The organism is Parasphingorhabdus sp., assembly GCF_039982395.1.
Lineage (GTDB): Bacteria > Pseudomonadota > Alphaproteobacteria > Sphingomonadales > Sphingomonadaceae > Parasphingorhabdus.
In genome coordinates, this window is record NZ_JBDWYO010000001.1 from 738791 (window position 1) to 794560 (window position 55770).

Annotated in this window: 59 protein-coding genes (2 of these 59 only partly in view); 29 read left to right on the plus strand and 30 right to left on the minus strand. The window is 55.0% G+C overall.

The window, feature by feature from the left end; all coding sequences use genetic code 11:
• Positions 1-844, plus strand: partial view of an NAD-glutamate dehydrogenase domain-containing protein gene (locus ABJV08_RS03660; RefSeq protein WP_348041601.1) — the 3' portion only. 3833 nt of this gene lie to the left of the window's left edge; only the last 844 of its 4677 coding nucleotides appear in the window; its start codon lies beyond the left edge, outside the window; it ends in the stop codon at positions 842-844.
• On the opposite strand, the gene ABJV08_RS03665 is transcribed toward ABJV08_RS03660, so the two are convergent.
• From ABJV08_RS03665 to ABJV08_RS03690, 6 genes are all read right to left on the minus strand, one after another.
• Positions 841-2046 carry a DUF445 domain-containing protein gene (locus tag ABJV08_RS03665; RefSeq protein WP_348041777.1) on the minus strand — a complete coding sequence of 402 codons (1206 nt, stop codon included), beginning with the start codon at positions 2044-2046 and terminating at the stop codon, positions 841-843. The two genes, ABJV08_RS03660 and ABJV08_RS03665, sit on opposite strands and share 4 nt — an antisense overlap.
• A 74-nt stretch (positions 2047-2120) precedes the next feature.
• Positions 2121-5546: an efflux RND transporter permease subunit gene (locus ABJV08_RS03670; protein WP_348041599.1), complete on the minus strand. Its 3426-nt coding sequence runs from the start codon at positions 5544-5546 to the stop codon at positions 2121-2123.
• A 27-nt stretch (positions 5547-5573) separates the two neighbouring features.
• A complete protein-coding gene (locus tag ABJV08_RS03675) occupies positions 5574-6752 on the minus strand; it encodes an efflux RND transporter periplasmic adaptor subunit (protein ID WP_348041597.1) in 1179 nt (392 codons plus the stop codon).
• Positions 6753-7004: 252 nt separating this feature from the next.
• A complete protein-coding gene (locus ABJV08_RS03680; protein ID WP_348041595.1) occupies positions 7005-7268 on the minus strand; it encodes a GlsB/YeaQ/YmgE family stress response membrane protein in 264 nt (87 codons plus the stop codon).
• 148 nt (positions 7269-7416) lie between these two features.
• Entirely contained in the window at positions 7417-7716 is a 300-nt protein-coding gene (locus ABJV08_RS03685; protein ID WP_348041775.1) for a DUF1153 domain-containing protein, read from the minus strand.
• Between the two features lie 123 nt (positions 7717-7839).
• On the minus strand, positions 7840-8211 hold the full coding sequence (locus ABJV08_RS03690) for a hypothetical protein (RefSeq protein ID WP_348041593.1): 372 nt from the start codon (positions 8209-8211) through the stop codon (positions 7840-7842).
• A 138-nt stretch (positions 8212-8349) separates the two neighbouring features.
• On the opposite strand from ABJV08_RS03690, the gene mnmA reads away from it, so the two are divergent.
• A complete protein-coding gene (gene mnmA, locus ABJV08_RS03695; protein ID WP_348041591.1) occupies positions 8350-9483 on the plus strand; it encodes a tRNA 2-thiouridine(34) synthase MnmA in 1134 nt (377 codons plus the stop codon).
• Position 9484: 1 nt separating this feature from the next.
• Here mnmA and ABJV08_RS03700 read toward each other — a convergent pair whose 3' ends face one another.
• Positions 9485-9853 (minus strand): hypothetical protein, encoded by a 369-nt coding sequence (locus tag ABJV08_RS03700; RefSeq protein ID WP_348041589.1) that lies wholly within the window; start codon positions 9851-9853, stop codon positions 9485-9487.
• Positions 9854-9882: 29 nt separating this feature from the next.
• Here ABJV08_RS03700 and ABJV08_RS03705 point away from each other — a divergent pair, with 29 nt between their 5' ends.
• A complete protein-coding gene (locus tag ABJV08_RS03705; RefSeq protein WP_348041587.1) occupies positions 9883-11025 on the plus strand; it encodes a serine hydrolase in 1143 nt (380 codons plus the stop codon).
• A 21-nt stretch (positions 11026-11046) separates the two neighbouring features.
• On the opposite strand, the gene ABJV08_RS03710 is transcribed toward ABJV08_RS03705, so the two are convergent.
• Positions 11047-11841 (minus strand): PhzF family phenazine biosynthesis protein, encoded by a 795-nt coding sequence (locus ABJV08_RS03710; RefSeq protein WP_348041585.1) that lies wholly within the window; start codon positions 11839-11841, stop codon positions 11047-11049.
• Positions 11838-12413 (minus strand): pyridoxamine 5'-phosphate oxidase, encoded by a 576-nt coding sequence (pdxH, locus tag ABJV08_RS03715; protein WP_348041583.1) that lies wholly within the window; start codon positions 12411-12413, stop codon positions 11838-11840. The genes ABJV08_RS03710 and pdxH overlap by 4 nt, the downstream gene beginning before the upstream one ends.
• A gap of 103 nt (positions 12414-12516) precedes the next feature.
• On the opposite strand from pdxH, the gene ABJV08_RS03720 reads away from it, so the two are divergent.
• The 8 genes from ABJV08_RS03720 (at position 12517) to ABJV08_RS03755 (ending at position 20612) form a co-directional block, all read left to right on the plus strand.
• Positions 12517-12975 (plus strand): ABA4-like family protein, encoded by a 459-nt coding sequence (locus tag ABJV08_RS03720; RefSeq protein ID WP_348041581.1) that lies wholly within the window; start codon positions 12517-12519, stop codon positions 12973-12975.
• Positions 12976-13044: 69 nt separating this feature from the next.
• Positions 13045-13965, plus strand: a complete 921-nt coding sequence (locus tag ABJV08_RS03725) for a DnaJ C-terminal domain-containing protein (RefSeq protein WP_348041579.1) — start codon at positions 13045-13047, stop codon at positions 13963-13965.
• Positions 13966-13983: 18 nt separating this feature from the next.
• The gene (locus ABJV08_RS03730; protein ID WP_348041577.1) at positions 13984-14919 is read left to right on the plus strand and encodes a YihY/virulence factor BrkB family protein; all 936 of its coding nucleotides are present in this window, start codon (positions 13984-13986) and stop codon (positions 14917-14919) included.
• A 66-nt stretch (positions 14920-14985) separates the two neighbouring features.
• Positions 14986-15789: an enoyl-ACP reductase FabI gene (fabI, locus tag ABJV08_RS03735; RefSeq protein WP_348041575.1), complete on the plus strand. Its 804-nt coding sequence runs from the start codon at positions 14986-14988 to the stop codon at positions 15787-15789.
• Between the two features lie 62 nt (positions 15790-15851).
• Positions 15852-16919, plus strand: a complete 1068-nt coding sequence (gene aroC / locus ABJV08_RS03740) for a chorismate synthase (RefSeq protein WP_348041573.1) — start codon at positions 15852-15854, stop codon at positions 16917-16919.
• Complete coding sequence (locus ABJV08_RS03745; RefSeq protein WP_348041571.1) at positions 16916-17497, plus strand: hypothetical protein; 582 nt, start codon at positions 16916-16918, stop codon at positions 17495-17497. The genes aroC and ABJV08_RS03745 overlap by 4 nt, the downstream gene beginning before the upstream one ends.
• Positions 17498-17500: 3 nt before the next feature.
• Positions 17501-19300 carry an SLC13 family permease gene (locus ABJV08_RS03750; protein WP_348041569.1) on the plus strand — a complete coding sequence of 600 codons (1800 nt, stop codon included), beginning with the start codon at positions 17501-17503 and terminating at the stop codon, positions 19298-19300.
• A gap of 73 nt (positions 19301-19373) precedes the next feature.
• Entirely contained in the window at positions 19374-20612 is a 1239-nt protein-coding gene (locus ABJV08_RS03755) for a dicarboxylate/amino acid:cation symporter (RefSeq protein WP_348041567.1), read from the plus strand.
• Positions 20613-20628: 16 nt separating this feature from the next.
• Here the strand turns inward: ABJV08_RS03755 and ABJV08_RS03760 are convergent, their stop codons facing one another.
• A complete protein-coding gene (locus ABJV08_RS03760; RefSeq protein WP_348041565.1) occupies positions 20629-21198 on the minus strand; it encodes a TetR family transcriptional regulator in 570 nt (189 codons plus the stop codon).
• A 385-nt stretch (positions 21199-21583) separates the two neighbouring features.
• Here ABJV08_RS03760 and ABJV08_RS03765 point away from each other — a divergent pair, with 385 nt between their 5' ends.
• From ABJV08_RS03765 to ABJV08_RS03775, 3 genes are all read left to right on the plus strand, one after another.
• Positions 21584-22618, plus strand: a complete 1035-nt coding sequence (locus ABJV08_RS03765) for an alpha/beta hydrolase (protein ID WP_348041563.1) — start codon at positions 21584-21586, stop codon at positions 22616-22618.
• Positions 22619-22701: 83 nt separating this feature from the next.
• Positions 22702-23109: a nuclear transport factor 2 family protein gene (locus ABJV08_RS03770; protein ID WP_348041561.1), complete on the plus strand. Its 408-nt coding sequence runs from the start codon at positions 22702-22704 to the stop codon at positions 23107-23109.
• A gap of 42 nt (positions 23110-23151) precedes the next feature.
• Positions 23152-23715, plus strand: coding sequence for a pyridoxamine 5'-phosphate oxidase family protein (locus tag ABJV08_RS03775; protein WP_348041559.1), 564 nt, complete (start codon positions 23152-23154; stop codon positions 23713-23715).
• Positions 23716-23747: 32 nt separating this feature from the next.
• On the opposite strand, the gene ABJV08_RS03780 is transcribed toward ABJV08_RS03775, so the two are convergent.
• The 6 genes from ABJV08_RS03780 to ABJV08_RS03805 all read right to left on the minus strand — a co-directional run bounded on the left by ABJV08_RS03780 (position 23748) and on the right by ABJV08_RS03805 (position 30339).
• Positions 23748-25037 carry an adenylosuccinate synthase gene (locus ABJV08_RS03780; protein WP_348041557.1) on the minus strand — a complete coding sequence of 430 codons (1290 nt, stop codon included), beginning with the start codon at positions 25035-25037 and terminating at the stop codon, positions 23748-23750.
• Between the two features lie 152 nt (positions 25038-25189).
• Positions 25190-26305 carry an ATP phosphoribosyltransferase regulatory subunit gene (locus ABJV08_RS03785; protein WP_348041555.1) on the minus strand — a complete coding sequence of 372 codons (1116 nt, stop codon included), beginning with the start codon at positions 26303-26305 and terminating at the stop codon, positions 25190-25192.
• Positions 26306-26370: 65 nt separating this feature from the next.
• Positions 26371-27954: a phosphoglycerate dehydrogenase gene (gene serA / locus ABJV08_RS03790; protein WP_348041553.1), complete on the minus strand. Its 1584-nt coding sequence runs from the start codon at positions 27952-27954 to the stop codon at positions 26371-26373.
• Between the two features lie 111 nt (positions 27955-28065).
• Positions 28066-29238, minus strand: a complete 1173-nt coding sequence (locus ABJV08_RS03795) for a phosphoserine transaminase (protein WP_348041551.1) — start codon at positions 29236-29238, stop codon at positions 28066-28068.
• A gap of 115 nt (positions 29239-29353) precedes the next feature.
• Positions 29354-29665 carry a PepSY domain-containing protein gene (locus ABJV08_RS03800; protein WP_348041549.1) on the minus strand — a complete coding sequence of 104 codons (312 nt, stop codon included), beginning with the start codon at positions 29663-29665 and terminating at the stop codon, positions 29354-29356.
• Positions 29666-29682: 17 nt separating this feature from the next.
• On the minus strand, positions 29683-30339 hold the full coding sequence (locus tag ABJV08_RS03805; RefSeq protein WP_348041547.1) for a ferric reductase-like transmembrane domain-containing protein: 657 nt from the start codon (positions 30337-30339) through the stop codon (positions 29683-29685).
• Positions 30340-30443: 104 nt separating this feature from the next.
• Here ABJV08_RS03805 and ABJV08_RS03810 point away from each other — a divergent pair, with 104 nt between their 5' ends.
• Positions 30444-31127: an extensin family protein gene (locus ABJV08_RS03810; protein WP_348041546.1), complete on the plus strand. Its 684-nt coding sequence runs from the start codon at positions 30444-30446 to the stop codon at positions 31125-31127.
• A gap of 49 nt (positions 31128-31176) precedes the next feature.
• Positions 31177-32046: a TIGR00730 family Rossman fold protein gene (locus ABJV08_RS03815; protein ID WP_348041545.1), complete on the plus strand. Its 870-nt coding sequence runs from the start codon at positions 31177-31179 to the stop codon at positions 32044-32046.
• Positions 32047-32078: 32 nt separating this feature from the next.
• Here the strand turns inward: ABJV08_RS03815 and ABJV08_RS03820 are convergent, their stop codons facing one another.
• Positions 32079-32720, minus strand: coding sequence for a cytochrome c family protein (locus ABJV08_RS03820; protein ID WP_348041544.1), 642 nt, complete (start codon positions 32718-32720; stop codon positions 32079-32081).
• 212 nt (positions 32721-32932) lie between these two features.
• Here ABJV08_RS03820 and ABJV08_RS03825 point away from each other — a divergent pair, with 212 nt between their 5' ends.
• Positions 32933-33832 (plus strand): prephenate dehydratase, encoded by a 900-nt coding sequence (locus ABJV08_RS03825; RefSeq protein WP_348041542.1) that lies wholly within the window; start codon positions 32933-32935, stop codon positions 33830-33832.
• Here ABJV08_RS03825 and ABJV08_RS03830 read toward each other — a convergent pair.
• Together ABJV08_RS03830 and ABJV08_RS03835 are read right to left on the minus strand one after the other, a co-directional pair.
• Positions 33829-34578, minus strand: coding sequence for a LytTR family DNA-binding domain-containing protein (locus tag ABJV08_RS03830; RefSeq protein ID WP_348041540.1), 750 nt, complete (start codon positions 34576-34578; stop codon positions 33829-33831). The two genes, ABJV08_RS03825 and ABJV08_RS03830, sit on opposite strands and share 4 nt — an antisense overlap.
• Positions 34575-35714 carry a histidine kinase gene (locus ABJV08_RS03835; protein WP_348114702.1) on the minus strand — a complete coding sequence of 380 codons (1140 nt, stop codon included), beginning with the start codon at positions 35712-35714 and terminating at the stop codon, positions 34575-34577. Before ABJV08_RS03835 ends, ABJV08_RS03830 begins: the two co-directional genes overlap by 4 nt.
• A gap of 229 nt (positions 35715-35943) precedes the next feature.
• Between ABJV08_RS03835 and ABJV08_RS03840 the strand changes: the two genes are divergently transcribed.
• Complete coding sequence (locus tag ABJV08_RS03840; RefSeq protein WP_348041537.1) at positions 35944-36495, plus strand: hypothetical protein; 552 nt, start codon at positions 35944-35946, stop codon at positions 36493-36495.
• A gap of 15 nt (positions 36496-36510) precedes the next feature.
• Here ABJV08_RS03840 and ABJV08_RS03845 read toward each other — a convergent pair whose 3' ends face one another.
• Complete coding sequence (locus ABJV08_RS03845) at positions 36511-37410, minus strand: metal-dependent hydrolase (RefSeq protein WP_348041536.1); 900 nt, start codon at positions 37408-37410, stop codon at positions 36511-36513.
• Between the two features lie 66 nt (positions 37411-37476).
• Here ABJV08_RS03845 and ABJV08_RS03850 point away from each other — a divergent pair, with 66 nt between their 5' ends.
• On the plus strand, positions 37477-38073 hold the full coding sequence (locus ABJV08_RS03850; protein WP_348041534.1) for a helix-turn-helix domain-containing protein: 597 nt from the start codon (positions 37477-37479) through the stop codon (positions 38071-38073).
• 28 nt (positions 38074-38101) lie between these two features.
• On the opposite strand, the gene ABJV08_RS03855 is transcribed toward ABJV08_RS03850, so the two are convergent.
• Both ABJV08_RS03855 and ABJV08_RS03860 read right to left on the minus strand, forming a co-directional pair.
• On the minus strand, positions 38102-38542 hold the full coding sequence (locus ABJV08_RS03855) for a VOC family protein (RefSeq protein ID WP_348041532.1): 441 nt from the start codon (positions 38540-38542) through the stop codon (positions 38102-38104).
• Positions 38532-39221 carry a hypothetical protein gene (locus ABJV08_RS03860; protein WP_348041530.1) on the minus strand — a complete coding sequence of 230 codons (690 nt, stop codon included), beginning with the start codon at positions 39219-39221 and terminating at the stop codon, positions 38532-38534. The genes ABJV08_RS03855 and ABJV08_RS03860 overlap by 11 nt, the downstream gene beginning before the upstream one ends.
• Before the next feature lie 78 nt (positions 39222-39299).
• Here ABJV08_RS03860 and lnt point away from each other — a divergent pair, with 78 nt between their 5' ends.
• The 5 genes from lnt to ABJV08_RS03885 all read left to right on the plus strand — a co-directional run bounded on the left by lnt (position 39300) and on the right by ABJV08_RS03885 (position 45168).
• Positions 39300-40877 carry an apolipoprotein N-acyltransferase gene (gene lnt, locus ABJV08_RS03865; protein WP_348041528.1) on the plus strand — a complete coding sequence of 526 codons (1578 nt, stop codon included), beginning with the start codon at positions 39300-39302 and terminating at the stop codon, positions 40875-40877.
• A 68-nt stretch (positions 40878-40945) separates the two neighbouring features.
• Positions 40946-42157, plus strand: coding sequence for a methionine adenosyltransferase (gene metK, locus ABJV08_RS03870; protein ID WP_348041526.1), 1212 nt, complete (start codon positions 40946-40948; stop codon positions 42155-42157).
• Positions 42158-42230: 73 nt separating this feature from the next.
• Positions 42231-43322 (plus strand): hypothetical protein, encoded by a 1092-nt coding sequence (locus tag ABJV08_RS03875; protein WP_348041525.1) that lies wholly within the window; start codon positions 42231-42233, stop codon positions 43320-43322.
• Positions 43319-44014 carry a tRNA (guanine(46)-N(7))-methyltransferase TrmB gene (locus ABJV08_RS03880; RefSeq protein WP_348041524.1) on the plus strand — a complete coding sequence of 232 codons (696 nt, stop codon included), beginning with the start codon at positions 43319-43321 and terminating at the stop codon, positions 44012-44014. Before ABJV08_RS03875 ends, ABJV08_RS03880 begins: the two co-directional genes overlap by 4 nt.
• Positions 44015-44205: 191 nt before the next feature.
• Complete coding sequence (locus tag ABJV08_RS03885; protein WP_348041523.1) at positions 44206-45168, plus strand: metal-dependent hydrolase; 963 nt, start codon at positions 44206-44208, stop codon at positions 45166-45168.
• Positions 45169-45176: 8 nt separating this feature from the next.
• Here ABJV08_RS03885 and ABJV08_RS03890 read toward each other — a convergent pair whose 3' ends face one another.
• The 3 genes from ABJV08_RS03890 to rplU all read right to left on the minus strand — a co-directional run bounded on the left by ABJV08_RS03890 (position 45177) and on the right by rplU (position 46726).
• Positions 45177-45731, minus strand: a complete 555-nt coding sequence (locus tag ABJV08_RS03890; RefSeq protein ID WP_348041521.1) for a GNAT family N-acetyltransferase — start codon at positions 45729-45731, stop codon at positions 45177-45179.
• A gap of 197 nt (positions 45732-45928) precedes the next feature.
• Positions 45929-46198, minus strand: coding sequence for a 50S ribosomal protein L27 (gene rpmA, locus ABJV08_RS03895; protein WP_348041519.1), 270 nt, complete (start codon positions 46196-46198; stop codon positions 45929-45931).
• Between the two features lie 3 nt (positions 46199-46201).
• Positions 46202-46726, minus strand: coding sequence for a 50S ribosomal protein L21 (rplU, locus tag ABJV08_RS03900; RefSeq protein ID WP_348041517.1), 525 nt, complete (start codon positions 46724-46726; stop codon positions 46202-46204).
• A gap of 217 nt (positions 46727-46943) precedes the next feature.
• Between rplU and ABJV08_RS03905 the strand changes: the two genes are divergently transcribed.
• Entirely contained in the window at positions 46944-47459 is a 516-nt protein-coding gene (locus ABJV08_RS03905; RefSeq protein ID WP_348041515.1) for a hypothetical protein, read from the plus strand.
• Positions 47460-47470: 11 nt separating this feature from the next.
• Here ABJV08_RS03905 and ABJV08_RS03910 read toward each other — a convergent pair whose 3' ends face one another.
• The 4 genes from ABJV08_RS03910 to ABJV08_RS03925 form a co-directional block, all read right to left on the minus strand.
• Entirely contained in the window at positions 47471-48025 is a 555-nt protein-coding gene (locus tag ABJV08_RS03910) for a gamma carbonic anhydrase family protein (RefSeq protein ID WP_348041513.1), read from the minus strand.
• Positions 48022-48564: a GNAT family N-acetyltransferase gene (locus ABJV08_RS03915; protein ID WP_348041511.1), complete on the minus strand. Its 543-nt coding sequence runs from the start codon at positions 48562-48564 to the stop codon at positions 48022-48024. Before ABJV08_RS03915 ends, ABJV08_RS03910 begins: the two co-directional genes overlap by 4 nt.
• Entirely contained in the window at positions 48557-49564 is a 1008-nt protein-coding gene (gene hemB / locus ABJV08_RS03920) for a porphobilinogen synthase (RefSeq protein WP_348041509.1), read from the minus strand. Before hemB ends, ABJV08_RS03915 begins: the two co-directional genes overlap by 8 nt.
• Positions 49565-49727: 163 nt before the next feature.
• A complete protein-coding gene (locus ABJV08_RS03925; RefSeq protein WP_348041507.1) occupies positions 49728-51350 on the minus strand; it encodes a M23 family metallopeptidase in 1623 nt (540 codons plus the stop codon).
• 152 nt (positions 51351-51502) lie between these two features.
• Between ABJV08_RS03925 and ABJV08_RS03930 the strand changes: the two genes are divergently transcribed.
• The 3 genes from ABJV08_RS03930 (at position 51503) to fdxA (ending at position 55025) form a co-directional block, all read left to right on the plus strand.
• Positions 51503-54271, plus strand: a complete 2769-nt coding sequence (locus ABJV08_RS03930) for a helicase-related protein (RefSeq protein ID WP_348041505.1) — start codon at positions 51503-51505, stop codon at positions 54269-54271.
• A 24-nt stretch (positions 54272-54295) separates the two neighbouring features.
• Positions 54296-54583 (plus strand): S4 domain-containing protein, encoded by a 288-nt coding sequence (locus tag ABJV08_RS03935; protein ID WP_348041503.1) that lies wholly within the window; start codon positions 54296-54298, stop codon positions 54581-54583.
• Between the two features lie 103 nt (positions 54584-54686).
• On the plus strand, positions 54687-55025 hold the full coding sequence (gene fdxA, locus ABJV08_RS03940) for a ferredoxin FdxA (protein ID WP_348041501.1): 339 nt from the start codon (positions 54687-54689) through the stop codon (positions 55023-55025).
• A gap of 21 nt (positions 55026-55046) precedes the next feature.
• Here fdxA and ABJV08_RS03945 read toward each other — a convergent pair whose 3' ends face one another.
• Positions 55047-55274 (minus strand): hypothetical protein, encoded by a 228-nt coding sequence (locus ABJV08_RS03945; RefSeq protein WP_348041499.1) that lies wholly within the window; start codon positions 55272-55274, stop codon positions 55047-55049.
• Between the two features lie 55 nt (positions 55275-55329).
• On the opposite strand from ABJV08_RS03945, the gene ABJV08_RS03950 reads away from it, so the two are divergent.
• On the plus strand, positions 55330-55770 hold the 5' portion of the coding sequence (locus tag ABJV08_RS03950) for a CarD family transcriptional regulator (protein WP_176280795.1). It continues 90 nt past the right edge of the window; 441 of the gene's 531 nt are visible here — the first part of the coding sequence; it begins with the start codon at positions 55330-55332; its stop codon lies off the right edge, out of view.

The following is a 55770-nucleotide window of genomic DNA, read 5'->3' on the forward strand; positions in this document are numbered from 1 at the left end:
CAACCATCAATTGCGCCGCGAGATAATCGCCACCAAGCTGGCAAACCGGATGATCAATCGTCTGGGTCTGATTGATCCGTTTGAACTGGCCGAGGAAGAAGGCTGCACTTTGGGAGAGGTCGCCCGCGCCTTCGTCATGGCCGAACGGCTATTCGATGCCGATAAGCTATGGCTCGCGCTGGAAGTTGCCGAGATTAACGAAGATATCCGTATCGTGCTCTTTGACCGCCTTGCTTATGTCTTGCGCTCGCACATGGCGGACTTGATGCGCATCGGGGTTTCGGACGACCGGATCGAAGACACGGTCAATATGTTGTCGCCTGGCGTGACCGTGCTCAACGAGAATGTTGACAACCTGACCACCGCCGAGGGTCGATTGCAGGCTAGCAAACAGATGAAATTGCTGGTCGAATCGGGGGCTACGCCGCAAATCGCCGGCCAGATTGCCAATATCTACAAGAATGACGGAGCCGCGGGTATCGCCTATCTCGCCCATAGTCGCGAGATTGATGCTCTGGATGTGGCCTTTGCTTTCACCCAGCTTGGCAGCCAGCTTGGTCTGGATTGGGCGCAAATGACGGCGACGCGGATCAATCCTTCAGATCCTTGGGATCGCTTGCTCGTCGCAGGTTTGGCGCGCGATTTTCAGCAAATGCGTCTGGATTTTCTACGCCGGACCCGTGGCAAGGATATGCAGCAATTTGTGGAAAGCTGGGGGGAACGCAATATCGATCGTGTGGCGCAGTTTAGAAAGATCATGGATCGGGCACAGCAAACGCCAAGACCGTCCATCTCGATGCTGGCTCAGATCGCCGGGCAAGCGAGGCTTTTGCTCTCGCGTTAGATCCAATATCCCAAAGTGTGGAGGGACAGGCCCACCAAGCCGCCGACAAGCGTGCCATTGACGCGGATGAATTGCAGGTCGCGGCCAACCGCGTTTTCGACCCGATCGGTGATCGTCTGGGCATCCCAGCCACGGATCGTCTCTGACACGAGTTTGACGATATTGTCGCCATAGCTAGCGACCACACCGATGACTGCGCGCCGCCCAAAGCGGTTGATCTGGCGATTGAGTTGCTTGTCCTGCTGCAGGCTGGTGCCCAACTGGGTCAATGCGTCGCCAAATTGTCCGGCCATTGCGGCATCGGGGTCGCGGGCTGCCCTGAGCAGCGCTTCGCGGCCTTGCTCCCAGACGCCATCAAGCCATGATGCAATAGCGGGATTCTCGATCATCTCGAGTTTCCAGTCGTTCACCTTCTGGCGAAGATCCGGATCATTTTTCAACTCTTCGGCCAGCTGCGACAGGCTCTCTTCGGTTTTGGCACGGACCGGATGATCGGGGTCCGCCGCCATGTCGGCGAGCAATTTGTATAACCCGTCGAGAACCTCGTTCGCGACCCGGTCATCAAGACCGGTCCAGCGCATCACGGCATTGGCGCGGTCGGTCACAATGTCACGGATCACCAACTCGTTGGTGTCCAGCGTTCGATAGGCCCAGCGGATGGAGGAATCGATCAATGGTCCATGGCGTTTCTGCGCCATGACTGCGGCCAATATTTGACCCATCGGTGTGGCGATGTCGAGACCCACGGCTTGCGTTTTGACAGCGCCCTTGAACATGGTGCCGAGGCGGTCCTTGTCGAGCGAGGCAATGGCATCGCCCAACAGGCGGGAAGCCCCCGACTTGAGCCGCCCTTCCTCGCCGCTGGGCGATTTCAGAAAACGTCCAATGCCACTGGCGAGATCGACGTTCCTCATTCGCTGGGCCACCAGCTGGGAAATCAGGAAATTATTCTTTAGAAAATTGGCAAGTGTATCACCGATCCGATCCTTGTTGCGCGGAATGATCGCGGTGTGCGGTATCGGTAGGCCCATGGGATGACGGAACAATGCGGTAACGGCGAACCAGTCGGCGAGGCCACCCACCATCGCTGCTTCGGCGAAAGCACGCACGAATCCAAGCGCTGGGTGGACCGCTTCATAGCTTTTTGACGTGAAATATATGATCGCCATAACCACCAGCATGCCGGTGGCGATGATCTTCATGTCCTTGCCAGCATTGTTGGCTTGGGAAGCAGAAACCGGACCGCCGCCTTTACCTATGTGTGACGAGATCGGTGTCACTCGGCTGGTTGCACCCCGGCGTCGGGCCGGTCATGGCGGTCATCGCCGGGCTTGTAAGTGAGCATTTTATTGCGCAGCCATGGTCCGGCTCGGCGTTCAAACCCGTCCGCTAGGCTGAAACCTGCGGGGACGATGACAAGGGTCAGCAGTGTTGAAACGATCAAGCCGCCGATCACGACAATTCCCATCGGTGCGCGCCATGCTCCATCGCCAGACAGCGAGAGTGCAGTCGGCACCATGCCCGCGGTCATAGCTACGGTGGTCATTACAATCGGCTGTGCTCTTTTATGTCCGGCATCCATGATAGCCTCGAACTTTGGTACGCCTTTTTGCATTTCCTCGATTGCAAAATCGATCAACAGGATCGAGTTTTTACTAACGATGCCAAGCAGCATCAGCATGCCGATCAAGACCGGCATGGAGAGGGATGCGCCCGCTGCCCAGACGAACAGCATGCCACCGAGTGGAGCCAGTGCTAGGGAGCCCATATTGACCAGTGGGGACATCAGACGCTTGTAAAGCAGCACGAGCGTCGCAAAGACCAGCAAGATACCGGCGATCAAGGCGATCCCGAAATTGACCAACATTTCCTGTTGCCACTCATCTTCACCAAAGGCCTCATTCGACACGCCGGTTGGCAGGTTTTTCATGATTGGCAGATCAAAAATTGCGGTCATTGCATCGCCCTTGATCACGTCCGGAGCCAGATCAGCGCCAACGAAGGTGCGGCGGTTCTGGTTGTAGCGTTGGATCGATGTCGGTCCGGAACCAAAACTCACAGTGGCGACACGGTTGAGCGGAACGGTCCCGCCGCTAGCGATCGGGATGGGCAGGTTTTCGATCGTCGTCAAATCTGTCCGCGACTCTAGTGGTAGCATGACCCGGATCGGAATCTGCCGATCTGATAGAGAGAATTTGGCAGCATTTTGATCGATTTCACCAAGCGTCGCAATTCGAATTGTTTGACTAAGTGCGGCTGTCGTCACCCCCAGTTGAGAAGCCAGGTCCATATGCGGGGTGATGATGATTTCTGGCCGACTGAGATCCGCTGCAATCCGGGGCGCGCGCACCAGATCAACGTCTTTCATCTGCTCAACCAACTGGGCTGCTGTAGCATCGAGCAAAATGGGGTCAGATCCGGTTAGCATGATAGAGATTGCCCGACCGGTACCACCACCGCCATTTTGTGACCGGAAAGAAATCCGGGCATCAGGAATTTTTTGCAGCTCAGGCGATAGGCTGCGCTCAAACTCAATCGATGTTTTCTCGCGTTCTTCCTTGAAGCTCACGAACACTGTCGCGTTGGTTTCACGAACCCGCGTCAAAACGCGTTCAACCTCAGGCTGTGCATACATCAGGTCCGAAACCTGATCGGCAATTTTTTCCGTCTGTTCGAGCGTCGTGCCTGGCACAACCTCGATCTCGACACGGCTGTTGTCTTCATTGACGGACGGCTGAAACTCCATCGGTGTGATAGCAAATAAGATCACGGTCAAGACGAAGGAGAGAATGCCGGTGGCCATCATCCACATCCGATGATCATGGGCCCGGGCCCAATAGCGACCGGATCGATATGCATACCAATCGGCAAATCTTCCGCCAAGCACGCCCACGATGAACCTGAGCAACAGCATCACTAGGGTCGCAATGAAGAGGCCGACGGCGATGCCAAAGACTAGGCTCAACAATGCCCGCAAAAAGTCACTTGGTATCAAAGTTTCCAGGAGGCCGAAGACAGTCGTGCCGACTCCAAACGCCGCGCCAATAAAGGCAGCAACAATCAGAGTGAACAGAACGAAGCCGAGCATATAGTGCCACCACGAGGCTTTAGCAGGGACAAGAGTTTCCCGAATCTTGTCTGATTGCGTACGGTCCAACACCCACTCCAGCAGACGCATATACCGGTCCATCCAGACACCTTCACCATGTTCTGCATGGCCGTGAGCCTTGAGAAAATAGGCTGCAACCATCGGGGTGATCATACGTGCGACGGCGAGGCTCATCAGCACGGAAATCACGACCGTAATACCGAAATTTTTGAAAAACTGTCCGGATATGCCGGGCATCAGTCCAACCGGCAGGAAGACCGCTACGATACAGAATGAGGTGGCTACAACCGCCAAACCGATCTCATCGGCAGCGTCAATGGATGCCTGATAGGCGGTTTTCCCCATGCGCATATGGCGCACGATATTCTCAATTTCCACAATGGCATCGTCGACCAGCACCCCCGCAACCAGGCCTAGCGCTAGCAGTGAGAGGAAATTGAGGTTGAACCCGAGCAGATCCATGAACCAGAAAGTCGGAATCGCGGACAATGGGATCGCGATGGCGGAGATGACGGTGGCGCGCCAGTCACGCAGGAAGATGAAGACCACGACGACTGCCAATATGGCGCCCTCAATCATCGCCAACATCGAACTCTTATATTGTGATTTGGTATATTTGACGCTGTTGAACAGCGGGATGAATTCGATGCCTGGAACTTCTGCTTCAATCTTGTTCATGATGACCATCGCGTCGTCGAATACCGTCACATCGGAGGCGCCACGCGCGCGTGACATCGAGAAGTTTACGACTTCAACACCACGGACTTTGCTGATCGAACTGCGTTCACCGAATGAATCGGTGACTTCCGCAACATCACTCAATTTGACTGTCTGGCCATTGCGCAGGGATATTTGCGTCTGCGACAAGGCATAGGCATCGTCAGCATTGCCCAGAACACGGACCGACTGCCGCGTACCCCCAACTTCGGCCCTGCCACCAGCGGCATTGATGTTGATCTGCCGCAAAGCGGAGTTGATCTGGCTTGCCGTAACGCCAAGCGCCTGCATGCGGTCCGGCCGCAGAATGACCCTGATCTCTCTATCGACGCCGCCAAACCGGTCGACTTCGGCCATTCCGTTCACGGTCAACAGCCGTTTGGCTACACTGTCATCGACAAACCAGCTGAGCTGTTCGACGGTCATATCATCGGCTTTGACGGCAAAAAATGCGATGGGTCCGCCGACGGCATCGACCTTTGATACTTGCGGTTCCAGAATTCCGTCTGGCAAAGACCCGCGGATTTGATCCACCGCATTTTTCACTTCGTTGACGCTGTTGTTTACGTCTGCGCCAATTTCAAATTCGACAAAGGTTCTGCTGCTGCCTTCTCGTGCCGTCGAGCTGATATTCTTAACGCCGCTGATCGAACGCACGCCAGCTTCGACTCTCTGCGTGATCTGGTTTTCAATTTCGGTGGGTGCAGCGCCTGGCTGGGCAATTTGTACGACGACAGCTGGAAATTCGACTTCTGGATTGTTGACCACATCCATGCGGTTGAAACTTAGCAAGCCAGCGAACAGCAAGCCGGCGAACAGCACCAATGGGGCCACCGGATTGCGCGTACTCCAGGCTGAAATATTGCGAAGGTTCATTGATCAGGCCTCAAATTTGCGCACGAATCACGCGCCGCCAGCTTTCTTTTGAACTTGCGGCTGAACAGTCTCGCCCGGACTGAGGAAACCACCCGCACGGAGCACCACTTTCTCGTTTCCGTTCAAGCCGGAAGTGATGGATAGTCCCGCGGCAGACACTGCGCCGATCACAACATCGCGGCGGACGGCCTTATTGTCTGCTCCGACGATGTAGACAAAGCTTCCTTTGCTATCATGCTGAACAGCAGACTCGGCGAGCACAGAAGTCTCGGACGTTCCGCTCTGGATTCGCGCGCTTGCAAAACCACCCGGTCGCAAAGCGCTATCATAGCCTAAAGAAATGCGCGCGATGCCTTGGCGGGATTGAGGATCGATAACCGGTGAAATTTGCCAGATTTGTCCGGTTAAAACTTTGTCGCTTCCGACAGGAGTGACTTGCGTGGTGGTACCCACGGAAACATTGGCCAAATCGCTTTCACCGAGTTGAGCCTGCAGTTCCATTTCGCCATTTTGCGCCAGTAAGAAGAGCACGCCGCTGCCTTGCGTGACGGTCTGTCCTGGTTCGACGTTGCGTTCCAGCACAAAGCCGGCCTTGGGGGCTACGATATTCAGGCGGCTGTTGCGCGCCCGGGTCTCGTTCAACTGGGCCTGCGATACCCGCAGACGCGCTGCGGAAGAATCACGTGTGGCCGTCAAACGGTCAATATCCGCTTTGGAAATAAAGCCCCGTTCGATCAATTTTTCTGCGCGATCGAGATTGGCCTGCGCAAGGTTGAGGTCAGCACGAGATGCACCAACGGATGCTTCAAGACTGGCGGCTTGCTGGGATTGCACAGACCGGTCAATAGAGGCCATGATCTGGCCCTGTTTAACCCAAGAGCCCGCATCGACATATACTTTGGTAATCCGGCCACCTTCGCCAACGACGCCAACAGGAAGCTCCCGCCGCGCTGCCAGAGTTCCGGTTGCGTTAATGGTGCGCGTAACTTGCTGCTTACCGGGGACCATGACGGTGACGGTTGGTGCTTGGCTTGCCGTGTCTTCCTCGGCAGCGCCGCCCATAAAATAATGATAGCCAACATAGGCCAATAGAAGCGCAACAACGACCAGCGCAGCGAGGATTAAGCGCCGGCGGTTTACGGAACGGGCTTCGAAATCATCCAGAACGGATAGATTTTTATTGGGGATGGTGGATTCATAGTTCATTTTTTTACTCTTCAGTCGGGCTTGTACCGCATTTTTGGAGCGCAATACACAAAAGAATCGCCGATTTTCGCACCAATTTGATTATTTGATCACTGTGTTACATCAATATAGCACTGGCAGCAAGACGGAACACTATCTGGCTAATATTACAAGCCTAGGTTCGACCAACAGTCGATATCGTCATACGAAAGGGCCGGTCTGCGAACAAACCGGCCCCCCTGTCTTTTCAAAAAATCTATCAAAAAGTGAGTTTTAGCGCACTTTTCCGCGTTGAATGAGATTCAAGATCAACAACAAGATAATGGCGCCGGCAAAAGCGGTGAACAGACCGACGATCGAGAATTCTTGAATGCTGCCACCAAAGCCGAAATAACCACCGACAAAATTGCCGATAACCGATCCGACGATTCCAACAACGATGTTCCAGAAAACACCCATTGAAGCATCCCGTCCCATAACCATACTCGCTAGCCAGCCTGCGACGCCACCTACGATCAATGCAATAATCCAACCCATATAATCCTCCTGATTTTAGACGAGCGCTGTTTTTACGCTCGCGAACCACGCTGTGTAGAGTATTATCGCTTTGACTTGAAGAAATAAAAAAAGACCGCCGGAGCAGGTCCGGCAGTCTTTTTGATGCATTATGCTAGCGGTACGCCCGTCAGTATTTTTGCTGACGCTCGTATAGGTCGCGATAATGCTGAATGCGTGTCACTCGCAGCCCAGGCATTCCCGAGCGATCAACAGCCCGTTGCCAGGATGCAAATTCTTCCAGCGACAGGTCATAGCGATCGCAAACATCATCCACGGTCAACAAGCCACCGTTTACGGCTGCCACGACTTCCGCCTTGCGCCGCACCACCCACCGAGTCGTACCCGGTTTCGGCAGATCATCTATGGTCAATGGTTCACCCAGAGGCCCGACTACTTGCGCTGGTTTTATTTTCTGGTTTTCAATCATACTACCCTCAATTTTGCCTTTCGGCATTTTTTGCCCTGTTTCCGGCGACGTCTGGCCTTTCGTACCGGTAGAGCTTTGCGATTACCTGAATTGCCAAGGTAAACGCCGTGTTCATACTTTCGATTATTCGTGTATTCTGGTCATATCTTGCTTTGCTAGATCAGGCCGAAAACAACCGGTTCTAAACAAAATTACTTTCTTCGGACTGGTCTCCTCCGGCGAAGTTCTTCCGGCAAAAAAAGCCATCCGATCTTCAATGGAAGAGGTTTGAACTGCCCTCGGGGCTTGTTGGGCCGCAACGAAATCCTTGGCCGATTGGCTCGAGGCCTGCCGGGCAATGACGCCAGCGAAAAACGCCCGATGATCCGCGAATTGCGTGGATACATCATTGGCTTCATCAGCTGCGGTCCATTCAAGGTCCTTGTGAGGGAAGTTCATTTCCATGGACGTTGTTCTAGCACCCAAGGTATAAACTTCTGTAAAAGAGACGTTCACTCGGCCTTAGGACAGGTTAAGCAATTCTTCCCTTCGTCGTGCCAATTCGTACCAAAATGGACCAGATCAGGACAAAAATGGGGATATGCTCGCAATGCTAGCGCAAGCGACCGGACTTCTTTAAGGGGTGCAATCATTATGATGGATCGAATCAACGGAAACTTTCAGCTGGGCGATGACCTGACCGGCAAACGAATCGTTGTCGCGATGTCGGGCGGCGTTGATTCCAGCGTCGTGGCGGCTCTGGCGGCGCGAACCGGCGCCGAGACAATTGGCATTACGTTGCAGCTCTACGACCATGGTGAAGCTGTCGGGCGGGTTGGAAGCTGTTGTGCTGGTCAGGATATTCGCGACGCGCGCGCTGTGGCCGACCGGCTTGGCATTGCTCATTATGTTTTCGACCATGCCAGCCGATTCAAGGATTCGGTCATGGATGTTTTTGCCGACGAATATATGGCTGGCCGAACGCCGATTCCTTGCGTGCAATGCAATATGGGTGTCAAATTTACCGATCTGTTGCAGCTGTCCCGTGAACTGGGTGCCGATTGTTTGGCCACAGGCCATTATGTGCGGCGCGCTGAGGGTCCGGATGGCGCAGAATTGCACCGCGCTCTCGATCCGGCGCGTGACCAGAGCTATTTTCTATTCGCCACAACGCAGAATCAGCTCGATTATCTGCGATTTCCGCTTGGAGATATGCCCAAGACCCAAGTGCGGGAGATCGCAGAAGAAATGGGACTGGCGGTGGCCTTCAAGCCCGACAGTCAGGATATTTGCTTCGTTCCCAATGGGGATTATGCCAGCGTCGTGCGCAAATTGAGGCCGGATGCGGACGATGATGGCGAGATTGTCCATATCGATGGCACGGTGATGGGGCGGCACAAAGGGCTTATCCATTATACAGTCGGTCAGCGCAAAGGACTGGAAATTGGCGGTCAGGCAGAGCCGCTCTACGTGATTCGGCTGGAACCGAATACCAAGCGCGTGTTCGTCGGCCCGAAAGAGGCCTTGGCGGTAGCTTCTGCAACTTTGCGGGACATTAACTGGATTGGCGGTGACTATGCCGGTCCCGTTGAAGTGAAGGTCCGCTCTATGTCAAAGCCAACCCTTGCCCGGCTGGAAGGGCAAGAGCTAAAATTCCACAACCCGGAATTTGGCGTGGCACCGGGCCAAGCGGCGGTGTTCTATCTTAAGGAACGGGTTCTGGGCGGTGGCTGGATCGAAAGCACTGCTGCAGTGGAACAGCAATGGCTGGCTGGGGTCGAAGTCTAGCCTATTCCGATTGTAATTGTTTGTCGGTCAGGATCACGCAGCCCCAGCCTTCGCGAAATTCGGCTGTGGCAGACTCTATCAACAGCGCTGAAGCCGTTACTCTTTTGCGCGTGTCATCCACTGACAATCCAATCGCTCCCATGCCCGGTTCGAAATCCTTCCGGCAATCGTCGATATCCCGTCCTCCAACATAGTGGCAAGAGCAGGCCGCGCGCGCGCCATAAGCAGTGCCGACGTCCAACTGGCCTTTGATGGTTGCAAAATTATAGACGAATAGCGCGATCAGGATGAGCAGGAACAGACCTCCAACATAGAGTGCAGTACGCTTCTTGCTGCGGGGAGGCCGCGTTGTGTTTTTTCCAGTTGCCATGACGGCTTCTATTGGTGCAACGAAGCCTTATGCACAAGATTAAACTCGCCTTGATATCTCTCCTGACGCTCCCTGTTCTAGGGTGTGGAGCATCCAGTGAACCAGACGCGGCACCACAGAAAACTGCGGCGGAACTGGCCTATATCTCTGATGATAGCCCTATGGCCAAAACGCGGTTGGATGCCGCGATTGCGCCGCTGTTCGACGATCCGGCAATGGCGGAAACGCGGGCGCTTCTGGTCATGCACCGAGGCAAAATCATCGCAGAACGCTATGGCGAGGGCTATGATGAAGACACGCGATTCATCAGCTGGTCGATGGCAAAAAGTTTTACCGGCGCGCTGATCGGGTTTCTCGTGGCCGATGGGCGGCTGGTGCTTGATGACCCGGCCCCCGTGCCCGCTTGGCAACGGCCTGGCGATCCGCGCGGCGACATCACCTTACGGCATCTGCTGCATATGTCCTCCGGACTGGATCATACAGAAATCTCTGAAGAAAACGGCAAGGCGATATATGAGGCTGACACAAATCGCATGTTGTTCCTGGATGGTTCGCAGGATAGCGCTGGCTATGCCGAGGCCCGGCCGATGGAAGCCAAGCCCGGGGAAAAATTCGAGTATAGCACTGCCACCAGTATCATTTTGTCAGACATTATTACCCGCACGCTGACCAAGAGCGATGATCCGGACGTTCGGCAGAATGTGACCTTGCGCTTCATCAAGGGGCGCCTGCTCGAGCCCTTGGGAATGGACGGCACCTATCCGGAATTCGATCCGAACGGCACATTTCTGGGTGGCAGCTTTGTTCAGGCCACCGCGCGCGACTATGCGAAGTTTGGAGAGTTTCTGCGTCACAATGGTGCGCGAAAGGGCGCACAGCATTTGCCCGTCAGCTGGGTGAGGTTCATGAAAACATCGTCGGAGAATGATCCTGCCTTTGGCGGTCATATCTGGTTGAACAAGAAGCGCCCGGAAGGTCGCAATCAAGTCCTGTTTCCCGACAATGGTCCCGAAACAATATTCGCTGCTCTCGGCCATCTGGGTCAGCAGATTGTTGTTTCACCCGAACAGAAGTTAACCGTGGTCCGGCTCGGAAAGACTCAAGATGATGTTCTGAAGCCGATGAGCAATCAGATCGGGCGAATCATGGCGTTGTTCCCGATCGGAGGATGATCTCGCGAAAAGGGAATATGGCTATAGATTAAATGCGCCGTCCACTACGGTCACGCATTGTCCGCCCAGCCATGCACGATCCCCGTCAAGCCGACAGTTAACATAGCCTCCGCGCTGACTCGCTTGATAGGCAGTAAAACTGTCGCGGCCCAATTGCTTGGCCCAGAAGGGGGTGAGCACGGCATGGGCCGATCCGGTTACGCTATCTTCATCGACACCGGCGCCGGGCACGAACACCCGGCTTAGCACATCGGTATCCTTACCGGGCGCGGTACAGATAAGCTGTTCATTGCCGCGGGCAGCAAGCGCTTTCATATCCGGTTTAAGCGCCAATACATCCTCGGCATTCTCGTAACGAAGAACGTTATAACGGCCTTCGTGAAACTGCGTTTCAACCGGACTGCCGCCAATGAGAGCAACTATTTCAGGCATTGCTGACGGCGCGGGTGGATAAGCCGGGAGGTCGAGTGCATAGCCTTCTCCGTCGCGCACGACGGTTAAGACGCCGGCGGTCCGGGTCCGGAAGGTCACTTGCTGCTGGTCGGGGTCTTGCGACAATATAATATGCCCGCTGGCGAGCGTAGCATGCCCGCAAAGCGCGATTTCCAATGTCGGCGTGAACCAGCGCAGTTCATAATCCGCATCTCCGCTATTGTCCGGAACGTAAAAGGCGGTCTCGGCAAAGTTATTTTCTTCGCCAATGGCTTGCAGGATGGAATCGTCTAGCCAGCTGGTCAGCGGCATGACGGCAGCCTGATTGCCGGTGAAGGGCCGGTCGGCAAAGGCATCGACATGATAATATGGCAGTGTCGTCATGGGTAGAGCAATCCTTCCGTCCAGTCTTCGTTGTTGCGGGTAAATATGCGTCGTTCGTGCAATCGATGCGCGCCATCTTGCCAGAATTCAAAATGTGCGGGAATCAGACAATAGCCCGACCAATGCGGTGGACGAGGCACATCGCCGCCGGCGAACCGCTGCGTCATTTCTTCAAAGCGAGCGACAAAGGTTGCGCGATTGTCGAGCGGGCGGGATTGGTCCGATGCCCAGGCGCCCAATTGTGAATCCCGGCCGCGAGACGCAAAATAGGCATCTGCTATGCTATCCGCTACCGTCGACAGGTGACCCTCGATCCGGATTTGGCGGCGCAGGCTTTTCCAGTGAAACAAGATCGCGGCCTTCGGGTTTTCCTCTATTTCGCTCGCCTTGCGGCTTTGCTGGTTGGTGTAAAAAATGAACCCGTCGGGGCCATGGCCCTTCAATAGCACCATTCGCGCCGAAGGCTGGCCTTCGGCATCGGCAGTGGCAATGGTCATGGCATTGCTATCATTGAGCTCGGTTTCACGCGCTTTGGTGTACCAGCTGTCGAATAAGGAAAAGGGATCGGTCATCCGCCATTCTTTAACAGCCTGCTGGCAACGGGCAAACAAACAAAAATTTGTTCGACGACAAAGCGCCGTTTTCTGATAAAAGAACCGAAATTGAGGGGGCATTATGAACTGGGACCTAATTTTCACTGTTACCAATATATACGCCATGGTGATGTGGCTCATTCTTTTATTCGCGCCGCGCAAGCCGCCCTTCATCACCGGGCTGTTTTACGGAGGGGTGGGATTGTTGGCGGCTAGCTATGCGGGGATCATGATTCCGTTGATGGCTGGATTGATTGACAGCGGCGCCGGTGCAGCGATGGATTTCTCGAGTCTCGCTGGAGTCCAGCAAACCTTGTCCAGCCCGGGCGGCGCGACCATCGGCTGGATTCACTATCTCGCCTTCGATCTTTTTGTTGGAATTTGGGTGGCCCGCAATGCGGACAAATACGGGTTTGCACGCTGGATACAGGTTCCTATCTTGCTGTTTACCTTCATATTGGGGCCGATCGGGTTGGTGCTTTACCTAATGTTGCGTTTCACGCGCCACAACAAGGTTGCGGACGCCGTTATACCCGAATAAGACAGTACAGTTGAAAATTAGCGAAAAATCCCGATCTCTGAATGGTAAGGATTTGAAAAAGGGCAAATAATGATAGATCCCTATCAAGCATTGGGTGTTGCCAAAGGCGCGAACGAGAAGGAGATCAAGAGCGCCTATCGCAAGCTCGCCAAGGAACTGCATCCCGACAAGAACAAAGACAATCCCAAGGCAACGGAGCGTTTCTCCGATGTCACCAGGGCCTATGATCTCTTGTTGGACAAGGACAAGCGCGCGCAATTTGATCGCGGCGAGATTGATGCGGAAGGCAATCCAACTGCACCATATGGTTTTGGCGGTGGCGGCGGCGGATATCAACGTGGGCCGGGCGGCCAACAGCAAGGCTTTGGCAATGCGGGTGCGGATTTTGGTGATATATTTGAAGGCCTGTTTGGCGGCGGTGGTGGAGGCGGTTCGCCTTTCGGCGGTCGTCAGCGCAGCGCCCCCCCGGCCAAGGGCGCCAATGTCGCCTATAGGCTGAAGGTCGAATTTATTGCGGCGGCGACGCTGCAGAAACAACGCATCACGATGGAAGATGGTAAAACCATTGATCTTAGCCTGCCCAAAGGCGTGGAAGAAGGCACACAAATGCGTCTCAACGGCAAGGGGCGTTCGGGTCCGGGCGGCAATGGCGATGCGATTGTTACCATCCATATCAACCGCCATCCTTTTTATGAACGCGATGGCGACAATATCACGCTGGAACTGCCGATCAGCCTGAAAGAGGCCGTCGAAGGGGCAAAAGTCAAAGTCCCCACCGTCGACGGACCGGTGATGTTGTCGATCCCCGCGGGTTCCGCTTCGGGGCAACAGTTGCGGTTAAAAAGCAAAGGGTTCCACAATAAGTCTGGTGTCCGGGGCAATCAGCTGGTGACGTTGATGATCACGCTTCCGGAAAAAGATGAAAAGCTCGCGGCATTTGTGAAAGACTGGGATCCGCAAGACAATCCACGCGCTAGCATGGGCGTGTAAGCTTGGCCCGGCTAGCCCATGTCTGAGCTATCTCCCGAGGCCCGGCGCCAAGATCGGGGTGCGCCCGGAACGCCAGCCAAAAGAGCCTATGAACATCTGGCCGATGAGAGCCCATTACGCCGCGCCTTCATCGTCATCGAGCGCACCGCCGTCGGTGTATATTATGATGGCTTCACATTTGCTGGAAATTTTGCCTATCTCTCGCTGCTCGCGGTGTTTTCCTTCTTCATTGTCGCAGCGGCGATTGTCGGGGGTTTTGGGCAGACCGCGGTGGGCACAGACATTGTCGAGGCCTTTCTGGTGACGGTTCCGCCTTCCGTCGCGAGCGCACTACATGACCCGATCCGCGCTGCGATGATGGCGCGCACCGGTCCATTGCTCTGGCTCAGCGCGATTGTCGGGCTTTGGACCACGACCAGTTTGATCGAAGCAATTCGCGAAATCCTTCACCGTGCTTATGGCGTGCAGGCGCAGCGCGCGTTCTGGCAATATCGCCTGACATCCTTCGCGCTCATATTATTTTCGGTGTTTTTTGCGATGTTGGCGCTCAGCGCACAATTTGTGGTGGCTGGCGTTAGCGGTTTTCTGGGGACTTATTTCCCGGCGATCGAAAGCGATGCCTTATGGCTGTCGCTCTCCAATGCGGTGCCATTTTTTGTCCTCTTCGCGACGCTCTATCTCTTGTTCCGTTTGCTGACTCCCCGTCAATATCGTCCGCGGCAATATCCCAAATGGCCAGGAGCGGTCTTCATCAGCGGATGGTGGCTCCTGATCACAGGACTCCTGCCCGTCTTCCTCAAATATGCGGCCAATTATCAACTCACTTATGGCAGCCTCGCCGGGGTTATCATCACGCTCATATTTTTCTATCTGGTAGGCTTGGGCATGGTAATTGGCGCAGAGTTGAATGCTGCCTTGGCCGACGGGTGGTCGCGAGATGATAATAGCGAATGATCCGCTGGAAAAACATTTGGATAGAGTTTATCAGCAGAGAATATCGAATTTCAGGAGATACCGGCGATGAGTGAGTTAATGAAGGGCAAGCGCGGCTTGATCATGGGACTTGCCAATAATAAATCACTGGCGTGGGGCGTGGCTCAGCGATTGGCTGCGGACGGGGCTGAATTGGCGATCAGCTATCAAGGTGAAGTCATGGCCAAGCGTGTGAAACCGCTGGCCGAGCAATTGGGTTGCGATTTTCTTCTCGATTGCGACGTCAGCGATATGGACCAGCTCGACGCTACATTTGCCGAGATTGAACAACGCTGGGGCAAGCTCGATTTTGTCGTCCACGCGATTGGCTTCACCAATAAAGAAGCGTTGCGCGGCAAATATTACGATGTGACTCTCGACGATTTTCTGATGACAATGAACATCAGCGTGTTCAGTTTCACTGCAGTGGCAAAGCGTGCTGCCGCTTTGATGAGCGAAGGTGGATCGATGCTGACCTTGTCTTATTATGGGGCGGAGAAAGTCATCCCGCATTATAATGTTATGGGCGTGGCCAAGGCAGCGCTTGAAACTTCGGTCAAATATCTCGCGAATGATGTCGGTCCCGATGGTATCCGGGTGAACGCCATTTCCGCCGGACCGATCAAAACATTGGCGGCCTCGGGCATTGGCGACTTCCGCTATATTCTGAAATGGAACGAGCATAATGCACCGCTTCGGCGCAATGTAACCATTGATGATGTAGGCTCATCAGCGCTCTACCTTCTGTCTGATTTGTCTTCTGGTGTTACCGGTGAAACCCATCATGTTGATGCCGGCTATCATACGGTTGGCATGAAGCAGGAAGACGCGCCGGATATCGCGCTCGATTGACGGTTCATAAGCAGCTGATGAATCGGTTTGTCTTTGGCCGTGGTTCCCATTAGGTAAATTTCATGAGCTTCAATACCTTCGGTCGCACTTTCCGTTTCTCCACATGGGGCGAGAGCCACGGGCCTGCATTGGGCGCGGTGGTCGATGGCTGTCCGCCGGGACTGGAACTGAGCGAAGCGGACATCCAGCCGTTTCTCGATGCGCGCCGGCCCGGACAATCGAAATATACGACCCAGCGACAAGAGCCGGACCAGGTCAAAATCCTCTCCGGTGTGTTTGAAGGCAGGACCACTGGCACACCCATTTCGCTGATGATCGAAAATGTCGATCAACGCTCGAAAGACTATAGCGATGTTGCCAAAGCCTATCGTCCCGGTCACGCCGACTACGCCTATGATCAGAAATACGGATTTCGCGATTATCGCGGCGGCGGTCGCTCCAGCGCTCGGGAAACGGCTGCGCGCGTTGCGGCTGGCGCGGTTGCGAGGCTAGCTATTCCCGAAGTGTCGATCCGGGCATGGGTCGCTGAAATCGGCGGTGATGCCATTGAAATGGCAAATTTTGACGCGGATGAAATTGGCAATAATCCTTTCTTCTGTCCGGATGCCGTTGCCGCGAAACGCTGGGAAGCGCTGGTCGATGGCGCGCGCAAAGATGGCAGCAGCATTGGCGCGATTATCGCCTGTGAAGCGGTCGGCGTGCCCGCTGGTTGGGGCGCGCCCGTCTATGCCAAGATGGACAGCGAGGTAGCCGCAGCGATGATGACGATCAACGCGACCAAGGGTGTGGAAATTGGCGATGGCTTTGCCGCTGCCCGTTTGCGCGGTGAAGAAAATGCCGATGCCATGCGACCGGGGACAGATGGTCCCGAATTTCTCGCTAACCACAGCGGCGGCACCGCTGGCGGAATATCCACGGGCCAACCGATTTTCTGCCGCGTGGCGTTCAAACCGACCAGCTCGATTTTGACGCCGGTACCGACGATAAGCCCTGAAGGGCAGGCGACCGAAATATCGACCAAAGGCCGTCATGATCCCTGTGTCGGGATTCGCGGCGTTCCGGTGGTTGAGGCGATGATGGCGTTGGTATTGGCCGATCAGAAATTGCTACACCGGGCGCAATGCGGGTGAGCAGAGCGCTAACATTATGTCTGGCTCCCCTGCTATTGTTGTTTCTCGGGGCTAATGTGCAGGAGCGACCTCGCCTGACGCTTGCCGGGCTGGGGGACGTGCGGATCGGCATGTCTTCCGATCAGGTTAAAGCTCTGGGTTTTCGGCTCACCAGCACTGGTCCTTGGGACAAGGTTGGCGATCCGACTTTTATTTCTTGCCACTATCTCGACAGCGCCGCGCGCTTTCCGGGTGTCGCCGTGATGATGAGCAATAATCAGGTGGTGCGCATAGATATCGGGTTTCGCAGCGGGGTTGAAAATTGGCAGAGCCTGTCCGGTGTCAAAATTGGGATGGCGCTGGCTGACGTCAAATCTATCTATGGCGACTGGCTGCAGATCAGGCGGCATCCCTATCTCGATGAAGCGGGATCCTATTTGACGTTGACCTCTAGCGATGGCCGATATGCCATGATTTTCGCAACATCGGTCAAGAATATGACGGATGAGAATGAGGGCGCAACTGAACAGTCGCAATATGTCACCGACTTTCGCGCTGGTATGGCGGAACCGGTAAACTACATCGAAGGCTGTGCATGATCGATGATTGATCTGATCCTTCATATCATTGACGAATATATTCAGGAGAATAAGGCGATTATCGGCCTTGTTATCTTGGGCTTTCTGTTCGCCGGTTTCATCATGGAGCGTTTCCCCGCAGCGGTGGTGGCCGTGCTTGGGGCCTGTATGTTCCTCTTCCTCGGGATCATTGATTCCGATGGTTTGTTTTCGGTCTTCTCCAACACGGCGCCGATCACCATTGCCGCAATGTTCATTCTGTCGGGTGCTTTGCTGCGTACCGGCACGATTGACGCGATCGCCGGTTTCATCATCAAACGCGCCAAGCGTCGTCCAAAGCTGGCGGTAGCCGAGATGTTTCTCGGCGCCTTTGTCGCCTCCGCTTTCATGAACAATACGCCGGTTGTTATCGTTCTGATTCCGATCATTCTTCGCCTCTCGCGGGCCACCGGCTTCTCTTCCAAGAAACTGCTAATCCCGTTGAGCTTCATCTGTATCTTGGGGGGCACAACCACTTTGATTGGAACCTCGACCAACCTGATTGTCGATGCGGTTGCCCGGGATCAGGGCATGGCGGGTTTCGGGATATTCGAAATTACGCCTTATGGTCTGATCGCCGCCGTCGCGGGGACGATCATGATGGTGCTGTTCAGCAGCTGGCTGCTTCCCAGCGGGCAGGTTGAAGGGCAATTTGACAGCAATGACGAAAGCGATTTTCTCACCGAATTGACGGTACGCCGGAAGGCAACGGTAATCGGCAAGCAACTCTTGGCCGTCTCGGAATTGCGCCGGGCCGGTATCGAAGTCACGGCGATCAAGCGACTGAGTAGCTATATTCGCCATGATCTGGATTATCATGAACTGCGCGCTGGCGACCGGATTGTCGTGCAATTGGATCTCGCCGAGTTGATTTCCTTGCGTGGATCGGAAGACTTCAAGGTGGGCATCGTCCATCAGGGCGATGCTGGACCTCTTGGCGAAGAGCTTGTGGAAGCTACGGTGGCGCCAAGCCATCCCAGCATCGGTAATCGCCTGTTCGATATTCCTTTCTTGTCACAGCTCAATGTCCGCATCTTGGGCATGACCCGCTATCGCAACCTGCCACGTTCTGATCTGACCAATGCGCGCATTCATGCCGCCGACCGATTGCTGGTCACAGGGTCCAGCGAAGATATTCGGCGGATGTATGAAAACCCGAATTTGTTCGGCGTCGGGCAAACCAAGATTCGCGCCTTTCGCCGGGACCGCGCCCCGATTGCGATTGGCGCATTGGTTGCGGTGGTGGTACTGGCCGCGCTCAATATCATTCCTTTGGCGGTGGCGGCCATTCTGGCAGTCGGCGCCATCTTGGTAGCGCGTTGCATCGATGCGGAAGAAGCCTGGGGTTCGATCGACGGCAATGTCTTGGTTCTGATTTTCGGCATGCTAGCCGTCGGGCTGGGTATGCAGCAAGCGGGCAGCGTCGACCTTATTGTGTCGGAATTGACGCCGTATCTGCGAGATATACCGCCCTGGGGCCTTGTCTTTGCAATTTATGTCTTGTCCGTGATCATGACCGAAATTGTGACCAACAATGCGGTGGCAATCATCATCACGCCGATTGCCATAGCCTTGGGCAATGATCTGGGCGTCGATCCCCGACCTTTGGTCATCGCAGTGATGTTCGCCGCTTCCGCCAGCTTCGCGACACCGATCGGCTATCAAACCAACACATTGGTATATGCAGCCGGCAATTACCGGTTCACCGATTTTTTCAAAGCCGGCATTCCGCTGACCTTTGGTGTCGGTTTGGCGACCTGCATGGCGATCAGCTTCTGGATGTAGCGCAGCCCTAAAAGCTTGCCGCGCCCCCTTGCTGACGATAGGCATGGCGTAAGAAAATTATCGGGGAAATCGCATGTTGGCATTCTGGTTCAAAATTCCACTTTGGCAGCGGGTGATTGCGGCCCTTATTCTCGGCGTCATCACCGGGTTGATGTGGGGTCCCGAATCCGAAACGATCAAATGGATCGGCGATTTTTTCATCAAGTCGATCAAGATGCTCGTCGTACCGCTGATTTTCTTCTCGCTTGTCGCCGGTGTCGCCGCGCTTGGCGATCTGAAGAAATTGGGCAGCGTTGGCGGACGGGCGATGATCTTGTTCGTGGTGACCGGTCAGATTGCTGCCTGGCTCGGTCTCGCGCTCGGGACGTTTTTTCAACCTGGAAAAGGCGTCAACACAGACGCGATCGAAAAGGGCGAGACGCCGGTGCCCAATGATACCAGTGCGATTGATATGATCCTGTCGATTGTCCCGGACAGTCCGGTACAGGTGATGGCTGATGTGCGGGTCTTGCCGTTGATCGTTTTTGCCTTGCTGATCGGCATTGGCATATTGATGGCCAAGGAAGACGGGAAGCCGCTCGCCAAAATCTTCGATAGCGGCGCCATCGTCATGCAAAAAGTCACGATGATCGTGATGGAGCTGACTCCTTTTGGTGTGTTTGCGCTGATGGCATGGGTGGCTGGAACGCTGGGGACAGATGCTCTGATCTCGCTGGCCCAGCTGGTCGGGCTCAACTATCTCGGTTGCTTGCTGATCATCGGGGTGATCTACTCGTCGATGATCAAAATTATCGCGAAGCTGCCGGTGGTGGATTTCTTCCGTGGGATCGTGGATGCGATCGCGGTCAGCTATTCAACGGCCTCGTCCAATGCGACGCTGCCGGTGACGTTGCGTTGCGTCGAACGCAATCTGGGTGTTAGCAATTCGGTTGCCAGTTTCGTGGTCTCGCTCGGTGCGACGATCAACATGAACGGTACCGCCATGTATCTCGGCCTCGCTACGTTGTTTGGTGCGCAGATCTTTGGCGTCGACCTGACATTTGCCGATTATGTGCTGATCTCAATCACCTCGACATTGGGCGCAATTGGCGCTGCGGGCATTCCCGGTGCGGGCCTGATCATGATGGCTCTGGTGTTCGGTAGCGTCGGCGTGCCGCTCGAAACTATTGCCTTCGTTGCGGGTGTCGACCGGATCATGGATATGATGCGGACCACGACCAATGTCTCGGGTGATGCAGCGGTAGCGGTAACGGTGGCGTCCATGACCGGCGAGATTGATCGCGCAGAAATGATTTCGGCGGATGATGTTTAACGGCGAGGTACTGGTTTCAGATATCCGCTAAGGCGGTATCAACGATATTCTTGGCGACCGTCCGGGCATCGGCAGCGACCTGTTTATGCTCATGCAGATGGGCGAGAACGATTGCCCCTTCTTTGACGATCAGCAACTGTCTGGCCAACCCTTCAGGGTCCTGCGCGTTTGTCTTCTGTGCTATTTCCGCGAAGTAGATGGACAGCAGACGCTTATGTTCCGCTGCTGTTGCGTGGATAGGGTGGCTGCTATCCTGATATTCAGACGATGCCTTGATGAACATGCAGCTTCTGAATCCAGCTTCTTCAAACCATTCTTCTAGCGCGTCGAATATCGCTAGCAGCTGACCTTCGGGTTCGGCCGCCAAGGCTTCTATCCTGCGTCGGAGCCAGTTCCGGAATTGCTCGTCCCGGAGTCGTAACGTAGCGAGTATCAACTCTTCTTTGGTGCGAAAATGCTTGTAGATTGCAGTTTTGGATACGCCGGTCTCTTTTGCCAGGCGGTCCATGCCAATCGCGTGAAAGCCTCCTTTGTAAAAGGATGCGAGCGCTTTCTGCACAAGCTCGTCGCGTTTCGATGCACTCACAAGTGATTCCTTCATACCATTACTGATCGGTAAATAGCGATTCGCGGGTATGGAATCAATAGCTGCGAGAATATCAGTCTGAATATTCTAATTATTCTCACTAAATATCAATGACATCATGATCGGATTTCAAAAATCTACTCAATAACATTGACAGATCGGTACACCTTTCTTATTTCAAGGTTAACCGATCAGTACATGTTGGTGATCGGTGGCCACCTGGCCTTAACAAGAGGAACAAGAAAATGTTGAATTCAAAAATGCAAACCAGCGTCATCGCCCTAATGGCCGCAACTTTTTCTACTGCCGTTTTCGTTGGCGCTAGCGTGGCGCCGGCCATGGCATCGCTAATCGCCTAGCCCTCCCCAAACCAAAGGAACCGATCATGTTTTTCTCACCAGAACCAATTGCGCATGAACCGCACAGTCTCCGCTCCACACTCTCCAATGTGATGGCGAATATTCTGGTGGTTAGCATCGTTGCGGGCGTGTTCGCTGCCTCTCCCGAAGCCAGTGCGCGGCCAACGCAAAATGCGGTCGAGCAAGTGAATCAAGATGTTTATCACCGGACCGTTTCCATAGACGGTGTCGAGGTCGCTTACCGCGAGGCTGGCGATCCTAATAAGCCAACGATCTTGCTGCTCCACGGTTTCCCTACTTCTTCGCAGATGTTTCGCAACCTGATCCCCGAACTGGCAGCACGCTATCACGTGCTGGCCCCCGACTATCCAGGCTATGGGGCAAGTTCGATGCCCAGCCGCGAAAGTTTCGAATATAGCTTTGCCAATTTTGCCCATATTGTGGAGCAATTCGTCGACAAAAAGGGAGTCTCTTCCTACGCGATCTATCTGATGGATTACGGTGCTCCGGTGGGGTATCGGCTCTTCGCAAAACATCCGGAGCGGGTCACAGGTTTCATCATCCAGAACGGAAATGCCTATGATGAAGGCCTTCTAGATTTCTGGAAACCAATCAAGGCCTATTGGGCGGATGGTTCCCAAGAAAATCGGGACGCGTTGCGCGGACTGCTAAAACTGGATGCAACCAAATGGCAATATACGCACGGCGTTGGCGATGTTGCCAAGGTCAGTCCGGATACCTGGCACACCGATCAATATCTGCTCGACAGGGAAGGCAATCAGGAAATTCAGCTCGACATGTTTGCTAGCTATGCAACGAATGTGGAGGAATATCCCAGTTGGCAGAAATTGTTCCGCGAACATCAACCGCCGGCACTGATCCTGTGGGGTAAGAATGACCAGATTTTCCCCGTCGAGGGGGCCCATCCTTACAAAAGGGATTTGGCTAATGTGGAGTTTCATCTGCTTGATACCGGCCATTTTGCCTTAGAAGAATATGGTGATCAGATGGCTGACGAAATCCTCGACTTTCTAGACCGCGAAGTCCTCCCCCGGGACTAACCCCCGCGCGGTTTCCTGCGGGACACCCCCTCCTCCTCGGGCGTCCCGCAGGCCCCCTTAAACTCGACAATCTGGAAACAATAATGACACAGATACTCGTCCCCCCGTTCACAGAAGAAACCGCCCGCGCCAAGGTGCAGGCCGCAGAAAATGCCTGGAATAGCCGTAATCCTGATCGCGTGTCTCTCGCCTACACGGCCGACAGCGAGTGGCGCAATCGTGACAGTTTCCTGACCGGTCGAGATGAGATCAGGGCCCTGCTGAGCGCCAAATGGCAGAAAGAACGGGACTATAAGCTTAAGAAAGAACTCTGGGCTTTTGGCGGCAACCGCATCGCCGTTCGTTTTGAATATGAATGGCGAGACGAAGCCGATCAATGGTGGCGCAGTTACGGAAATGAGAATTGGGAATTCGCACCCGATGGCCTGATGCAAAAACGCTTTGCGAGCATCAACGATGTGCCGATCAACGACACCGAACGCCGGTTGTAAACTTTCTTTCCGAATAGCCCGTACCGATCAAGGAGATATCCGATGCCCCGTGCCTTTGCCGAAATCGCTTTCACCCCATCTGTTCAAGCCATTCAGGAAAAGCAGGGATCGGCAGCCAGCTACGCCAAATTTCTGCAACCCGACGTGACCGGTGGTGACAGGTTATCTCCCCGTGAAGCTGAGTTTATTGCCGACCGCGATGGTTTCTATCAGGCCACGGTTTCCGAAACGGGCTGGCCTTATGTCCAATTTCGTGGCGGGCCGCGTGGTTTCTTGAAAGTGCTAAGCGAAACGCAAATTGCCTATGCGGATTTCCGCGGCAATCGCCAATATGTGAGCGCTGGCAATCTGTCAGGTGAAAACCGCGTGTCCTTGATATTGATGGACTATCCCAATCGGCGAAGGCTCAAGATATGGGGCCATGCCAATATCATCGATGCGGAGGATCCGTCAGCAATGGCCCGTCAGTTACATGATGAACATTATAATGCTGTAACCGAACGCGCGGTTGTCATTACGATTGATGCGTTTGACTGGAACTGCCCACAACATATCCCGCAGCGTTTCACGCTGGAGGAATTGGAGCAGCTCCAGATATTAAGCTGACGCAGGCTTTGTTGTCCGGTCAGAAGGCGCCATCAATCGGCAAACGGATCGGTCACCAATATCGTATCTTCGCGTTCCGGCGACGTTGACACCAATGCCACGGGGCATTGGATCAATTCTTCGACCCGTTTGATATATTTGATCGCCTGAGCAGGAAGATCGGCCCAGCTGCGGGCACCGGCGGTGGATTCGCTCCACCCTTCCATCGTTTCGTAAACGGGTTCGACAGCCGATTGATCCTGATGATGAGGCGGCAAATAGTCATAGGTCGTACCATTGAGCTTATAGCCAACGCAGATTTTCAATTGCTCAAACCCGTCGAGCACGTCCAATTTGGTCAGGGCAATGCCGTGGACGCCTGATACCGCTAGGGCTTGGCGGACGAGCACTGCATCAAACCAACCGCAGCGCCGTTGCCGGCCGGTGTTGGTGCCGAATTCATGACCGCGCTCGCCGAGCCGCTGACCGATATCGTCATCAAGCTCTGTCGGGAAGGGACCCGATCCGACCCGGGTGGTATAGGCTTTGGTAATGCCGAGCACATAGCCAGTACCCGATGGTCCAATACCTGACCCGCCAGCAGCGGTCCCCGAGATTGTGTTGGAGCTGGTGACAAAGGGATAGGTGCCGTGATCAACGTCAAGCAACACGCCCTGCGCGCCTTCGAACAATATCCGTTTGCCGTCGCGGCGCGCTTCGTTGAGACGTTTCCAAACCGGTTGCGCATATTGCAGCACGCTGTCGGCAATTTCTTTCAGGTCATTGAGCAGGCGTTCGCGATCCACGGGTGGTTCGCCAAATCCGGCCCGGAGCGCGTCATGATGCGCGCACAGCCGGTCGAGCTGTGGCCCCAAATCATCAAGATGCGCGAGGTCGCAAACCCGAATGGCCCGGCGGCCGACCTTGTCTTCATAGGCTGGGCCAATGCCGCGTCGGGTGGTACCAATCTTGCCTTTGCCACTGGCGTCTTCGCGCATGGCATCAAGGTCGCGGTGAATGGGCAGGATCAGCGGGCAGGTTTCGGCAATGCCGAAATTGTCCGTGTTGATGGCAACGCCCTGTCCGGTTAGCTTCTCAATCTCGTCACGCAGATGCCAAGGGTCGAGCACCACGCCATTGCCGATGATTGACAAAGCGCCGCGGACAATGCCGGACGGGAGCAAGGAAAGCTTGTAAACAGCGCCGTCGACCACCAGCGTATGGCCCGCATTATGGCCACCCTGAAAGCGGACGACCACATCCGCACGTTCGGAGAGCCAGTCGACTATCTTGCCTTTGCCTTCGTCGCCCCATTGTGCGCCGATTACCGTTACATTTGCCATGGATATACCTTTCCACCCTGCCAGAGTGGATCCGAAACGTCCTTCGACAGGACTCGACGTACGGATGGAACTAAAGGCGTGGACAGCCTTTGTGCGCTGCGGTGGTTACCGACTCAAAATAGGTGCGTCAAGCCACATGCATTTCACGGGGATCAGAGTGTCTGAATCTCGTCACCATTCAATATATGGGTGCAACCCAACGTCTGTGCATCGTCCTTATCGGACAGTGCCGCAACCGTCCGCCAACCCTGGTTGCGAAGCTCTCCGGCTCTTTGGATATCATAACCAAGAGGTAAGAAAATCTGGTCTCTCGTCTTCGCTCCAAAGCCAGCATCGATCAGCGGGTTGGGATAGAGCGAGAAGCCAACTGCGGCTTCGGAAGTTCCATTGGGATGGACAATTTCATAGCTGCCACCGCGCCCGAGCGCGCCGATAAATCTATCCGCATAAAGCGTAAAACCGAACCAGTTCTGATATTCAAACCCGTGCCGCTCGGTCGGATCGAGGGTCAGGCTGGCTTTCCCCCTTATGCTTTCGGCAATCTGGGATACACCGTCCAGTCGCGAATTGAGCAGTCCGCCCGTATCAAAGTCTCGCAGCCGGGCCATTGCCTCGTCAAACGGCCCGGTCGCCTCTATCAAGGGCAGATAGCCGGTGGCGCCTATCGCGCTCAGGCCGCCGGCGTCCTTCATGTCCAGCTCGCCGCGCACTTCCGCGATCTGTGCCTGGTTTAGCGGCAAGGGCCCCGCCGCCAATATATCGATCAAGTCTGGCATGGTGAAGTCGACCGTGATGCCGGTGACACCCGCACGCTCCAGCGCCTCTATGGCCACAGTCACAATTTCACTGGCAGCGACGACGCTGTCATTGCCGATCAGCTCTGCGCCGATCTGCAGGCGGCTGCGTTCCGGTTGCAGCTGTCCTGAACGCAATTTCAAAACCTGTCCCGAATAGCTGAGCCGCAATGGCCGCGGCCGATCGACCAAGCTAGTTGTCGCGATACGGCCGATCTGCATCGTCATGTCCGGACGCAACGCCAGGGTGCGTTGAGAAATAGGATCCACGAAGCGCATCAGATCATTGCGGGATGCGCCCTGCATCCGTTCGGTCAAGCCATCTTCATATTCGGCTAGCGGCGGCGTCACCCGAACATAGCCATGGCTGGCCAATGTATCGAGCACATCGCGTTCTAGCCGCGATGCCGCCTCGGCATAAGGCGGCAGCGCGTCGTGAAAGCCTTCGGGCAAGAGATTGGATTGCGTTCGCATGGCCCTGCTCCATAGCCCAAGCAAAGCCTCAGGCCATCTTTTTTCTTGGGTCTCTACCTATCGGATTAAAAGCTCAGTGCTTTGACTGTCTTCACGCCTTCGAGCTGACAAACAGACCATAGCACCGGCTCTTCAACCGGCGAATCGATGGAGAGGAGAAGCACGGCCTCACCGCCCGGCGCATCGCTGCGACGACCAAGGTGGAACGTGCCGATATTGACACCAGCTTCGCCCAAGGTTGAGCCAACGCTACCGATGAAGCCCGGTTCGTCACGGTTGACGATATAGAGCATATCGCCTTCCATATCGGCTTCGACCTTGATGCCGAACATCTCGACCAGCCGTGGCCCGGAAGAACCGAACAAAGTACCGGCAACCGATTTCTCGCCTTCGTCGGTGGTCACAGAAACGCGGATCAATGTGTGATAGTCACCCTCGCGTTCATGACGGATTTCGCGGACATCAAGGCCGCGCTCTTTCGCCAGATAGGGCGCGTTGACCATATTCACCGTGTCGCTATAGGCGCGCATCAGCCCGGCTAGGACTGCTGCGGTAATGGGCTTCTGGTCCAGTTCCGCTGCTGCGCCTTCGACTTCAACCGCAACGCCTTTGATCTGGTCAGCTGCGAGCTGACCCACAAGAGAACCCAATTGGGTGGCCAGCGCCATATAGGGTTTGAGCTTGGGTGCTTGCTCCGCCGATAGGCTTGGCATGTTGAGCGCATTTTCGACGCCGCCATTGACCAGATAGTCGGCCAGTTGCTCTGCGACCTGAATTGCGACATTCACTTGAGCCTCGCTGGTGGAGGCGCCCAGATGGGGCGTACAAATGAGGTTCGGTGTTCCGAACAAGGGGTTTTCCTTGGCCGGCTCCTGAGCATAAACGTCGAGGGCTGCACCAGCGACATGCCCGGATTCCAAAGCTTCCTTCAAGGCCGCTTCATCGATCAGGCCGCCCCGCGCGCAATTTATAATCCGCACCCCGGCTTTGGTTTTGGCCAAAGCTTCGGCAGACAAAATGTTGCGCGTCTGGTCGGTGAGTGGTGTGTGCATGGTGATAAAATCGGCGCGAGCGAGCAGTTCGTCCAGCGTCACTTTCTCGATACCAATTTCAACGGCGCGCTCTTCGGTCAGAAAGGGATCATAGGCGACAACCTTCATCCGCAGACCAATGGCGCGTTCGGCAACGATCGAACCGATGTTACCCGCACCGATCAGGCCGAGCGTTTTGCTGGTCAGCTCCACGCCCATGAATTTGGATTTTTCCCATTTGCCGGCCTGAGTCGAGGCGTCGGCGGAGGGCAGTTGGCGCGCGAGAGCGAACATCATTGCGATGGCATGCTCTGCCGTGGTGATGCTGTTGCCAAATGGTGTGTTCATGACCACGACGCCTTTGGCGGACGCGGCAGGGATATCGACATTGTCGACACCGATACCCGCACGGCCAACCACTTTCAGGTTCGTTGCCGCTGCCAGCAACTCAGCAGTCACAGTGGTTGAAGAGCGAATGGCGAGACCATCATATTCACCGATGATCTTGATCAGTTCTTCCGGTGTCTGTCCGGTGATTTCGTCTACTTCGCAGCCCCGTTCCCGGAAGATTTCGGCGGCTTTTGGGTCCATTTTGTCGGAAATTAATACTTTTGGCATGTTGGGAATCCTTTTCGGAATGTCATGTCAGCTATCGCTGGCATCCAAATGAATGTCCTGAGATTTGGGACAGTCATTGGGCCCCGGCCGTAGCCGGGGCGATAAATAAAATTAGGAAAGTTCGGCTTTCACTTGCGCAAAGGCCCATTCGATCCAGGGCAGCAGACGGCGGACATCTTCTGCCTCGACCGTCGATCCACACCAGATACGCAGGCTTGGCGGCGCATCACGATAACCGTTGAAGTCATAGCCGATGCCCATTTCATCGAGCATGCCGGCAATCTTCTTTGGTACAGCAGCTTTGGCATCATCGCTCAGGCCATCATACCAGTCGCCTTGAAACACCATGCAGACGCCGGTGTTGGTCCACTGGTCGGGATTGCCAACCATATTCCGCATCCACGGGGTGGATTCGATCCAGTCATGGACGATTTTCGCGTTGCGATCGGCACGGGCATGCAATTCGGGCAAGCCGCCGATGGATTTCGCCCATTCGAGCGACGCAATATAATCTTCGGCTGCCAGCATCGACGGCGTGTTGATTGTCGCGCCTTCAAAGATCGCGCGGTTGAGCTTGTCGCCCTTTTTCACGCGGAAGATTTTTGGCAGTGGCCATGATGGCGTGTAGCTTTCGATACGTTCGACGGCGCGTGGGCTGAGGATCAGCATGCCGTGACCGGCTTCTGAACCCATGACCTTCTGCCAGCTGAATGTCGTGGCATCGAGCTTGGACCAGTCCATTGGCTGAGCAAATACGGCGCTGGTTGCATCGTTGATGGTCACGCCTTCGCGATCATCGGCAATCCAGTCGGTGTTCGCAATTTTCGCGCCCGAAGTGGTGCCGTTCCAGGTGAAGACAATGTCATCGCCCTTGTCGATTCCGGTCAGGTCTGGAATTTCGCCATAGTCCGCTTCCAGCACGGTGAGGCCAGCCGGTTTCAATTGCTTGACCGCGTCTTGAATCCAGACGTTGCCAAAGCTTTCCCAAGCCGCAACGGTCACTGGTCGTGCGCCCAGCATGTTCCACATCGCCAGTTCGACGGCGCCGGTATCGGATGCCGGCACGATGCCGATCAGATAATCGTCGGGAATGCCAAGCAGTTCGCGGCTGAGGTCGATGGCATATTTCAACCGGCCTTTGCCGGTGGCCGAACGGTGCGAACGGCCCATGGCGATCGTGTTGATTTTGTCGAGAGACCAGCCAGGAAATTTGGCGGTCGGACCCGAAGAAAAATTCGGGCAGTCAGGACGCAACTCAGGCGTCGGTACAGTCGTATCAGTCATTTTAACGCTTCTCCTTACAGAGAGCTCGCGCGGCGTTGGGACCGCGTGGCCCGGCGCCGCATTGAATGGTGCAGCGCAGCAAGTCAAGCCTGATCTTACTTACGAATGAAACCGGTTATGGTTTGCGGAACAAAACTTTACCGCGACGGGAAACCAATAGTTTTTCCAACGAAACAGGATGGAAATAGGCTTCAACCCGGTCGCCTTCAGGGGTGGTGCCATAGACTTCATAGCAGCCGCCATCGACCTTGGATTTCTTGATTTTCCAGCCCTGTTCAACCAGGTTGGCTTCCAGTTCCGCCCGGGTTTTCCAGCCAGATTGTGGCCCCGCTTCGCAGGACATTTTGCCGGTGGCAAAGGCAGGAGCGGACAAGCCAGCGGTGGCCAAAACAGCGGCGGATGCAGCGGCAATTACAGAATATTTCATTTTCACAATCTCCAAATCTACGGTGTTTGCAGCGTTTCGTGCTGCGCGGTTTTGTTGTTTCTTTGTCTGTATATAATGATGATGCGCCATAGTTCTAGCAGCGCGAGCGGAACAAAATGGGCCAGCGCTCCGCCGACACCATCATGGATCAACAGCCAGTGCGCGAGGGTCAGCAGAGCAGCAAAATAGACGAGCCGTTGCAGCCGTTTCCAGCCGCGTTTGAGCCGCCGCATCGAAGCGTCATTGCTGGTAATCGCAAGCGGAACAAACAATAGCAATGCCGCCCAGCCTGTCCAAATTCCCGGTGCCCAAAATTCAGCCAATATCGGTTTAAGCGCTTCCATATCGATTATGTAAAACACCAGATGCAGGACGCCGTAGCCAAAGGCCGCAAGCCCGAAAGTGCGGCGGCGTTTCAGAAACCAACCAACCCACGGGCGATTCCCGAATATCACTGAAAAGGGCGTGGTGAATAGCGCAATGATCATGAACCGGGCAGAAAATTCGCCTGTCGGATGCAGCAGATCCATGGCGATTATATCGCCGACCCAATAGCCGCGCACCATGAAAAGGCCGGGCAGGCTCAAAAGAATCCACAGGACCGGCAAGCTGTTTAATTTGCGCAAGAAAGACATGGCGGTATCATGGGTTTTGGAGGCATGTTGGTCCAGCATAAATTTGTCGCAATTTGTAGCGGATCCCGATTCGGGCTGTTGGTAGGGACTTGTTAACCATGGTCTTCAGCCGGGGATTAAGCATCTTCTGCCATTGACCCGGCATGGAAATGAAATTGCAAATCAGACGCCGTGCGCGAACCGTTGGGCTTTTGGGCTTGGTCTCGCTAATTCTCAGTGCCTGTGGCGCGATACCCTCGGGCAACGACGGTCAATCGTCCCGACCGCAGGCCTCTGCCGGTCTCGGTTCCTTTGACCCATCACCTTCGGCCCGTCAGTGCTTTAGCGACTTGGGCAAGGCCAATGTCCGCTTCTCTCCTTTGCCCAATCGCAAATTCAGCGGCGGCTGCAGCCAGATCGATAGTATCAAGCTGCTCGATGTCGGCGCGGATGTGACCAATCTCGGTCCTGTCAAATGTGAGCTGGCCGGGAAATTTGCGGCGTGGACCGAATATGCGGTGAAACGCGCGGCACGCAAATATCTGGGCAGCGATCTCAAGCGGATCGAAACGATGGGCAGCTATAATTGCCGCAATGTCGCCGGATCGGGTAAATTGTCGCAACACGCCCATGCCAATGCCATCGATGTCTCCGCTTTCGTTCTCCATGACGGCCGCCGGATCTCGGTTGAGAAAAACTGGAAGAGCGGACGCCAGGAAATGCAGTTTTTAGCCGCTATCCACAACAGCGCCTGCAAACGCTTTGGCACCGTTCTCAGTCCCAACTACAATGCCGCGCACAGAGATCATTTTCATCTCGATATGAGCGGCAATGGATATTGCCGATAGCGCTGCAAGGCCACTGGTCAGCCTGATGTCTTTGCTTTAGAGCAGTGGCATGACCAATAAAGATCTCCATGACCGTCGTTTTTATCGCGCCAAACAGGAAGCTGAATTTGCCGAAAAGGCTGATTTCGGTACCGCCCAAACGCAAGATCCTGCCTATCGGCTAGCCTTTCAGGACAATGATTTCCTGCTTCGCGAAGAGCTGCGCCCCGTTCGCTTCCAACTCGAATTGCTGAAACCGGAAATGCTGCTGGACGAAGCCGGCATTGGTTCTACCTTGGTCATGTATGGGTCTGCGCGCATCCCGGCTCCCGAAAATGCCGACACCTTGATCGATGCGGCTACCGACGAAGATTCTCTAAAAATCGCTCAGCGTTTGAAAGAGAAAGCCAAATATTATGACGAAGCCAGGAAATTGGCGCGGCTAGCGAGTGAATGCGGCATTTCTTTTGAAGGGAAGCGCGATTTCGTCGTCTGTTCCGGCGGCGGTCCGTCGATCATGGAGGCTGCCAATCGCGGCGCTGCGGATGCCGGTAAAGAATCGATCGGACTCAATATCGTTCTGCCGCACGAACAGGCCCCTAATGAATATGTGACGCCGTCGCTCAGCTTTCAGTTTCACTATTTTGCGCTCAGAAAAATGCACTTTCTATTGCGGGCAAGAGCTGTCGCGGTTTTCCCCGGCGGTTTTGGTACGCTGGATGAGTTTCTCGAACTCGTCACGCTCGTGCAAACCGGCAAGATGGAAAAGCTTCCGATATTGTTGTTCGGGAAAAATTTCTGGAATCGGGTCATCAATTTTGACGCGCTGGCCGAAGAAGGCACGATCAGTCGCAAGGATCTCGAGCTGTTTCAGTTTGTTGAAACTGCAGATGAAGCCTGGGCGATAATCCAGAAGTTTTACGATTTGGACTGCAACTAGGGTCTGGCCCTAGGGCAGCTGGAGCGACAAGCCTATTCCTCAGCCGCCGCTGCGTCCGCTTCTACTGCTTCTTGAGCTTCGGCATCAGCGCCAGCTTCCGCTTCAGCCGCATCCACGACTTCTTCTTCCTCAGGCTCTTCGACGATTGGCGCTGCCGGGAGCGGGATATTAGAGCCTTGCGCGTTCATATATACCATCAGGTTTGCACGGTCTTGGGCTTTGCCCAGACCAGCAAAGGTCATCTTCGTGCCATTGGCATATTTGCGGGGGGAGGTCAGCCAAGCGTCCATGGCCGTCCAATCCCAATTGCCTCCAACGCTCTTAAGAGCATCGCTATAAGCAAAGCCGGCGACATGGCCATGCGGTTTGCCCATTGAATTCCACAAATTGGGTCCAATGCCATTGGCTCCGCCTTGGTTGATTGTGTGGCAAGCGGCACATTTGCCAAAAACTTTTTCGCCAGCCGCGGCGTCGGCGGTCTGCAACAATGTCTCGATGGCTGGGCCTGTATCAGCAGCGCCGGCAGAGGTTTCTACGCCTTCAATGATGTAACCCATGACTTCCGGGCGTTCGTGTTTGCCGGCATGAAAATATTTGCCACTGGCAATGGAAAAACCCAATACGGCGATGCCGCCAGCAAGAACCCAGCCTGCGATGGTGTTATTGTTGCTCATATTGTCTCTCAAACCCCTGAGTGAGCGGCGACGAATAGCCTGCCAAATTTGTGCTGTCTGTAAAGAGGGCAACGGGCCAACGCAAGGCCTCAATTGCCGTATGCGGTGCAATTGTGGATGGAAAATGTCACTCAGCCTTGGCGGACGAGCCACTTCTTTCTTGCCCCGTGCTGTCCGGTTCGACTATCGCGGCGCAGCAAAAGAGGGGTAAGATGGACAGCTTTCCGCAAAACGCACTGGGTATGGTCAGGAAAATGACCGAGAAAGGCGCTGAAATGCCGGAAAAGGCGATCGCGTTTCAAGGTGCGCCGGGCGCCAATTCGCATCTCGCCGCGCTCGACTATGCGCCAGAGGCTCTGCCGGTACCATGTTTCGCTTTCGAGGATGCGATTGATGCGGTGAAGCAAGGCACCGCAGGCTGCGCGATTATTCCGATTGAAAATTCGCTGCACGGTCGTGTCGCCGACATTCACTTTCTGCTGCCCGAATCGGGTCTTCACATTGTCGATGAATATTTCATGCAGATACGGCATTGTTTGATGGCGCAATCGGCGGACGCCGAAATCAGAACGGCGATGAGCCATCCCCAGGCGCTCGGCCAGTGCCGTCATTATCTACGCAAACGGGGAATCATCCCGGTGGCCTACGCGGATACTGCGGCAGCCGCCGCCTTTGTAGCACAGGCGGAGGATCCGCATGCTGCAGCCATTGCGCCCCGGCTGGCTGCCCAGATATACGGCCTGCAGCCTGTCGCCGACGAGATTGAAGATGCGGCCCACAATATTACGCGATTCGTTGTTCTTGCGCCGGAAGCGGCCAAACCAGCAGCAGCTGGCCCGTTGATGACGACCTTTGTTTTCGAGGTGAAAAATATTCCGGCCGCGCTCTACAAGGCGATGGGTGGTTTTGCGACCAACGGCGTCAACATGACCAAGCTTGAGAGTTATCAACAAGGCGGCAGCTTTGCTGCGACCGAGTTTTTTGCCGATGTCGAAGGTGCTCCGGGTGACCCGGCCGTTGATCGCGCGCTGGAAGAGCTTAGCTTTCATTGCAATAGCGTGCGGGTGCTTGGCACCTATCGGCAAGCGCGACCGCGGACTGTGAAAAGCTAGCGCCCGGCGAGTTTTTTCGCTTCTGCAAGATGGGTCCGCCCGATCCGGATCTCTGTATCGCATTTGAGGCAGGCCATCCAAACACCGCCGCCGTCGTGGCGCAGGCCAGCAATCCAGTCGCGCCGAACCAGATGTGATCGGTGCAGCCGGATAAATTCATCGGGGTTGAGTCGTTCTTCAAGGCCGGTGATCGTTTGGTGCAGCAGATAGCTGACGCTGCCGACATGCAGACGCATATAGTCCCGCTCCGCCTCAACCCTGTCGATCTCTGTGGCGACGATGCGGCGCAATTCAGACTTATATGGCACCCAAAATTCGTCGGCCCAGGGCGAATCTTCATCGGCGTTGCTGCGCATCTCTTCGGTTCGTTCTTGGACGCGAGAAATGGCCAATGCCAGCCTTTCATTTTCGACGGGTTTGAGCACATAGTCGATTGCGGCGACATCAAAGGCCTCGACGGCAAAGCGGTCAAAGGCCGTGACAAATATGATGGCCGGAGCATTGGCCTTGCCGGACAATGCCCTGGCGACATCCAGCCCATCCTTGCCAGGCATGGCAATGTCGAGCAGCAGAAGATCGGGTTGCAATTGTTCGGTCAGCCGCAACGCTGCTTCGCCATCGCTGGCGGTGCCGATGAGGTCGATATCCTTCTGCCGCGCGCAGAGCAGTTGCAAACGCTCGATCGCCAAAGGTTCATCGTCGACGATCAGGGTCTTGAGCGGCTTGACTTCGGTTTCTTCTATCATGGATTGTCCATCATCAGAGGCAAGGTCAGTTGGGCAATATAGCCACCTTCGGCGGGACGTACAGTCTGCAGTCCGGCCTGGCGACCAAAGCGCGTTTCGAGCCGGTCGCGAACATTGGCGAGACCAATGCCACTGCTGACGCCATTGTCCTGCAGGTCCACGGGGCGCGGATCACCGTCATCGGCCACCGTCAAAATCAGATTGTCACCATCCGACCGCGCGCTAATCATTATCGTGACGGGCCGTTTGCTATGCGCGACACTATGTTTGATCGCATTTTCTACCAGCGGCTGCAGAATGAGGCCGGGCACTAGAACGGAGAGCAGATCATCGGGAATGGTGACTTTTGTCCGGAGGCGTTCGGGAAAGCGGACCGCTTCGATATCGAGATAAAGGTTTTGCAGATGGACTTCTTCTGACAGGGGCACATCTTCCAGCGGATCGCCAGACAGGCTGGTCCGATAGAATTTCGAGAGATTGAGGATCATTTCCTCTGCTTCTTCGGGCTGGCTGCGCATGACCAAAGTGCTCAAACTGTTTAGCGTGTTGAACAGAAAATGGGGATTGACCTGATAGCGCAAGGACCGAAGTTCGGAATCCTGAGCGGCCTGCGCAAAGCGAGCGGCCTTGCGTTCTACTTGCCGGACTTCGCCGGCATAGCTTAGCGTCAGATAAAGAGATGCCCAGCTGATGATGAAGAAGAAGCGACCTGTAGCATCTTCGAAAATGGCTTTGAATGCGAGATTTTCCTGGGCCATATATTCGCGCATTTTCTCGACATGCGCTTCGTCCCACAGGTTTTCAGGATAATAGACGTTGAAAACATAATAGTTGCACGAGGCGATCAGAATCGCACAGGGAATGGCGGCAGCAAAGGCTGTGATGATCCGGGTCGAAAGGGCTTTGTCCTCAAATTGGCGGAGAAACAGATAGAGCAAATAGGTGATACCGATGCCAAAAATGGTCACCACAATGCGTCGCACCGCCATCTCGCCCTGAGCGGGCCAATCCCCGACCGAGATACGCAGCGTCAGGACGATTGCATAGAAAAGCCAGAATCCGAGTATCGATAGGATTGCAACCTGATGTCCGACAGACGGCTTGTGGTTTCCGAGTTCAAATTTTCGCATGTTCATTCAATTCATGGTTTCCACGGAGCTTAGGCGAAGATGGTATCAATTGTCTCTAGTGGAATCGTGACCGGTCGAAACAGGCTTGCGGTTGGTCGAAACTTTCTAAGTCTAGCGCGCAATTTTACAAGTTCGGGCAGCTGTTGCTGAATTAATATGCACGGTTTTAACCGATTGCTAACCATGTTCGGGTCAAATGCACTGGTGGGATGATTTAACAAGGAGTCCCGAAAGCATGACCAAGGAAATACAAGCTGTGCCCGGTGCGATGACGCTGGCCGAAATGAAAGAATTTGCGAGCTTCAGTTCCGCAACGCAGCGCTATATACGCCGTTCGCTGGATGTGGGCCTTGATCGTTCGGACGCCATCGAAACATGGTCTCGCGACAAGGTCGAAGAGGCCGGCATCAACGTACAGAAATCTCTGTATCGGCGGATCGGCGATATTCGCAAAGCCATTCCTCAGGATTGTGCGATCGACAGCATGGAAGCGTTTATGCCTTCGCTGATTTCCCTAGCCGCTTTTGATATCGGCCAAGGCCGCATCCACAGTTTTCCGGCTTTTCGTTTTCTATATGAACGTCTGTTGGGTCCGGATTCGCGTCCGTGGCTGCCTGGCGCATTTTGTGCAGCGGCTTCCCTTCCCCATCTTCATCCGAAAACCCGCAAAGGCTTGTTGCAATCAATCAGCGAAGCGGCTGCCACCGCACCCGGCTGGTCCAACCGCCAGCCAAGCTTTTTCCCTGAATGGGTCGATAAAGTGGATATGAGCAGAGCGGCCCACTGACCGCCAGTTTGAACTTCAGGCGGTTGCCGGTTTTCCGGTAATTGCCGCTTCATATTCGCTTTCAGCCCGCTGGATCAAATGCCGGTCATCTTCGTTCCAGGGGTGAAATCCGGGCAAGAAGAATTTGATCCAAGGGATGATGATCGCCCGTGCAATGCCCGGTTTGACGAGCAGGAACTTGATCAGTTTAAGCTTTATACGCCATCCGGTCATCCCGTCTTGCGCAAGCAGGTCGAGCGTGTCTGTCCACCGGTTGCCCCAAAAATTGCGCGTGATGACCAGCATCATTATGGCCTTAACCTGCCAGCGCTTGAGACGGGACCAATCCTTGGTTGCGTATAGCCAGGTGTCGTAGGCGACGCCCTTATGTTCAATCTCTTCCAGTGCGTGCCAGCGCCATAGATCAGCGGTTTCCTGATCGGAATTTTCCCAGTGCCGGGGGTCGGCCAGAAACTGCTGCGCCATGATCGCGGTAAAATGTTCAAGAATCATCGTGGCCGCGAGATTGGTAATCTTGGGGCGGTCTTTGGTCATGTTCAGGGATTCTGTGATCCGCTCTTCGATTCGGCTGGTGTCATAGCCGGAATCCTCGAGCCTCCGGTTCAGTGCCAGATGCTCGCGGCTGTGAATCACCTCTTGTTGCACGAAAGCACGGATCTCTTTCTGCAGTTTATCCGGTGTGCGATCTCTGAATTCCTTCACGCTTTCGATGAAAAATGCTTCGCCGCGTGGGAAGGTAAGCGACAGGCAATTGTAGAATGCTGTCGCGATGGCATCGCCATTTTGCCAGTATTTACCGAGTTCCTGGCCTTCTTCCCGCCCAAAACGGCGGTCACGTGGTGTAATCTCATGACCCGCTGGCGTCGGCGTATCTATGGTGTCCGGCTGGGCGGTGACGGGTTTGAGCATATTCATCAGATGTTTCCATTGAACGAAATTCGGCTTATAGCCAATTGGTTACAGATAAGGTTACTTACATAAATGTCAATAGCGAAACGACGCCTCTCCCCGGAAGAAAGCCGCAGCATGGCGCTTGCAGCGGCGCGTGATTTGCTGATCGAAACCGGTCCGCAGTCGGTCACATTGAAGGCTGTGGCCGGACGAATTGGCCGCACGCATGCTAATCTTTTGCATCATTTCGGTTCCGCTTCCGGCTTACAAAAGGCCTTGGCGGCTTATTTGTCGGATGAGGTCTGCGGTCTGATCGGGCAGGCGATCCTGAAAACACGGACCGGCGAGGGGTCCGTGCGCGACATTGTCGATCTGACCTTTGATGCGTTTGACAAACAAGGTGCGGCGGCCCTTTGGTCCTGGATGATGCTGACCGGCAATGAAGACGCACTCGATCCGATCGTAGACGCGATCCATACATTGGTGGACGATATCGGAGAAGGCGGGCACGAAGACCGGGAGATGCATGAAGATACTTTGGCCCTGGTTCTCATGGCCTTGGGTGATGCGCTGATTGGCGAGCGCCTATCAGGGTCGCTCGATTTGGCTCGAAATTCGGCCCGCGATATGGCGGAGCGCCAGTTGGACGACGCGCTTGGCCGATGGCGGCAGGAACACGAATCCTAGGGCTTAGACTTGGGAAAGCGGAACGGGATCAATCCTTAGCGAATAGCTGACCATCGTCGCCAAAAGCTTTGAACTCCAGTGCGTTGCCACTGGGGTCACAAAAAAACATCGTGGCTTGCTCGCCAGCCTGTCCTTTGAAACGAACCGTTGGATGGATGATGAAGTCGGTGTTGGCCGCTTTCAAACGATCCGCCAGCGTCTGCCAGCCCGCCATTGTCATGACTACGCCAAAATGGGGTACGGGCACTTGCTCTCCGTCTACCGCATTGTTCATCGCCCGGTTGGCGAAATGCGCGTCCAGATGGGCGACAATCTGATGCCCGAACAGATTAAAATCTATCCAATGCGGAGCGCTACGTCCCTCTTCACAACCTAGCAGTTCACCATAGAATGTCCGCGCCTCTTCAAGGTCCCGCACCGGGAATGCGAGGTGAAATGGCCGCAGCGTGCCAGCGGCGCTAGTGTTCATATTTCCGCTGCTTGTCTTCGGGAGCGGCCAGCGTGAAGCAATGTTCAAAATCCAGATCGGAACTTTGGCCCTCTGCCTCTTTCTGCTTGGCATCGGCCAGCATCGCTTCGCGGCTTTGCGTCAGTAAAATGTCGCTTTCTTGACCGCTCAGCCCTTCGGCGCGCATTTTGTCGCGGGCGCGGCTGTCGAGAACGGCGGCAAGAGTCTTCAGGTCCTGCGCTGTCTTGGATAGACCTTCGCGGTCATGCACTTCATCATAGGCCAGTTGCAAAATTCCTGCGCATTGGTTCAGATCGGGCTTTGGTGGGGGCGGAACTGCCGCATCGAGAAGAGGGAGGCATTGTGCAATTTCCTCTTCTATGACTTCATAGGCATCGGCCGCTTCCCTGCCTTTCTCCTGTTGGGCCGCAACGGCCGCGAGCATATCCTGCCGGACCTGTTCTTTGGTCTTTCCGGTTTCGCTCACTATCTGTTGCCCGATCAGTCCGGCATAGGTTGCGCCCCGATCGGTTAGTAGAGGATAGTCGAGCGCGCTTATGACGCCGCGTTCTTGCTCCGATGCAACAATCGCAAAGACCGCAACACAGGATAGATTGCGCTTTTGTATTTCGTTGAGCGGCACCGGCTGGTTTGCTGCGGGTTGCGCCAGGGCAAGTGTCAGGAGGGGAATGATATTCATCAGGATGCAATAGCAACCAAATCCCCGTTCCGGCAATTAGCAATTGAATGGTCGCCGTGAACAGGTCAAAAGCTGCCGGTGTTAAAAGTTCGAGAAATGATCAACCGCCACCCCTTCCTGTTTGCGCTTGTCGCCGGCGGAATCAGCGCAACCGGCTTTGCGCCGCTCAATTTATGGCCGCTGACTTTGATGATGCTGGCCTTGTGGATCGTGATTTTGATGCAGTTGCAGAGTCGCAAGGCGGTGTTTTTGTCTGGCTGGCTATTCGGTGTCGGTCATTTTGTGGTGGGCCTGAACTGGATCGCCAAGGCCTTTACCTTTCAGGCGGCAATGCCCGAATCACTGGGCTATATCGCAGTGATATTGCTGTCGCTCTATTTGGCGGTCTATCCTGCCCTGGCAGCTCTGATGGCTTGGTTGATGGGCAAGCGCAGGCCATGGGTGTTCATCATTGCCCTTGCAGGCTCGTGGATCATAACCGAATGGCTTCGAAGCTGGGTGTTCAGTGGTTTTATCTGGAATCCTTTGGGCGCAGCATTGCCAGAGATATTCTGGGCAGAGAGTGCCTATGTCGGGACCTATGGACTTGCGGCGCTGGCGATTGTCGCCGGCGGCATATTGGTTCAAATGGGCGCGGCGATGAAGGGCAGGAAATGGCGGCAACTGCTCATCATCGGACTTGCCATTCCCTTTTTCACCAGTGCCATTTTGTTGCGGGCGCAGTTCACCAATATGAATATGATATTGAAAGGCGAGCCGGATGGCATTCCTATCACTGTGGTCCAGCCCAATATCGGCCAGCAGGACAAATGGAAGGCTGGCTATGAAGAGCAAAATCTGACAAAACTGGCGCAGCTTACGCGCCGGGAAGATGACAGCCCGCGAATCATTTTCTGGCCCGAAGCCGCCATTCCCGACTATCTCGAAACCGGATATCCAGTCCGCTATTATTACGGGCGCCCGCCCGAATTTGTGCGTCAACAGCTGGGTTTGTTGATGCGGCCAGGCGATGTGCTGGTGCTCGGCGCGTTAAAACTCGAATTTGACGAGGCAGAAGGGCGCGCCGTTGGCGCCCGCAATAGTGTCTTTGCCATGGATTCAGAGCGGGAGCTGCTCGGGCGCTATGATAAGGCCCATCTGGTGCCTTATGGCGAATATCTTCCGATGCGGCCGTTCTTATCCGCGATCGGCCTGTCCCGACTGGCGCCCGGCGACTTTGATTTCTGGCCAGGTCCGGGTGCGCGCTCACTTGACCTGGGCAAGTTCGGTAAGGTTGGTCTGCAGCTTTGCTATGAAATTATTTTCTCGGGACAGGTGGTGGACCGTGACAATCGACCGGATTTCATTTTCAACCCATCCAATGACGCATGGTTCGGGGCATGGGGGCCGCCGCAACATCTCGCGCAGTCTCGTTTGCGGGCCATTGAAGAAGGTCTGCCGGTCATTCGTTCGACACCGACCGGAATTTCGGCGGTGATCGACGCTGAAGGCAGCGTCATTGACAGTATCCCGATGGGTGAGGCCGGCCGGATCGATGGCCGTATGCCACGCGCAAAACCCCCAACACTCTTCGCGCGCTACGGTAATATCTTGCCGCTTGGCCTGGCGATAATTTTGCTTATCTCGGCCATTGCCATTCGAGTTCGCGCCCGTTAAAGTACATATAAAGTTTTCCTTATGTCCCATTGATCGGCCTATTGCCGGCCTAAATTCAGGATTTTGCTATGCGCTCAGAATTTATTTTTACCTCCGAATCGGTCTCTGAAGGCCATCCCGATAAAGTATCTGATCAGATTTCTGATGCGATTGTTGATCTGTTTCTTGCCAAAGACCCGGAAGCCCGGGTGGCATGCGAGACCCTGACCACCACCAACCGGGTGGTGCTTGCCGGCGAAGTGCGTGGCAAGGGCATGATCGACACGGATGGAAATTGGGCGCCTGGTGCACAGGAAGAAATCCAGACCGCGGTCCGCGAAACGGTGAAAAATATCGGCTATGAGCAAGACGGTTTTCACTGGCAAAACCTCACGTTCGAGAATCACCTTCACCCGCAATCGGCGCATATTGCGCAAGGCGTGGACGAAAGTGGCAACAAGGACGAAGGCGCTGGCGATCAAGGCATTATGTTTGGCTATGCCAGTGACGAAACACCGGAATTGATGCCAGCAACTTTGCAATATTCGCACCAGATCTTGAAGCAGATGGCCACCGACCGCCACAGCGGCAAAGCGCCTTTTCTAGAGCCCGATAGCAAGAGCCAGGTGACGTTGCGCTATGTCAACGAAGTGCCGGTTGAAGCGGTCGCCCTGGTGGTGTCTACGCAACATGCGCCCGGCTACTTTAAAGATAGCGATAATCCGGCGCTATATGAAGAATTGCGGGACTATGTGATGGGCGTGTTCCATTCGGTTTTGCCCGAAGGTTTCATCACCGACAACACGGTGTTCCACGTCAACCCGACCGGGCGGTTCGAAATTGGCGGCCCCGACGGCGACGCTGGTCTGACCGGACGCAAAATTATCGTCGACACCTATGGCGGTGCAAGCCCCCATGGCGGCGGTGCCTTTTCCGGAAAAGATCCTACCAAGGTTGATCGGTCGGCGGCCTATATCACGCGCTACATGGCCAAGAATATCGTTGCCGCGGGCCTTGCAAAACGTTGCGCTATTCAACTGTCCTATGCGATCGGTGTTGCCGAGCCCTTGTCGATCAATGTCGACTTGCACGGCACCGGAACGGTCAGCGAAGAGAAGCTGGAAGAAATTTTACCGAAGTTGGTCCGTCTAACGCCCAAAGGCATCCGAACGCACCTCGGTCTCAACGCACCAATCTACGGCCCGACCGCGGCTTATGGCCATTTCGGCCGTGTAGCCGAAGGTGAGCTTTTCACGTGGGAAAAGACCGATCTCGTGGACGCATTGAAAGCGGCCGTCTGATTCTTTAAAACGCTTGTTCCGCTACCCAATTGTCGCTTATTCTCAAATTTCATTTTGGGTGAGGTAAATTTTCATGCGTGCATCAGCAACGTCGTTTTACGGGATGATTCTGTCTTTAGCGATGGCGACGATTCTCGCTGTGGTTCCTGCACAGGGGCAAATCAAACAGCGCACTATTGAAGCCAAGGCAGGAGAAGATTGGCATCACGCGCAAACGGGTGTTGCGATGCCAGCCGCGCTTGGCGGTTTCGAGCGCCAATATATACGGGACCTGACCGAGAACGGGTTGGATGTCTTCGCGCAATATCATGGAGACAAAGGTCGGACTCGGGTCACTCTATTCTTCTATCGGGCTGCCGTTGACAGCGTTCCATTGTGGTTTGATGCCGCGAATCAATCTTTGCGCAGGAACGTAGATTTTCTACCGGATAGTAGCGAGTATCTCTCATCTACATTCACGCCGCCGGGACAGTCCAATGCCAGTGGAATGATGGCTGTTTACAGCACGAAGGGTGGCGATTTCAAAAGTAGCGGCGTGGCAATGATGCCACTCAATGGCTGGTTGGTCAAAATCCGTTTCAGTTCCGAAGAGCTCTCACCGGAAGAAATGGCAGTCTTATTGGAACCGATGTTGAACGATATTCAATGGCCAGAAAAGATCGTCTCTGCACCAACCGCTGTGCCAATTTTATCCTGTGCGGGAAAATTGAAGCTAGCCGACAAGGTCAGCCGAATCAAACCGACGACAACGGATGCTATCATTGGTGGCCTTACCGGCGCTTTGATGACCGAAGAATCGCCGGAAGTTGAGGAAGAAGCGGTTGTTTATTGCCGCGATCCGCAAGATTTCGGGCGTTTGTCCATATATCGCCCGGATGAAACGAGAACAGGCTATCTGTTGCCTCTTGGTGATGCTGGTCGCGCCGCTTCTGTGTCCATCAACGATATTGGTGGCCTGATCGGCGGAAGTAAGGGGAAGCGATATACGCCGATCCTTATGAGGCTGGACCAGAATGTCATATTCCCTGATTTGAATAAGTTGCCGACACCACAAACGCTTATGGCTGCCACGGGCGACAATGCGGCGATATCGAGTGTAACGACCTGGCCACTGTCGAGCGGGTCAAACATAACGATCAACGTCTCACCCGATGAGGATCAATGACCATATCCAAAGAAGGCGACCCGACCACCATTCGCCAATTATACGGTCGGCGTCAGGGTCATGCGCTGCGTGATCAACAAGTTGAGTTGGTTGAAAAACTGTTGCCGCAAATTGCGGTTCCTGTTGAAGGCCCGGTGTCATCGTCGACACTGTTTGGCGGCGACCGCCCTCTCCATTTCGAGATAGGCTTTGGCGCGGGCGAACATCTTGCCGCGCGCGCTGATATGCTTCCGGACCACGGTTTCATTGGCTGTGAGCCTTATTTAAATGGTATGGTCGGAGCGTTACAGCACATTCGTGACGGCCATTTGGCGAATGTCCGTTTGCATATGGGCAACGCGCTGGACGTGCTGGAACGGATTCCCGATGGGTCCCTTAGCTTCGTCTACCTGTTGCATCCGGATCCCTGGCCCAAGGCGCGGCACGCCAAACGGCGTTTCATGAACCACGGACCGGTTGACATGATCGCAGCAAAACTAAAGCCTGGAGGCGAGTTCCGTTTCGGTACCGATCACCCTGTTTACCTCGAGTGGGCCTGTATGATCATGAACCAACGTGATGAATTTGATTGGCTTTGCAAAAGTCCGAAGGACTGGAAGATCCGTCCGGGGGGGTGGCCCGAAACGCGCTATGAAGCAAAAGCTCGTCGCCAAGGACATGACGTCTGGTATTTCCGGTATCGTCGAAAATAAACCAATAATTTCGCAACATCCTTTTTTTGAAGCGCCGGAATTCCGGCGTTTTCATCATAAATAACCAGAATTTAACCATGAAGATTAAGCATGCTGGGATGCTGATCTTTAACCTTCCTTTTCTATAAAACGCTTAACCAAAGTCATTGTCGATGCCGGTTTAGATTGGAATGGAGGGCCTAAAAATAGACATGGGTAGGACACCACCCCCTATTGATTCTGCGATTGAATCCGATCCGTCACGCCACAGCGCGACTCCGGTTGATCTGCATATCCAATCCCGTAACCGCCATTTCGCGAGCGCAGCGATCGAGCGGCGACGCTGGATCGGCGGCGATCCCTATGCATCGGCCTTTTTCAACGCGCTATCGGTAACGTTTCCCAAAGGCGAGACGTTTTTCATCGAATCGCTCAAGAAATATCTCGGGCGTGTTCCGCCGAAATTAAAGGCAGAAATTCGTGCGTTCATTCAGCAGGAAGCCGTCCATAGCCGCGAGCATCATTGTTTCAACCAACATTTGACCGACTGTGACCTCGATATTTCGCGACTCGAAGAATCGATCAGCAATGTTATGAATGGCATAAGGGCCATGCCAGAGATCTCGCATCTCGTGGCGACCATGTGCATCGAACATATTACTGCAATTCTGGCGGCTGAGGTGATTGCCAATCCGCGGCATTTTGAACATGCCGACGAACATCAGCGCAATCTTTGGCTCTGGCACGCGTCGGAAGAGATTGAGCATAAAGGCGTGGCTTATGATACATATCTATATGTCACGAGAGACTGGAGCCCGCTGAAACGCTGGTTTGTGCGCAGTTCCTTCATGGCCAAAATTTCGCTTGGGTTTACGCTCAATCGGATCAGGGGCATTCTTGATTTGCTGCGGCAGGACGGGATTTCGGGGGTTCGCGCTTGGGCTGGACTGGCAAAATATGCGCTGTTTACCCCTGCTCCGTTCAGACGGACGCTTGGCCCTTGGGTGCAGTTTTTCAAACCGGGATTCCATCCCTGGGATATTGATGACCGTGACCTCATCCAGCTTGCCGAGAGTGAATATGAAGCGGCCATCATGCGTGATGGGGAAGGTGCCAAGAACGTTTCTGCCTTGGAAGAGCGGAAAGGCTCAGGCCCTTTGAGAAAAGTGGCCTGAGGCTTTTGCTAGGCGGCGAGATTTTGCATCATATCACCCGCCGAATCATCATCAGATAAAGAACGAGTATATTCGACTGCGTCTACGGCCTGTCCCCTGCCTTTTGAAAAGCGAGGCGCGGTTCGTCCGGTCGGTCTGAAACCCAGATTCCGGAGGACTTTTCCTGATGCGGGATTGTCGACAAAATGCTCAGCCTGTATTTCTGGATGACCCAATGTTTTGGCAATATCCAGCACCGCGTGGCCGGCCTCGGTCGCATAGCCATGTCCCCAGTGATGGCGGGCAATCCAATAGCCCAGCTCGAGGTGGCCTTGGCCATCATCTCCGAATCCGATTGAACCGAGAAACTCTGGCGCTTTGCCGTTGCGGCTGAAGATTAGAAAATTCGGATTGAGGACAGGGCGCGGCATTGCCAAAAATTCCGCGGCATCCTGGCTCTCATATGGCCAAGGGGCTTTTGCAAGGTTGCGGACGACCACTTCATCATTGATCGCGGCGAACAGGGTGCCACTATCTTCAGGCCAACCAGGCCTCAGAAGCAATCTTGGTGTTACGGCAAACATCGGGACTCTCCATCATCATCTATATGACGCCCCTGTCTTGATTGATGTATCCATTAGCGGACCACCGTTACAAGACCGTGACGTTATGACAGGGAGAGACAAAAAAAGGGAGAGGATGACCCTCTCCCTGAAATTGGTGGTTCTTGTGAACCTGCCGGGTCATCCCTCTAGAGGACAACCCTTTATCGATTGTCCGATTATTCTGCGGCTTCCGCCATGACGTCGACCGACACATATTTGCGGCCGAGCTTGCCTTTGTGGAATTCCACTTTGCCATCAACAAGTGCAAATAGCGTATGGTCTTTGCCCATACCGACATTGCGACCTGGATGGGTCTTGGTTCCGCGTTGGCGGATAATAATATTGCCGGCGACAACAGCTTCGCTGCCAAATTTCTTGACGCCCAGGCGACGACCTTCTGAATCGCGCCCGTTGTTGGATGAACCACCTGCTTTTTTATGTGCCATGGTTTAGCCCTCTTTCTTGGCAGCCGGCTTTTTAGCGGCTGGCTTCTTGGCCGGTGCTTTCTTCGCAGCAGCCGGTTTTGTTTCGGTTTTTGCAGCAGCTTTTTTCGCTGGTGCTTTCTTGGCCGGAGCGGCTTTCGCTTTAGCGGCTGGCTTTTCTTTAGCCGGAGCAGCTTTTGCTTCAGCGGCTGGCGCAGCTTCTTTTTTTGCAGCGGCTTTTTTCGGCGCTTTTGCAGAACCGATGGCGCTGATCTTCAGCACAGTGTGCTGCTGACGATGGCCGTTTTTCCGGCGATAATTATGCCGGCGGCGCTTCTTGAAGATAATGACCTTCTCGCCTTTTTCTTGCGCGATGATCTCTGCCGCAACGGTCAGACCCTTGGTGTCCTTGATGTCGCCACCGTCACCGGCCAGCAAAACGTCGTCCAGAGTGACAGAATCACCAGCTTCACCAGCTAGTTTTTCGACTGCGATAATATCTCCTGCGGCAACCCGATACTGTTTGCCGCCGGTGCGCACAATTGCGAACATGGCTATTTTCCGTTTCAAATTTGTGGTTCCAGCGCACATGACCGTTAACGCGAGTCCTTCGGCTCACGCTGGAAAGAGTGGGCAGCTAACCGATGAAACTGGCGCTGTCAACCAGCTTAAGGCGATTTAAGGCTATTCGAGGTGACGTGGCATCGCTCCGCTTCTCGTTGGAGATTGGCCGTTGCAGACGGGTTAAGCCTCTCCTAAAGACAGAGCAATGAAAAAACTCTCAGCTTCGGTAACGATAATCTCTGTGACCTTGTCGGGTTGCGCGATGCAGCAGGGCGATTTTCCGTCGCTTCTGAAACGCCCTTATGAAGATGATTCGCCGATCCGCGAATCATCCGCACCTGCCGTTGCGATTTCCTCTCTGTCCGCGGAACAGCAAAATCGACTAAACGCAGCAGCAGCCAAGAGCGTTGCTGCGGATGACAAATTTCAAACCAGTCTGCCACGCGTCAAAAAACGGGCGGCTGCGGCGCGCGGCGCGGCCGTGTCGAGTGAATCGTGGGTCGTTGCGCAAATGGAACTGGCTGCGCTAGAGATTCTCCGTAGTCCCTCGGTCGAGGCGCTGGCCGATATCGATGCTCTCTATAGGGAACAGCTGGTTCGCCAAGGCGGTCAAAACGCGTCAGGCGGAACCGCGGTCATTGCAAAGCAGCGCGATGTCGTGCGCCGGCAGGTGGAGCGTCAGCAAGCCGAGATCGACTCAATGAAAGGCCAGCTGCGCTAGACCAAATTGCTTTATGCCAGGCCGTCGACCGCCGCTTTGTGCGCCTTCGCATTTTCGACATAATGGGCAACGCTCATGCGCATTCCGGCAATCGCTTGCTCGGGCAATTCGCGCATAAATTTAGCGGGTGAGCCTGCCCACAGTTGTCCCGTGGGGATCCGTTTGTTGGGCGTCAGCGTCGCACCGGCTGCCAGCATCGCATCGCCTTCTACCACACAGCCGTCCATGACCGTCGTGCTGAGGCCAACAAAGGCCCGGTCTTCCAGGGTCGCCCCGTGTAGCATCACCATATGCCCGACAAGAACATCATCACCGATGATGGTTGGGTGGCCATTGGGCGTAACCGGGGTGGCGCTGTCGCAATGGATGGTGGTGCCATCCTGAATATTGCTGCGCGCACCGATTCGGATGAAATTCACATCGGCGCGAATCACACAATTATACCAGATGCTCGCTTCCGGACCGATTTCGACATCGCCGATAATCTTGCAACCCGGTGCGATGAAGGCGCTGGGGTGGATTTTGGGCGTCTTGTCATTGAAAGGCAGGATGAGGGGGTCGGTCATTGGTTTCTCTCTGTACAATAGGTGACATGGCGTAGCAGGTCGCTCTCGGGATCGACGCTGGGGTGATCAAAGTCCAGTTCCGGCAAATATATCATATCCAGCCTCTCCATCACGGCGCGGCTGCGCCGGTTGTTCTCGCTGGTGATCGCCCAGATTTGTTCATCTGGATATTGAAGCGAGGCCCATTGAATGCATGTTTTTGCTGCTTCGGTGATATATCCGTTGCCCCACATATCGGAACCCAGTCGCCAGCCGATCTCCAGCTTGTCGAGAATAGGAGCATGGCTGCCGCGAATCATTCCGCACCATCCGATCAGGCGATCATCCGACTTTCGGTCCAGTGCCCAGAAGCAACATCCATCCTTAGCCTGGAGCTTCTGCATCCGGCCTATGAGATCTGCCACCTGCTCCCGTGTCATGAGAGGTCCCAATGTTTCTCGCACCTTGGGATCGTTATTGATCGCGTGAAAAGCATCCAGATCGTCTGAGCGCCAACCCCGCATGATCAGATGTTCTGATTCGAGGAAAAATTCAGCCATTGAGGAGGCGCGCCGCATCTGCCGCGAAATAGGTCAGCATGCCGCTGCAACCGGCCCGCTTGAATGCGGTCAGGGTTTCCATCATTAGCGCATCATGGTCGCCCACACCGGCTGCCGCGCCGGCTTTGATCAGCGCATATTCGCCAGACACTTGATAGGCGAAGATCGGCACGTTGAATTCGGCCTTGGTGCGATGGATGATATCGAGATAGGCGAGGCCCGGCTTGACCATGACGCTATCCGCGCCCTCGGCAATGTCGAGCGCAATTTCGCGCATCGCTTCGTCGCTATTGGCCGGATCCATCTGATAGGTCTTCTTGTCGCCTTTCAGCAGCCCGCCAGAGCCAACGGCATCGCGAAACGGGCCATAGAAGGCGCTGGCATATTTGGCAGCATAAGCCATGATCTGGACATCGTGATGATTGGCAAGTTCCAGAACGCTGCGGATCGCGCCGACCCGACCATCCATCATATCGGATGGCGCGATAATATCGGCTCCGGCATGGGCCTGATTCAGCGCTTGTTTGGTCAATATTTCGAGCGTGCGGTCATTTTCGACATAGCCCTTGTCATTGAGCAGCCCATCCTGGCCATGGCTGGTATATGGATCGAGGGCGACATCGGTGAGGATGCCGATATCATCCCCGAGCGCGTCTTTGACCGCTTTGGTCGCGCGGCACATCAGATTGTCTGGATTGAGCGCTTCTTGGCCATCGTCGCTGCGTTTGCCGTTTGGCGTATTGGGAAATAATGCGACACAGGGAATGCCCAGATCACGGGCCTCTTTTGCGCGCTCTACAATCAGGTCCACCGACCATCGAGAAACGCCGGGAAGGGAATCAATCGGTTCTTGAACATCGCTCCCCTCGGAAATGAAAAGCGGCCAGATCATATCCGCAGGCGTGAGATTGTTTTCACGGACCATTGCTCGGCTCCATGTCGAAGCACGGGTGCGGCGGAGACGGGTGTGTGGGAATGAAGCGCTTGTGGTTGTTTCCATGATGCAGCCTTAGCCGACCCTTCAAGGCTTCTCAATATCCCATAAGGGTTTTGGGCCTTGCAATCTTGCTGCCTGTTGGGATTGGCGAGAAGATGAACCCGCCCGAAGCAAAGCTGGAAGCGGCAGTCGCGGTTTGTGTCGGCAAGACCTGAGGCCATTCGCCTCAGCTGACCGTGCTTTTCCCCAGGCGGCTAATTTCCCGCTGCTCTTTCGGAGCAGTTGTGGCGCTTTTCAGCGTCACAAGGGCGGCCCCCGGCGTCACTTGTTTGACACGTTTCAATTCGCTCCGGAATCGTCTCAGTTCTTTTCCACTCAGTTCCGCGCGTTGCACGAATTTTACCGAATTGGGATTGATCGTCCGTCCGCCGCGATAGAGTTCATAATGAAGATGCGGTCCGGTCGAAAGGCCAGTTGATCCGATATAGCCGATAATCTGGCCCTTGCGCACGCGCCGTCCGTTGCGCACCGCGATCCGGCTCATATGGGCATAGCCAGACGCCAGTCCGCCCGCATGTTTGATTTTTACAAAATTGCCAAAGCCACCTTTGCGGCCGGCATAGGTAACGGTGCCGTCTGTGACCGCGTAAATGGGCTTGCCATAGCCGCCGCCGAAATCCAGTCCGCTGTGCATGCGCTTGTAGCGCAGGATCGGATGGCGCCGCATGCCATATCTGGATGTGATCCGTCCATTGGTGGGCCGGGCCAGTTCGCCATTCGACTGGCCGACTCCGGATGCCTCAAACCAGTTGGTGCGACCGCCGCTCTGCCATTTCAGCATTTGCGTCTTCGCTTTGCCGCCGCGATCCAGGCCGGCGTACATGAGTTCACCAACTTCGACTTCACCGGTCTCTGCGCGGCGATAGGAGAGGATGATGTCAAATTCGTCGGTGCTGCGAATGTCTCGGGAAACCGACATTTTCTTGCCGATCACTTGCAGATATTTTTGGACAGCATCGGCTGGGGCACCGGCGGCGCGCGCCGAGCGGTAAAGGCTGGACCCGACCGTACCTTTGATCCGCAGCGGAGTGTCGTCCACCAATATAGGTTTGCGATTGAGCTTAAGTTGCTCTCCGTCACGCAGCACTTCCAGATTCAGGTCGAACCGTGCACGAAAAGCCAATTGATCCAGCGGCCGGGCCTGGTTCTTGGCCGGGCGACGACCGAGGACAACGTCGATTTTGGTGCCGGGCTTGATGTCGCCAAGAGCAACAGCGCCGCTGACCAACCTATTGACCTGCGCTGCTTCATTGCTGGCCACACCGGCGCGCTGCAAAACCCGTCGCAGGCTATCGCCGCGACCCAGAGTAGCCACCAGTTCGACGGACGGGCGTTCCGGGCTTTCCGCCAGCGGGCGCACCGCATCGGTTGCGGCCATTCTTACGCCGGTGTCGGATCCATATGCGAGCGGCGCGATCATCTGCGAACGGGCCTGATCCGCCCGGTATCCACTGAGCGGATCCGCGCGATGTCCGGTAATCGGACCGAAATCGGGGAGACAATATAGGGCTACGCCGCATAAGGTCGCGAGGGTCACTAGACCGCGGAACCAGATCAGACTTCCGATGTTCACGCCAAGATCGGGTACCCACTCGACTTCGGCAAAATAGTCACGCCATTCACCAAGCTTTTCTTTGGAGAAAAAGGCGGCGGGCAGCGACGATTGAAGAGGGTTTTCTGCGATGGTTGCAGCCCCTTGCACTGGCATGTTGATATCGTCGATACTCTTGAACAAACGAACCCCTTGGCGACGCAATTTACGGCTTTGCATCCAGATTACATGAAACATCTGTGCACGAACTTAGTTAATGTCAAATTAACCCGCCGCGGTCGCGTCATGCATGCGGCGAAACGTGCAAAATCGCAGTTATCCAGTCTCTCTGCGCCGATTTTACGCCAAGCCTCTTGCAACTCGCAGCCTTATAAGCTGTTGTGCAGATAATGTCCCCTGTTGATCCGCCGTCCCTTATCGCCGTTCTCGGCCCGACCAATACCGGTAAAACCCATCTTGCTATCGAACGCATGTGTGCGCATTCGAGCGGGATGATCGGATTTCCGCTGCGTTTGCTAGCGCGGGAAGTCTATGATCGGGTGGTCGCTCTCAAAGGCGCCAATCGGGTGGCATTGGTCACCGGTGAAGAAAAAATCATACCAAAAAATGCCCAGTGGTTCCTGTGCACGGCCGAAGCCATGCCGATGGATCGCGAATTTTCCTTTGTCGCGATTGACGAGGCGCAGATTGGAATCGACCCCGAACGCGGCCATATATTCACCGACCGGATGCTCTATGCCCGCGGCCGCGACGAGACGATGATCTTGGGGTCGGAAAGCCTGCGACCATTGATCGAGACGCTGCTGCCCGAGGCCGAGATTGTCACCCGTCCGCGCTTTTCCACTCTGAGTTACGCTGGCCCCCGCAAGCTTTCTCGTTTGCCGCGGCGATCAGCCATCGTCGCCTTCTCGCTCGAGGATGTCTATACGATCGCCGAGATGCTCCGCCGGCAGCACGGCGGCGCGGCGATTGTCATGGGATCGCTTTCCCCGCAGACCCGGAATGCACAGGTCAAAATGTATCAGGATGGCGAAGTCGATTATCTGGTGGCAACCGATGCCATTGGCATGGGGCTTAACCTGGATGTCACCCATGTTGCCTTTGCTGCTTTAAGGAAATTTGACGGCCGTCGCCGACGACGGCTCACGCTCGCGGAAATTGGACAGATTGCCGGACGGGCCGGACGCCATCAGAAAGATGGCAGCTTTGGCGTGCTATCCGGACTGGCCTCGTCCGATGAACTGCAGGCGGAAGATATTGAAAATTTGGAATCGCACCATTTTCCCCGACTGGAATGGCTTTACTGGCGCAATGCAGAACCCGATTTCGGGTCGGTAGATCGCTTGATCCGTTCGTTGGAAGAAAAGCCGCACGACCGGCGATTGCGCGCTGCGCCAGAAGCCGTCGACTTGGCGGTTTTAAAACGACTCTCGCAAGATCCGGCCGTGTCTCGGCATGCGGTTTCGCCGGATATGGTGCGCTTGCTTTGGGAGGCCGCGTGCATTCCAGACTTTCGCAAGGTCGGGGCGGATCACCAGGCGCGTTTCATCGGCTCGCTCTGGCCGCATCTCGCATCCGCTTCGGGCAAAATCCCCCATGCCAGAATGGCGCAGGAAATATCGCGGCTGGAAAATGTGCAGGGTGATATCGCGACGCTGGGAGCGCGTATCGCCGCCGCGCGCAGTTGGAGCTATATTGCGCAGAAAACCCGCTGGGTGGAACAACCCGAGGTAATGATCGATCGCACGCGCGCGCTGGAATCGCGACTGAGCGACGCGATGCACAGTCAGCTTACCCAGCGGTTTGTTGACAAACGGACGCGGGTTTTGATGCGTGGTCTGATGAAAGATACTCTGCCACAAGACGTAATCGTCGATGAGGATGGGACGGTTCTGGTTGAGGGACAGGAAATTGGAACACTCAAGGGCTTCCAATTTGTTGTGCCATCCGATAGCCGGAGAGAAGATCGTAAGATGCTGCTTGCCGCAGCAGAAAGATATTTGGGACGAATTATGACGGAAAATGCAGACGCGCTAGCCAAGGCACCGGACAGTGTTCTGGCCTTGGTTCCCGATGCGGCGGGCCAGCCGGCGATACTCTGGGGTGACGAACGGCTCGCGGTGCTGGCCAAGGGCAGCACTTTGTTACAGCCCGAGATCAAATTCGACCGTGCGATCAAGGACATGGCGCCCGAAGATGGCCAGAAAGTCATCGACCGGGTGAAAGCCTGGGTCTCGGCGATGAAGGACAAGCATCTGCAGGGCTTGGTGAAAATTGACGCGCTGGCCAATGAACCGGCAACGCCGGCCGCGGTGCGCGCGCTATTTGCCCAGATTGTTGACGCTGGCGGCATCCTTTCGCGGCGCGATATCGATGAAGCCGTTCGCGCGCTCGACAATGACATGCGCGGCCATGCCCGCCGGGCGGGTCTGGTCTTCGGCGCGCTCGATATTTTCCATCACGCGCTGATGAAACCCGGCGCCGTGCTGTGGCGAACCGCTTTGTTCGCGGCCCATGACGCGAAGCCCATGATCGATCAGGCACCGGACAATGCCGTGCATCTCAAGGAAGGGACGTTTGCGGCGGCCGAGCACGCATCACGGCTCGGTTTTCGCAGAATTGCTGATGAATATGTTCGGGTCGACATGGTCGAACGTTTGATAAAACAAGCCCATGAAGCGCGGAAAGCCGGCGAGATATTCTCTGTCGATGCTGCGCTGGCAACATCTTTGGGGCTATCCAAAAGCTGTCACGAGGCGCTGCTCGGCCTGGCTGGCTTCGTCAAAACCAATGACAAGCCCGCAGCGGCGAAAGAAGTTGTTGAGAAAGCCGATAGCGCTCCGACTTCCTCCGGTGAAGAAGCGGTGGCCACGCCAGAAGATACGGTCGCATCGAATGCGCCGCCAGCTGCCGAAGCAGAACCAGCTAAGACGCCATCCGAGGCCAGCCCAGAATCGAAGGGACCTGTCGAGCCTGCGCAAAATTGGCGTTGGAAGGGAATGGCGCGCAAGAACAATCGCAATCCGTCAAAATCCGCTCGAAAAAGTCACAAAAACGTTAAGAATGCGCCTGGAAAGCGCAAGGTTGAACCGGTCCTCGCCACCGCAAGCGGTGCCTTTGCTGAACTGGCGGCGCTCAGGGACAGTATGAAAAAATAGGATGCAGGCTTGAGCAGAAGAGACGTGAATCGAACGTCCGTGGCGGATCAAACGCTGCGGATCGACAAGCTGCTCTGGTTTCTCAGATTTGCCCACAACCGGACTATGGCCCGTAAAATTGCAGAAAAAGGACATGTCCGCCTGAACGGGCGGCGTATCGAACGCGGGCATGTGAAGGTGCGTCAGGGTGACATATTGACGATACCTCAGGGCCGCAACGTCCATGTTGTGCGGATATCAGCGCTGCCGGAACGGAGGGGCAGCGTCGCGCTGGCGCATTCCTGTTACGAGATATTGCAGACTGGCAATTGAAATAGCGGTCAAACCAACTGTTGACGTGTCAGAAATTGCACAATAGCTAGGATCGGATCGCCACCCACAAGTAGCGGACTGGTATAGGGGAGTTCACGACCAGATGACTTATGTTGTTACCGAAGCCTGCATTAAGTGCAAATATATGGACTGCGTTGAAGTCTGTCCGGTGGATTGCTTTTACGAAGGCGACAATATGCTGGTCATCAACCCCAGCGAATGCATTGATTGCGGTGTTTGTGAACCCGAATGCCCTGCGGAAGCGATTCTGCCGGATACCGAAGACGGCCTTGAAAAATGGCTCGAGGTAAACACCAAGTTTTCCGAAGAATGGCCGAATATTACGGTTTGCCGCGAACCGCCTGCTGATGCTGATGAGTTCAAGGGCATGGAAGGCAAGTTTGAAGCGTTCTTCTCTGAAAAACCCGGTCAGGGCGACTAGTTCGGAGGGCGGACAGCGGGCTCAATAGAGTCTGCGCCGATCGTCGATCAAACCCAGCAAAAATCGCTCCTTTTCGGTTGTGAACGGCGGGTAAGCTTTTCTCGACGGCGATGCGTTGTGCATTGCAACGATAAATTGCTTTTTTGTGACGAATCTGTTATGCAGTTCCGGTAATCGGCTGAACACCTGAGCTTGCGGGTGGTGTTCGGTCGTTAAATATATGTACGAAAGGGTTTTTTCGTCGGGCATGACGAAGATTGAACGTTACCAGCGTTCTTTTCCATTGAATCAAGAAAGGCTTTTTATGGCTGCGAATGTGCTGTCCTTTGATGTGGGCGATTATGTTGTTTATCCAAAACATGGTGTAGGCCGAGTGATCGAACTGCAAAATGAAGAAATTGCAGGCATGCAACTCGAACTATATGTCTTGCGCTTTGAAAAAGAGCGGATGACCTTGCGGGTTCCGACCAACAAGGCCGAAGGCGTGGGCATGCGCAAATTGTCCTCGGACAAAACGCTGCGTGAAGCTTTGGAAACGTTGAAAGCAAAGCCCAAGGTCAAGCGTTCCATGTGGTCGCGCCGGGCTCAGGAATATGAAGCGAAGATCAATTCCGGCGATCTGGTTTCGATTGCGGAAGTGACCCGCGATCTGTTCCGCGCTGATGACCAGCCGGAGCAAAGCTATTCCGAACGGCAGATTTTTGAAGCGGCATCCAGCCGCCTGGCCCGCGAATTGGCGGCCATG

Coding starts and splice junctions, on each gene's coding strand:
- metK (WP_348041526.1), top strand. CDS start 40,946: ATGCGCTCAGAATTTATTTTTACCTCCGAATCGGTCTCTGAAGGCCAT.
- ABJV08_RS03840 (WP_348041537.1), top strand. CDS start 35,944: ATGACCAAGGAAATACAAGCTGTGCCCGGTGCGATGACGCTGGCCGAA.
- rpmA (WP_348041519.1), bottom strand. CDS start 46,198: ATGGCACATAAAAAAGCAGGTGGTTCATCCAACAACGGGCGCGATTCA.
- ABJV08_RS03845 (WP_348041536.1), bottom strand. CDS start 37,410: ATGAATATGCTCAAACCCGTCACCGCCCAGCCGGACACCATAGATACG.
- ABJV08_RS03755 (WP_348041567.1), top strand. CDS start 19,374: ATGTTGGCATTCTGGTTCAAAATTCCACTTTGGCAGCGGGTGATTGCG.
- ABJV08_RS03670 (WP_348041599.1), bottom strand. CDS start 5,546: ATGAACCTTCGCAATATTTCAGCCTGGAGTACGCGCAATCCGGTGGCC.
- ABJV08_RS03855 (WP_348041532.1), bottom strand. CDS start 38,542: ATGAACACTAGCGCCGCTGGCACGCTGCGGCCATTTCACCTCGCATTC.
- ABJV08_RS03880 (WP_348041524.1), top strand. CDS start 43,319: ATGACCATATCCAAAGAAGGCGACCCGACCACCATTCGCCAATTATAC.
- ABJV08_RS03780 (WP_348041557.1), bottom strand. CDS start 25,037: ATGGCAAATGTAACGGTAATCGGCGCACAATGGGGCGACGAAGGCAAA.
- pdxH (WP_348041583.1), bottom strand. CDS start 12,413: ATGACCGATCCCTTTTCCTTATTCGACAGCTGGTACACCAAAGCGCGT.
- ABJV08_RS03800 (WP_348041549.1), bottom strand. CDS start 29,665: ATGAAATATTCTGTAATTGCCGCTGCATCCGCCGCTGTTTTGGCCACC.
- ABJV08_RS03805 (WP_348041547.1), bottom strand. CDS start 30,339: ATGCTGGACCAACATGCCTCCAAAACCCATGATACCGCCATGTCTTTC.
- ABJV08_RS03795 (WP_348041551.1), bottom strand. CDS start 29,238: ATGACTGATACGACTGTACCGACGCCTGAGTTGCGTCCTGACTGCCCG.
- ABJV08_RS03680 (WP_348041595.1), bottom strand. CDS start 7,268: ATGGGTTGGATTATTGCATTGATCGTAGGTGGCGTCGCAGGCTGGCTA.
- ABJV08_RS03910 (WP_348041513.1), bottom strand. CDS start 48,025: ATGACCGACCCCCTCATCCTGCCTTTCAATGACAAGACGCCCAAAATC.
- serA (WP_348041553.1), bottom strand. CDS start 27,954: ATGCCAAAAGTATTAATTTCCGACAAAATGGACCCAAAAGCCGCCGAA.
- rplU (WP_348041517.1), bottom strand. CDS start 46,726: ATGTTCGCAATTGTGCGCACCGGCGGCAAACAGTATCGGGTTGCCGCA.
- ABJV08_RS03675 (WP_348041597.1), bottom strand. CDS start 6,752: ATGAACTATGAATCCACCATCCCCAATAAAAATCTATCCGTTCTGGAT.
- ABJV08_RS03875 (WP_348041525.1), top strand. CDS start 42,231: ATGCGTGCATCAGCAACGTCGTTTTACGGGATGATTCTGTCTTTAGCG.
- ABJV08_RS03945 (WP_348041499.1), bottom strand. CDS start 55,274: ATGCCCGACGAAAAAACCCTTTCGTACATATATTTAACGACCGAACAC.
- ABJV08_RS03700 (WP_348041589.1), bottom strand. CDS start 9,853: ATGGCAACTGGAAAAAACACAACGCGGCCTCCCCGCAGCAAGAAGCGT.
- ABJV08_RS03770 (WP_348041561.1), top strand. CDS start 22,702: ATGACACAGATACTCGTCCCCCCGTTCACAGAAGAAACCGCCCGCGCC.
- ABJV08_RS03825 (WP_348041542.1), top strand. CDS start 32,933: ATGGACAGCTTTCCGCAAAACGCACTGGGTATGGTCAGGAAAATGACC.
- ABJV08_RS03725 (WP_348041579.1), top strand. CDS start 13,045: ATGATAGATCCCTATCAAGCATTGGGTGTTGCCAAAGGCGCGAACGAG.
- ABJV08_RS03915 (WP_348041511.1), bottom strand. CDS start 48,564: ATGGCTGAATTTTTCCTCGAATCAGAACATCTGATCATGCGGGGTTGG.
- ABJV08_RS03810 (WP_348041546.1), top strand. CDS start 30,444: ATGGAAATGAAATTGCAAATCAGACGCCGTGCGCGAACCGTTGGGCTT.
- ABJV08_RS03850 (WP_348041534.1), top strand. CDS start 37,477: ATGTCAATAGCGAAACGACGCCTCTCCCCGGAAGAAAGCCGCAGCATG.
- mnmA (WP_348041591.1), top strand. CDS start 8,350: ATGATGGATCGAATCAACGGAAACTTTCAGCTGGGCGATGACCTGACC.
- ABJV08_RS03710 (WP_348041585.1), bottom strand. CDS start 11,841: ATGACGACACTGCCATATTATCATGTCGATGCCTTTGCCGACCGGCCC.
- ABJV08_RS03765 (WP_348041563.1), top strand. CDS start 21,584: ATGTTTTTCTCACCAGAACCAATTGCGCATGAACCGCACAGTCTCCGC.
- ABJV08_RS03785 (WP_348041555.1), bottom strand. CDS start 26,305: ATGCGAACGCAATCCAATCTCTTGCCCGAAGGCTTTCACGACGCGCTG.
- ABJV08_RS03820 (WP_348041544.1), bottom strand. CDS start 32,720: ATGAGCAACAATAACACCATCGCAGGCTGGGTTCTTGCTGGCGGCATC.
- ABJV08_RS03860 (WP_348041530.1), bottom strand. CDS start 39,221: ATGAATATCATTCCCCTCCTGACACTTGCCCTGGCGCAACCCGCAGCA.
- ABJV08_RS03925 (WP_348041507.1), bottom strand. CDS start 51,350: ATGTTTCATGTAATCTGGATGCAAAGCCGTAAATTGCGTCGCCAAGGG.
- ABJV08_RS03730 (WP_348041577.1), top strand. CDS start 13,984: ATGTCTGAGCTATCTCCCGAGGCCCGGCGCCAAGATCGGGGTGCGCCC.
- ABJV08_RS03720 (WP_348041581.1), top strand. CDS start 12,517: ATGAACTGGGACCTAATTTTCACTGTTACCAATATATACGCCATGGTG.
- ABJV08_RS03815 (WP_348041545.1), top strand. CDS start 31,177: ATGACCAATAAAGATCTCCATGACCGTCGTTTTTATCGCGCCAAACAG.
- fdxA (WP_348041501.1), top strand. CDS start 54,687: ATGACTTATGTTGTTACCGAAGCCTGCATTAAGTGCAAATATATGGAC.
- ABJV08_RS03665 (WP_348041777.1), bottom strand. CDS start 2,046: ATGAAGATCATCGCCACCGGCATGCTGGTGGTTATGGCGATCATATAT.
- fabI (WP_348041575.1), top strand. CDS start 14,986: ATGAGTGAGTTAATGAAGGGCAAGCGCGGCTTGATCATGGGACTTGCC.
- hemB (WP_348041509.1), bottom strand. CDS start 49,564: ATGGAAACAACCACAAGCGCTTCATTCCCACACACCCGTCTCCGCCGC.
- ABJV08_RS03830 (WP_348041540.1), bottom strand. CDS start 34,578: ATGATAGAAGAAACCGAAGTCAAGCCGCTCAAGACCCTGATCGTCGAC.
- ABJV08_RS03705 (WP_348041587.1), top strand. CDS start 9,883: ATGCACAAGATTAAACTCGCCTTGATATCTCTCCTGACGCTCCCTGTT.
- ABJV08_RS03775 (WP_348041559.1), top strand. CDS start 23,152: ATGCCCCGTGCCTTTGCCGAAATCGCTTTCACCCCATCTGTTCAAGCC.
- aroC (WP_348041573.1), top strand. CDS start 15,852: ATGAGCTTCAATACCTTCGGTCGCACTTTCCGTTTCTCCACATGGGGC.
- ABJV08_RS03685 (WP_348041775.1), bottom strand. CDS start 7,716: ATGATTGAAAACCAGAAAATAAAACCAGCGCAAGTAGTCGGGCCTCTG.
- ABJV08_RS03890 (WP_348041521.1), bottom strand. CDS start 45,731: ATGTTTGCCGTAACACCAAGATTGCTTCTGAGGCCTGGTTGGCCTGAA.
- ABJV08_RS03750 (WP_348041569.1), top strand. CDS start 17,501: ATGATTGATCTGATCCTTCATATCATTGACGAATATATTCAGGAGAAT.
- ABJV08_RS03930 (WP_348041505.1), top strand. CDS start 51,503: ATGTCCCCTGTTGATCCGCCGTCCCTTATCGCCGTTCTCGGCCCGACC.
- ABJV08_RS03905 (WP_348041515.1), top strand. CDS start 46,944: ATGAAAAAACTCTCAGCTTCGGTAACGATAATCTCTGTGACCTTGTCG.
- ABJV08_RS03835 (WP_348114702.1), bottom strand. CDS start 35,714: ATGAACATGCGAAAATTTGAACTCGGAAACCACAAGCCGTCTGTCGGA.
- ABJV08_RS03885 (WP_348041523.1), top strand. CDS start 44,206: ATGGGTAGGACACCACCCCCTATTGATTCTGCGATTGAATCCGATCCG.